58 protein-coding genes, 4 tRNA genes, 1 riboswitch and 1 other annotated feature (2 of these 64 cut by a window edge) are annotated in these 57,671 nt (G+C 40.5%); of the genes, 15 read left to right on the plus strand and 47 right to left on the minus strand.

Going from position 1 to position 57,671, the window contains the following annotated elements; translation table 11 throughout:
• From NST24_RS18970 to NST24_RS18980, 3 genes are all read right to left on the minus strand, one after another.
• Positions 1 to 1,598: the 5' portion of a beta-glucoside-specific PTS transporter subunit IIABC gene (locus NST24_RS18970; protein ID WP_057078837.1), read on the minus strand. It extends 262 nt beyond the left edge of the window; the window shows 1,598 of its 1,860 coding nt (coding positions 1-1,598); the start codon lies at positions 1,596 to 1,598; its stop codon lies beyond the left edge, outside the window.
• A gap of 330 nt (positions 1,599 to 1,928) precedes the next feature.
• The gene (locus NST24_RS18975) at positions 1,929 to 2,882 is read right to left on the minus strand and encodes a hypothetical protein (RefSeq protein WP_342462124.1); all 954 of its coding nucleotides are present in this window, start codon (positions 2,880 to 2,882) and stop codon (positions 1,929 to 1,931) included.
• A gap of 100 nt (positions 2,883 to 2,982) precedes the next feature.
• A complete protein-coding gene (locus NST24_RS18980; RefSeq protein ID WP_342462125.1) occupies positions 2,983 to 3,876 on the minus strand; it encodes a hypothetical protein in 894 nt (297 codons plus the stop codon).
• A 182-nt stretch (positions 3,877 to 4,058) separates the two neighbouring features.
• On the opposite strand from NST24_RS18980, the gene NST24_RS18985 reads away from it, so the two are divergent.
• Both NST24_RS18985 and NST24_RS18990 read left to right on the plus strand, forming a co-directional pair.
• A complete protein-coding gene (locus NST24_RS18985; protein ID WP_342462126.1) occupies positions 4,059 to 4,610 on the plus strand; it encodes a PadR family transcriptional regulator in 552 nt (183 codons plus the stop codon).
• Positions 4,611 to 4,614: 4 nt separating this feature from the next.
• The gene (locus tag NST24_RS18990) at positions 4,615 to 5,103 is read left to right on the plus strand and encodes a DUF4188 domain-containing protein (protein WP_125589239.1); all 489 of its coding nucleotides are present in this window, start codon (positions 4,615 to 4,617) and stop codon (positions 5,101 to 5,103) included.
• A 10-nt stretch (positions 5,104 to 5,113) separates the two neighbouring features.
• On the opposite strand, the gene NST24_RS18995 is transcribed toward NST24_RS18990, so the two are convergent.
• Positions 5,114 to 5,737 carry a CoA pyrophosphatase gene (locus NST24_RS18995; protein WP_024720463.1) on the minus strand — a complete coding sequence of 208 codons (624 nt, stop codon included), beginning with the start codon at positions 5,735 to 5,737 and terminating at the stop codon, positions 5,114 to 5,116.
• Between the two features lie 170 nt (positions 5,738 to 5,907).
• On the opposite strand from NST24_RS18995, the gene NST24_RS19000 reads away from it, so the two are divergent.
• Together NST24_RS19000 and NST24_RS19005 are read left to right on the plus strand one after the other, a co-directional pair.
• Positions 5,908 to 6,114 (plus strand): helix-turn-helix transcriptional regulator, encoded by a 207-nt coding sequence (locus NST24_RS19000; RefSeq protein ID WP_008347396.1) that lies wholly within the window; start codon positions 5,908 to 5,910, stop codon positions 6,112 to 6,114.
• Positions 6,111 to 6,791, plus strand: coding sequence for a DUF3169 family protein (locus NST24_RS19005; protein WP_341018060.1), 681 nt, complete (start codon positions 6,111 to 6,113; stop codon positions 6,789 to 6,791). The genes NST24_RS19000 and NST24_RS19005 overlap by 4 nt, the downstream gene beginning before the upstream one ends.
• A gap of 47 nt (positions 6,792 to 6,838) precedes the next feature.
• Here the strand turns inward: NST24_RS19005 and NST24_RS19010 are convergent, their stop codons facing one another.
• Positions 6,839 to 8,185 carry an amino acid permease gene (locus NST24_RS19010; RefSeq protein ID WP_024720465.1) on the minus strand — a complete coding sequence of 449 codons (1,347 nt, stop codon included), beginning with the start codon at positions 8,183 to 8,185 and terminating at the stop codon, positions 6,839 to 6,841.
• A 162-nt stretch (positions 8,186 to 8,347) separates the two neighbouring features.
• A riboswitch (glycine riboswitch) is annotated at positions 8,348 to 8,427 on the minus strand.
• Between the two features lie 276 nt (positions 8,428 to 8,703).
• Between NST24_RS19010 and NST24_RS19015 the strand changes: the two genes are divergently transcribed.
• The 3 genes from NST24_RS19015 (at position 8,704) to NST24_RS19025 (ending at position 12,470) form a co-directional block, all read left to right on the plus strand.
• Entirely contained in the window at positions 8,704 to 9,720 is a 1,017-nt protein-coding gene (locus NST24_RS19015; protein WP_024720466.1) for a LacI family DNA-binding transcriptional regulator, read from the plus strand.
• A gap of 647 nt (positions 9,721 to 10,367) precedes the next feature.
• Entirely contained in the window at positions 10,368 to 11,549 is a 1,182-nt protein-coding gene (locus NST24_RS19020; protein WP_163116116.1) for an MFS transporter, read from the plus strand.
• 18 nt (positions 11,550 to 11,567) lie between these two features.
• Positions 11,568 to 12,470 (plus strand): shikimate 5-dehydrogenase, encoded by a 903-nt coding sequence (locus tag NST24_RS19025; RefSeq protein ID WP_008344408.1) that lies wholly within the window; start codon positions 11,568 to 11,570, stop codon positions 12,468 to 12,470.
• A gap of 46 nt (positions 12,471 to 12,516) precedes the next feature.
• Here the strand turns inward: NST24_RS19025 and NST24_RS19030 are convergent, their stop codons facing one another.
• From NST24_RS19030 to NST24_RS19050, 5 genes are all read right to left on the minus strand, one after another.
• A complete protein-coding gene (locus NST24_RS19030) occupies positions 12,517 to 13,710 on the minus strand; it encodes an MFS transporter (protein WP_024720468.1) in 1,194 nt (397 codons plus the stop codon).
• Between the two features lie 290 nt (positions 13,711 to 14,000).
• On the minus strand, positions 14,001 to 14,477 hold the full coding sequence (locus tag NST24_RS19035) for a hypothetical protein (RefSeq protein WP_342462127.1): 477 nt from the start codon (positions 14,475 to 14,477) through the stop codon (positions 14,001 to 14,003).
• A 78-nt stretch (positions 14,478 to 14,555) separates the two neighbouring features.
• Positions 14,556 to 14,807 (minus strand): hypothetical protein, encoded by a 252-nt coding sequence (locus NST24_RS19040; RefSeq protein WP_039962862.1) that lies wholly within the window; start codon positions 14,805 to 14,807, stop codon positions 14,556 to 14,558.
• A 2-nt stretch (positions 14,808 to 14,809) separates the two neighbouring features.
• Positions 14,810 to 16,453, minus strand: a complete 1,644-nt coding sequence (locus NST24_RS19045; protein WP_342462640.1) for a T7SS effector LXG polymorphic toxin — start codon at positions 16,451 to 16,453, stop codon at positions 14,810 to 14,812.
• Positions 16,454 to 16,654: 201 nt separating this feature from the next.
• Positions 16,655 to 17,890 (minus strand): TerD family protein, encoded by a 1,236-nt coding sequence (locus NST24_RS19050; RefSeq protein ID WP_342462128.1) that lies wholly within the window; start codon positions 17,888 to 17,890, stop codon positions 16,655 to 16,657.
• Between the two features lie 160 nt (positions 17,891 to 18,050).
• Here NST24_RS19050 and NST24_RS19055 point away from each other — a divergent pair, with 160 nt between their 5' ends.
• Positions 18,051 to 18,212 carry a hypothetical protein gene (locus NST24_RS19055; RefSeq protein ID WP_025208294.1) on the plus strand — a complete coding sequence of 54 codons (162 nt, stop codon included), beginning with the start codon at positions 18,051 to 18,053 and terminating at the stop codon, positions 18,210 to 18,212.
• Positions 18,213 to 18,263: 51 nt separating this feature from the next.
• On the opposite strand, the gene bglA is transcribed toward NST24_RS19055, so the two are convergent.
• The gene (gene bglA / locus NST24_RS19060; protein WP_342462641.1) at positions 18,264 to 19,703 is read right to left on the minus strand and encodes a 6-phospho-beta-glucosidase BglA; all 1,440 of its coding nucleotides are present in this window, start codon (positions 19,701 to 19,703) and stop codon (positions 18,264 to 18,266) included.
• A 9-nt stretch (positions 19,704 to 19,712) separates the two neighbouring features.
• Complete coding sequence (locus tag NST24_RS19065; protein ID WP_342462129.1) at positions 19,713 to 21,611, minus strand: beta-glucoside-specific PTS transporter subunit IIABC; 1,899 nt, start codon at positions 21,609 to 21,611, stop codon at positions 19,713 to 19,715.
• 154 nt (positions 21,612 to 21,765) lie between these two features.
• Here NST24_RS19065 and NST24_RS19070 point away from each other — a divergent pair, with 154 nt between their 5' ends.
• On the plus strand, positions 21,766 to 22,476 hold the full coding sequence (locus tag NST24_RS19070; RefSeq protein ID WP_342462130.1) for a GntR family transcriptional regulator: 711 nt from the start codon (positions 21,766 to 21,768) through the stop codon (positions 22,474 to 22,476).
• Positions 22,477 to 22,514: 38 nt separating this feature from the next.
• Here the strand turns inward: NST24_RS19070 and NST24_RS19075 are convergent, their stop codons facing one another.
• On the minus strand, positions 22,515 to 23,108 hold the full coding sequence (locus NST24_RS19075; RefSeq protein WP_114523435.1) for an Imm64 family immunity protein: 594 nt from the start codon (positions 23,106 to 23,108) through the stop codon (positions 22,515 to 22,517).
• A gap of 290 nt (positions 23,109 to 23,398) precedes the next feature.
• On the opposite strand from NST24_RS19075, the gene NST24_RS19080 reads away from it, so the two are divergent.
• A complete protein-coding gene (locus NST24_RS19080) occupies positions 23,399 to 24,295 on the plus strand; it encodes a PhzF family phenazine biosynthesis protein (protein WP_342462131.1) in 897 nt (298 codons plus the stop codon).
• Between the two features lie 39 nt (positions 24,296 to 24,334).
• Here the strand turns inward: NST24_RS19080 and NST24_RS19085 are convergent, their stop codons facing one another.
• The 5 genes from NST24_RS19085 to NST24_RS19105 all read right to left on the minus strand — a co-directional run bounded on the left by NST24_RS19085 (position 24,335) and on the right by NST24_RS19105 (position 27,346).
• A complete protein-coding gene (locus tag NST24_RS19085; protein WP_342462132.1) occupies positions 24,335 to 25,195 on the minus strand; it encodes a LysR family transcriptional regulator in 861 nt (286 codons plus the stop codon).
• Positions 25,196 to 25,208: 13 nt separating this feature from the next.
• A complete protein-coding gene (locus NST24_RS19090) occupies positions 25,209 to 25,715 on the minus strand; it encodes a hypothetical protein (protein WP_173408428.1) in 507 nt (168 codons plus the stop codon).
• 15 nt (positions 25,716 to 25,730) lie between these two features.
• Positions 25,731 to 26,237, minus strand: a complete 507-nt coding sequence (locus NST24_RS19095; RefSeq protein ID WP_342462133.1) for an LURP-one-related family protein — start codon at positions 26,235 to 26,237, stop codon at positions 25,731 to 25,733.
• A gap of 105 nt (positions 26,238 to 26,342) precedes the next feature.
• Positions 26,343 to 26,684 (minus strand): darcynin family protein, encoded by a 342-nt coding sequence (locus tag NST24_RS19100; RefSeq protein ID WP_039165381.1) that lies wholly within the window; start codon positions 26,682 to 26,684, stop codon positions 26,343 to 26,345.
• A gap of 71 nt (positions 26,685 to 26,755) precedes the next feature.
• Positions 26,756 to 27,346: a Crp/Fnr family transcriptional regulator gene (locus NST24_RS19105; protein ID WP_301232092.1), complete on the minus strand. Its 591-nt coding sequence runs from the start codon at positions 27,344 to 27,346 to the stop codon at positions 26,756 to 26,758.
• A 100-nt stretch (positions 27,347 to 27,446) separates the two neighbouring features.
• Between NST24_RS19105 and NST24_RS19110 the strand changes: the two genes are divergently transcribed.
• Complete coding sequence (locus NST24_RS19110) at positions 27,447 to 27,695, plus strand: hypothetical protein (RefSeq protein WP_342462134.1); 249 nt, start codon at positions 27,447 to 27,449, stop codon at positions 27,693 to 27,695.
• A 14-nt stretch (positions 27,696 to 27,709) separates the two neighbouring features.
• Entirely contained in the window at positions 27,710 to 27,952 is a 243-nt protein-coding gene (locus NST24_RS19115; protein WP_342462135.1) for a hypothetical protein, read from the plus strand.
• Between the two features lie 54 nt (positions 27,953 to 28,006).
• On the opposite strand, the gene NST24_RS19120 is transcribed toward NST24_RS19115, so the two are convergent.
• The 14 genes from NST24_RS19120 to NST24_RS19185 form a co-directional block, all read right to left on the minus strand.
• Positions 28,007 to 29,380, minus strand: a complete 1,374-nt coding sequence (locus tag NST24_RS19120) for an ATP-binding protein (protein WP_326242123.1) — start codon at positions 29,378 to 29,380, stop codon at positions 28,007 to 28,009.
• Complete coding sequence (locus NST24_RS19125) at positions 29,377 to 30,048, minus strand: response regulator transcription factor (RefSeq protein ID WP_058336405.1); 672 nt, start codon at positions 30,046 to 30,048, stop codon at positions 29,377 to 29,379. The genes NST24_RS19120 and NST24_RS19125 overlap by 4 nt, the downstream gene beginning before the upstream one ends.
• Positions 30,049 to 32,163 (minus strand): MMPL family transporter, encoded by a 2,115-nt coding sequence (locus tag NST24_RS19130; RefSeq protein ID WP_342462136.1) that lies wholly within the window; start codon positions 32,161 to 32,163, stop codon positions 30,049 to 30,051.
• A gap of 106 nt (positions 32,164 to 32,269) precedes the next feature.
• Positions 32,270 to 33,136, minus strand: a complete 867-nt coding sequence (locus NST24_RS19135) for an MBL fold metallo-hydrolase (protein WP_342462137.1) — start codon at positions 33,134 to 33,136, stop codon at positions 32,270 to 32,272.
• A 59-nt stretch (positions 33,137 to 33,195) separates the two neighbouring features.
• A complete protein-coding gene (locus NST24_RS19140) occupies positions 33,196 to 35,025 on the minus strand; it encodes a hypothetical protein (protein WP_342462138.1) in 1,830 nt (609 codons plus the stop codon).
• A gap of 183 nt (positions 35,026 to 35,208) precedes the next feature.
• Positions 35,209 to 37,092, minus strand: a complete 1,884-nt coding sequence (locus NST24_RS19145) for a 3'-5' exonuclease (protein WP_342462139.1) — start codon at positions 37,090 to 37,092, stop codon at positions 35,209 to 35,211.
• A gap of 206 nt (positions 37,093 to 37,298) precedes the next feature.
• On the minus strand, positions 37,299 to 37,538 hold the full coding sequence (locus tag NST24_RS19150; protein WP_047947089.1) for a hypothetical protein: 240 nt from the start codon (positions 37,536 to 37,538) through the stop codon (positions 37,299 to 37,301).
• A 40-nt stretch (positions 37,539 to 37,578) separates the two neighbouring features.
• Entirely contained in the window at positions 37,579 to 38,217 is a 639-nt protein-coding gene (locus tag NST24_RS19155) for a hypothetical protein (protein WP_047947088.1), read from the minus strand.
• Positions 38,218 to 38,475: 258 nt separating this feature from the next.
• Positions 38,476 to 38,955, minus strand: coding sequence for a 23S rRNA (pseudouridine(1915)-N(3))-methyltransferase RlmH (gene rlmH / locus NST24_RS19160; protein WP_342462140.1), 480 nt, complete (start codon positions 38,953 to 38,955; stop codon positions 38,476 to 38,478).
• Positions 38,956 to 39,035: 80 nt separating this feature from the next.
• A complete protein-coding gene (locus NST24_RS19165) occupies positions 39,036 to 39,206 on the minus strand; it encodes a CxxH/CxxC protein (protein ID WP_080701239.1) in 171 nt (56 codons plus the stop codon).
• A gap of 161 nt (positions 39,207 to 39,367) precedes the next feature.
• Positions 39,368 to 40,198 carry an energy-coupling factor transporter transmembrane component T gene (locus NST24_RS19170; protein ID WP_342462141.1) on the minus strand — a complete coding sequence of 277 codons (831 nt, stop codon included), beginning with the start codon at positions 40,196 to 40,198 and terminating at the stop codon, positions 39,368 to 39,370.
• Positions 40,189 to 41,904 carry an ABC transporter ATP-binding protein gene (locus NST24_RS19175; protein ID WP_342462142.1) on the minus strand — a complete coding sequence of 572 codons (1,716 nt, stop codon included), beginning with the start codon at positions 41,902 to 41,904 and terminating at the stop codon, positions 40,189 to 40,191. The genes NST24_RS19170 and NST24_RS19175 overlap by 10 nt, the downstream gene beginning before the upstream one ends.
• A 19-nt stretch (positions 41,905 to 41,923) precedes the next feature.
• On the minus strand, positions 41,924 to 42,481 hold the full coding sequence (locus NST24_RS19180; protein WP_041508071.1) for an ECF-type riboflavin transporter substrate-binding protein: 558 nt from the start codon (positions 42,479 to 42,481) through the stop codon (positions 41,924 to 41,926).
• A gap of 14 nt (positions 42,482 to 42,495) precedes the next feature.
• Positions 42,496 to 43,356 (minus strand): S-adenosyl-l-methionine hydroxide adenosyltransferase family protein, encoded by an 861-nt coding sequence (locus NST24_RS19185; protein ID WP_007497378.1) that lies wholly within the window; start codon positions 43,354 to 43,356, stop codon positions 42,496 to 42,498.
• Positions 43,357 to 43,468: 112 nt separating this feature from the next.
• Positions 43,469 to 43,739 (minus strand) — a binding site (T-box leader).
• A gap of 192 nt (positions 43,740 to 43,931) precedes the next feature.
• Between NST24_RS19185 and NST24_RS19190 the strand changes: the two genes are divergently transcribed.
• Together NST24_RS19190 and NST24_RS19195 are read left to right on the plus strand one after the other, a co-directional pair.
• Entirely contained in the window at positions 43,932 to 44,621 is a 690-nt protein-coding gene (locus NST24_RS19190; protein WP_008347476.1) for an ABC transporter permease subunit, read from the plus strand.
• Complete coding sequence (locus NST24_RS19195; RefSeq protein ID WP_203143895.1) at positions 44,622 to 45,503, plus strand: ABC transporter ATP-binding protein; 882 nt, start codon at positions 44,622 to 44,624, stop codon at positions 45,501 to 45,503. It begins immediately after the preceding gene.
• Between the two features lie 39 nt (positions 45,504 to 45,542).
• Here the strand turns inward: NST24_RS19195 and NST24_RS19200 are convergent, their stop codons facing one another.
• The 11 genes from NST24_RS19200 to NST24_RS19250 form a co-directional block, all read right to left on the minus strand.
• Entirely contained in the window at positions 45,543 to 46,007 is a 465-nt protein-coding gene (locus tag NST24_RS19200) for a GNAT family N-acetyltransferase (protein WP_017368440.1), read from the minus strand.
• A gap of 68 nt (positions 46,008 to 46,075) precedes the next feature.
• On the minus strand, positions 46,076 to 47,263 hold the full coding sequence (locus NST24_RS19205; protein ID WP_035704177.1) for a S1C family serine protease: 1,188 nt from the start codon (positions 47,261 to 47,263) through the stop codon (positions 46,076 to 46,078).
• An 81-nt stretch (positions 47,264 to 47,344) separates the two neighbouring features.
• Positions 47,345 to 48,139: an MBL fold metallo-hydrolase gene (locus NST24_RS19210; protein ID WP_007497388.1), complete on the minus strand. Its 795-nt coding sequence runs from the start codon at positions 48,137 to 48,139 to the stop codon at positions 47,345 to 47,347.
• 6 nt (positions 48,140 to 48,145) lie between these two features.
• Positions 48,146 to 49,009, minus strand: a complete 864-nt coding sequence (yycI, locus tag NST24_RS19215; RefSeq protein WP_342462144.1) for a two-component system regulatory protein YycI — start codon at positions 49,007 to 49,009, stop codon at positions 48,146 to 48,148.
• Positions 48,996 to 50,375, minus strand: coding sequence for a two-component system activity regulator YycH (yycH, locus tag NST24_RS19220; protein ID WP_024718466.1), 1,380 nt, complete (start codon positions 50,373 to 50,375; stop codon positions 48,996 to 48,998). Before yycH ends, yycI begins: the two co-directional genes overlap by 14 nt.
• On the minus strand, positions 50,365 to 52,203 hold the full coding sequence (gene walK / locus NST24_RS19225; protein WP_024718465.1) for a cell wall metabolism sensor histidine kinase WalK: 1,839 nt from the start codon (positions 52,201 to 52,203) through the stop codon (positions 50,365 to 50,367). The genes yycH and walK overlap by 11 nt, the downstream gene beginning before the upstream one ends.
• 7 nt (positions 52,204 to 52,210) lie before the next feature.
• Entirely contained in the window at positions 52,211 to 52,918 is a 708-nt protein-coding gene (gene yycF, locus NST24_RS19230; RefSeq protein ID WP_017359978.1) for a response regulator YycF, read from the minus strand.
• 347 nt (positions 52,919 to 53,265) lie between these two features.
• Positions 53,266 to 53,338: transfer RNA gene (locus NST24_RS19235), tRNA-Phe, on the minus strand.
• A 26-nt stretch (positions 53,339 to 53,364) separates the two neighbouring features.
• Positions 53,365 to 53,441, minus strand: a tRNA-Asp gene (locus NST24_RS19240).
• An 81-nt stretch (positions 53,442 to 53,522) separates the two neighbouring features.
• Positions 53,523 to 53,594: transfer RNA gene (locus NST24_RS19245), tRNA-Glu, on the minus strand.
• Positions 53,595 to 53,600: 6 nt separating this feature from the next.
• Positions 53,601 to 53,676: transfer RNA gene (locus NST24_RS19250), tRNA-Lys, on the minus strand.
• Positions 53,677 to 54,008: 332 nt separating this feature from the next.
• On the opposite strand from NST24_RS19250, the gene NST24_RS19255 reads away from it, so the two are divergent.
• Complete coding sequence (locus NST24_RS19255) at positions 54,009 to 54,533, plus strand: peroxiredoxin family protein (RefSeq protein WP_342462145.1); 525 nt, start codon at positions 54,009 to 54,011, stop codon at positions 54,531 to 54,533.
• A gap of 30 nt (positions 54,534 to 54,563) precedes the next feature.
• Here NST24_RS19255 and NST24_RS19260 read toward each other — a convergent pair whose 3' ends face one another.
• From NST24_RS19260 to NST24_RS19275, 4 genes are all read right to left on the minus strand, one after another.
• Positions 54,564 to 54,773 (minus strand): hypothetical protein, encoded by a 210-nt coding sequence (locus tag NST24_RS19260; protein WP_024718463.1) that lies wholly within the window; start codon positions 54,771 to 54,773, stop codon positions 54,564 to 54,566.
• Positions 54,774 to 54,788: 15 nt separating this feature from the next.
• Positions 54,789 to 55,922, minus strand: coding sequence for a DUF418 domain-containing protein (locus NST24_RS19265; RefSeq protein ID WP_342462146.1), 1,134 nt, complete (start codon positions 55,920 to 55,922; stop codon positions 54,789 to 54,791).
• Between the two features lie 136 nt (positions 55,923 to 56,058).
• Complete coding sequence (locus tag NST24_RS19270; protein ID WP_007497400.1) at positions 56,059 to 57,354, minus strand: adenylosuccinate synthase; 1,296 nt, start codon at positions 57,352 to 57,354, stop codon at positions 56,059 to 56,061.
• Positions 57,355 to 57,570: 216 nt separating this feature from the next.
• Positions 57,571 to 57,671 carry the 3' end of a TetR/AcrR family transcriptional regulator gene (locus NST24_RS19275; protein ID WP_285891435.1) on the minus strand. It continues 481 nt past the right edge of the window, so only the last 101 of its 582 coding nucleotides appear in the window; the start codon falls outside the window, past its right edge; it ends in the stop codon at positions 57,571 to 57,573.

A 57,671-nucleotide genomic window follows, 5' to 3' on the forward strand; every position in this document is an offset into this window, starting at 1 on the left:
CCTTTGTCCGTTTTCATACCAAGTGCATGGTTTGTTTCGAACAGCAAGGTGACCTCACCATCTACTGGTGCATATAACGCTCCTTCTGAAGGAACAATGGCAATTCCGTCTCCCATGACCTTTGAAGAGAAAATATCATCTTTTACTTCAGATAGTGAGATCATTTGACCAATCACAGGGCTTTTGAAAGTTTCCCCTGCTCCAATTTGTTCAGCAAATGCATCTTGATCATTTGTCTTTTCTTCTACTTTTTTATCCTTACCTAATACAAAAGCAGCGATAAAAGCAACAACGAAGGAAATGACAGCTCCAATGACAGCAAACATTAGATTTCGTGGAAGCTCATCTGATATAAACATCGACATACTTGCTAATCCAGGACCAACAAGTACAAAGGCTTGTATACCAACTAATCCAATGAAGATCCCGCCAACAAACGAACCAATCATGACACTTCCAAGTACGCGTTTATTTTGAAGTGTCACACCATACAAAGCAGGCTCTGTGATGCCAAAAAATGCTGAAATTCCTGCCGAAATGGCTGTTGATCTGAGTACCTTGTCTTTCGTGCGTAGTGCCACTGCGAAACATGCCCCACTTTCCGCAATATTATGCGCAAGTGATGCTGGTAAATAAAGTGCTTCTTTCCCGAGGTTCCCCATCGTTGTCACTGCATAAGGGACCATTGCTTTGTGCATGCCTGATGCAACCATAAACGGGAGTACCGCTGCTAAAATTGCGACAGCTACCCAGCCTACTGTATTAAACATCGCAAGAATAACGGATGAAAACCCTTGTCCTGCTGTAAAACCAAGTGGTCCTAATAACAGTAACGTAACTGGTACAGTAATGACTAATGACATCATTGGGACAAAGAAAATCCGAATTGGTTTTGGTGAAAATCGTGTGAAGAATTTTTCCATTTGAGCGTAAAGCAATACAGAAAGGATTGCTGGAAACACTTGATACGCATAAGCTATATTTTTTACGTCGAATGACATTAATTGCGCACCTTCAGTAAGCATGGCTGTCATGTTCGGAAGAAGGAGTGCACCGACTGCTGATAATGCGACCAGTGGGTTTACCTTTAGTTTATTTGCCGTTGTGACAGCGACTAGTAATGGCAGGAAGTATAGTGGTGCGTCACCCACCATATTCAGTATTTGATAGGTTTGGCCTTTTGCATCCACCCAGCCTAATAAAGAGAAAAGGAGAAGAAATGATTTTAAAATTCCTCCGCCTGCGATAGCCGGAACAAGCGGCTGGAAGACACCCACAATGAAATCTAATAGAACTGTGCCTGCTTTTCTTTTTTCTTTTGGCTGATTGGATGGCATGCTTTGCCCAGACGAGCTGCCGCCCATTAAATTTGTTACCTGTTGATACACTTCAATCACGTCATTCCCAATGACCACTTGGCATTGTCCTGACATTCTGACAGCTATGACACCTGGTGTTTTTTCTAATGCTGGTACATCTGCTTTTTTCTGATCAATTAGTGTGAAGCGAAGTCTTGTTGAGCAGTGCTCAAGGTGCGCAATGTTTTCTTTACCACCTACATGCTGCAAAACGTCTTTGGCGACTTGTGTGTAATCCATTTCTTTTCCTCCTTTTCTCATACATGAGACCTATATTTTGGCAATAAAAAAAGGATCTAAAACGACAAATTAAAGAAATTCATCGTTTTTAGATCCTGCCTGCATGACCAGTCACATGTCTAATTTATTTATATTGGATTTGTTTTTAGTATATATTGATTATATGAAAGCGTCAACATTTATTTTTCTGAAATTTATTAAGGTCTATATACCCAAAATACTTTTCTTTATTTACTTAAAGCAACTCTTTTGTTCCTTCTATCATCAATCAACAAAATGTTTCTCCATAAAAAACCAGATAAGTTGATTCACTCATCTGGTTTAAGATGCCTATTTTCTCTTTTCTTCTGCTTTCTTTTTAAATGCTTTCGCTTGTTTTTCATATTCCTTTTTCGTGACAGCTTTTAACTCTACCGAATCGCCTGTCATGATATATGGTTTAGGGAGTTTTTTATATTCCTGACGCGTGAAAGCTCTTAACTCTATTGTACCGTTGGTCTTTTTAATTGGCAGTTTGATTGATTTTGCATCTCGATCAGTCGAACCTATCAGTACACCTTGTTCAATTATAGGATCATAGCTCATGTCTAAAAATCCTCCACCATCCGTAAAGCCTCCGACTTCTAATTTCATTTCTTTATATGGCTTACAACCATCTTCAGAAACAGTTGTTATTAGAAAAGAGCCGAGCCATCCATTCTCAATATGCATGCTGTCCATTTGTAAAAATAGTTGTTTGTCCTCTGCCGTATATAGAAAACCATATACCTTCGCTACTTTATCCCTGAAGTGTCTCATATTGTCATAAAATCTAGTTTCTGATGTATCAACTAGATGTTGATGTCGATCTTGAATTTGTTTGTGATACGAATCTAGCTTTTTTCGATTGGTTGCTTTATATATCCTGCTTTTCTTATCACCTTGTTTTTTTACAGATAGGTCTTTCCCAGACATTTGAACTTCGTATATGATTGTTTCTTTGCCTTGTTTGACTCGAAATTCATAACCGTTTTCCTTTGAACTCCCGGACACTACATATTGTTTTTTATATATTTTGGGATCCCACCATATTTCTTCTATATACTTTTCATTCAAATGCCCCGTTACTTTGCCTTTATTCTCAGATATCTCAAACCAGCTCATTCTATCCTTCGTTTTATACGCAAATGCATAGGCATGATTCAATGAATTCTTTTTTGCGATTGCTTGATATGCTGTCCAGCCGCCTCCACCTAAGATGAGTACTGCCAGGATAGACACGACCCACATTTTCAATTTACTCATACGTACCTCCACTCATATATGTTTTGAAAACCTTCATGATCCCTATTTATTCTGATCGCCCTGAAATGCCATTCACAACATTCATCTGTTCCAACACGATCTACTTTTGCCATTCTATCGCCTTCTTTTTGAATGCTTCTGTTTGTTCTTGATATTCCTCTTTCGTGACCGCTTTAAATTCTATTGTCCCGCCTGCCATTTTAAAAGGAAATTTAATGTATGTTGCGTCTCGGTCAGTTTCACCTAAAATAAAACCCTTTTCAATTGCAGGATAAGTACTCAAATCAAACATCATCCCATCTGAAACTCCACCAGCTGTATGTTTCGTTTCTTTATAAGGTTCACCACCATCTCCTGGGGCCTTTCTCATTAGAAAAGAACCTGCCCATTCAGACTGCATATACATTCGTTTTACTTTTAGAAATAGTTGGTACGAACCATCCTCTGCCGTATACAGATAACCATAAGCGCCTGTTACTTTCTTAATGAAGTTTCGTACATAATCATGAAATCTATTTTCCGTGTCATCCATCAGTTTCTCATATCGAGTATGAATGTCCTGTTGAACAGCACGTAGGTTTTTTTGATCAACTGCTTTGTATGTGATGCTGTGCTTTTCACCTTGTTTTTTCACAGAAAGATCCTTTTCGGCAAGGTGCACTTCATATGTGACCGTTTCTTTCCCTTGCTTCACATAAAATCCGTAACCGTTTTCAATTGATTTCCCAGTTAATTGATATTTGTTGATAAATAGATTGGGATCATAATGCCTTTTCGGGTTTTCCTCTAAAATGGTTTCATTCAGATGACCTGTTACTTTTCCGTTTCTTTCCGTTACCTTGAACCAGTTCACACGATCATGAGTCTTATATGCAAAGGCGTAGGGATGATTCAAACCACTCTTTTTTGCGATTGCTTGATAGGCTATCCAGCCGCCTCCACCAATCAGTAGTACCGCCAGAATAGTCATAATCCAGATTTTCGATTTACTCATATGTCCCCTCCAAACTATGATCGTTCACTCTATATGAAGGATTCATCTTATTGATTAACCAATCAGTGATCTCTTCACCTCCTTTCTAGCATTTATTTTTTTCTCATACCTCTTGTATCTGCAGTTATACATCGTTTATTATATATCTAAATGATATATCTTTTAGATAGGTGTGTTAATCAATGAAAAAATACAATGATACGACGTATGCGATTTTGGGGATTTTAACGACAGATTGTAAGTCTGGGTATGAAGTGAAGCAATTAATTGATAGGAGCTTGCATCACTTTTGGAAAATTAGTTATGGACAAATTTATCCAGCTTTAAAGTTAATAGTCGAGGAAGGGCTTGCGAAGGTTTCACCCGCTTCTACAACTGGGCGCTCAGACAAGCGGGAGTATCATCTGACTGAAAAAGGGCTGGACACGTTGAGGCAATGGCTGGCGCAGCCGCTCGATCAAGTACCATCAGAACGAAATGAAGTGTTATTAAAGTTATTCTTTGGTCAATATCTTTCGTTTGATAAAAAATTGGTGCTTTTAGAAGATTATGAGAGGCAGCTCCGTATCCGTTATGAGACATATGTTGCGATTGAACAAAACATTCAAGAGCTGTATCCAGATGAAGCTGATGCGAAGTATTGGCTATATACATTAGATTACGGAAAGAAAGTGGCGCAGGCTGGAATTGATTGGTGCGTGGAGACCTGTGAATCGATGAAGAAAGAAGGATGAACAAATGAAAAAAAATATACGTGCTGGCAGGTATACAACAGACAATTCTGAGCCGATTGTTGTGTTCATTATCGGAATGAGAATCAATAAACGCTGGGCTGTCCATCAATGGTTGCCAGTATTTAAGGCGATGCCGGGGATGATCAAAGAACTTTATACACATCAAGAAGAGCTTGGTTTTCTCGGGACAGAAAATTACTTCGGTTTACGCACCACCACCATGATCCAATATTGGAAATCAACAGAGGATCTCCTTGCCTACGCCAAGATGGAGAAGCATTTGGCTGCTTGGAAAGGATTTAACCAAAGAGCACGAAATAATGACGCGGTCGGAATTTATCATGAAACGTATCAAATTCAAGCCGGCTCATATGAATCTATCTACGTGAACATGCCTTCATATGGATTGAGCCAAGCTAAAGCGCCCATCCTAATTGGAAAAGGGAATGGAAAAGAAACCGCAAAAGAACGCCTTTCTACAACAAATTCCTAGAGCTGATTCTCTAGGAATTTCTTTTTGCAACCATCACAAAATGTTTTAATATGCGGGCAGTTAATCCCCAAATGGTGTAACGATCGTAATCATAAAACCACTCCTCAATCGAACGACTCCCCCAGCTGTATTTTTCACCATTCATGATTTTTTCATAAGGAAAGTCCTCTCCTGGTGTTGGCTGCACCGATACATGGTGTAAGTATGGTTCGTATTGGCTGAGCCATGATAGAGGCACAGTAAAGGTCTCCTCTACTTCTTCTTGATTAAAGGAATGTTTGACCTGCTGTTCATCAATGATTCCGACAAATGGATATACCACAAAGGATGGAGAGGCAATATAAGGACTGAGCTGCCCTAACACCTTGACGGATTCGGGCGGAATCCCTAGTTCTTCATATGTTTCCCGCAGTGCAGCTTCTTGTGCGGTTTCGTCGCCGTCGAGTTTGCCTCCTGGGAAGCTAATATCGCCAGGCTGTTTTCTCATCGTCAGTGATCGCACTTCAAATAAAACATGCCATTCCCCGTTTACTTGCACCAAAGGGACAAGGACTGCCGCTTTGAACGCTGTCTCTTCTCCGATAAATAGCGGCTGTGATTGATGTAAGTCACTTTTTAATTGATCAATGAACATGGGCATCACCTATTTTCTGTTTCTCTTTTCTTTAGCGTATCATTGATTACCTTTTGAATAAAGGCGATCTTTCTGACAATTATTTTTATCATTTTGACAATTATACTTGTCAAAATGAATATAATACTTTACAATCAAGATAACATTTTGATCAGAGTTGAGGTGACAGAATGAAAAATCGGCTAAAAGAGCTGCGGGCACGTGATGGTTTAAACCAAACGGAGCTTGCGAAACGGGCAAAGGTTTCTCGCCAGACGATCAGCTTAATGGAACGAGATGAATTAATGCCGTCTCTCTTACTTGCTATGAGGCTTTCACGTATTTTTCAAGAACCCATTGAACATATTTTTCTATTCGAGGAGGATGAACTCACATGAAAACTGTATACAAAATGCTCTTAGGTGCTCTCCTTGGTTTTCTCGGTGCTTACTGTTTGCTGGCATCCGAATTTGAGCTGACACTTCTGCAAGCTGCATTTGAAGCGACTCTTGTCATCACTGGCTTGACAGTTCTATTCATCATTTATTGTTTTTCAGGCATTTCACGCATGAAGAAAAGAGTCTCTCTTTCGGTATCTGGTGATGAGGAGGATGAACTCGAGGTAAAACAGTATCGAACCTTTACTGATGTAACATTAGCTAATACGGTGAGTACCATTTTATCGATTATTGCAATTGGAATTTCCATCGTAACCGAGCAGCCACCTTGGCTGATTCTCGCAAATGCTGCCTTATTTTTGATCACCGTCATTCTTTCTTATGTGTCGACCTCTGTCCTAAAGCTCGTCTATCCTAATCGTCACCTACCTAGTCCAACCGATAAAGATTATGGCAAAAAACTGCTCGCCATTTCTGATGAAGGCGAAAAGCATGTGATGCTCGATGGGCTTTTTCACACTTTTCAAATGATGAATATTTTATTGACCGGTGCCATGTTTATTTTGATTGTCTATTCTCTTGGCGCCAATCACTCTCAGCTCTTCTCCATCATCGTCGTTGGACTTGTTCTGATCATTCTTAATGCATACTATATGTTGAAGATTCGAAATCGTTAAATAAGCAAAAGCACAGCCATTTAAAAAGGCTGTGCTTTTTTCGTTCATTATGCTGAACGACGTTTCTGTCGTGCATAAATCAAAAATAAGAACCCAAACCATACGGGTGTCAATAACAGGGCTGGACGTGTTGCATCAGCGAAAAGCATGATGACAAGAATGGCAGCAAAGAGCACAAGAACCGCTATATTCACAAAAGGTGTAAATGGCGCTTTAAAGGTAGACGCCTTATGCAGTTCAGGACGTGTTTTCTTATATTTCAGATGGCATATTAAAATAATACTCCATACCCAAATGAAACAAATGGCACTGATTGTTGTCACAATACCAAAGGCTTGTTCAGGAATCAGCTTGCTTAAAAGAGCCCCTACTGACACCACAATCGTCGAAACAAACAGGGCATTACTTGGAACAGCATGTTTATTTAGACGGCCAAAGGATGCTGGTCCTTGTTTTTGATGACTGAGATTATACAAAATTCGGCTCGTTGAGAACATACCGCTATTACAAGCAGACGCCGCAGATGTCAGGACGACAAAGTTGATGAGTCCCGCCGCTACTGGTATCCCAATGAGCCCAAAGGTTTTCACAAAAGGACTTTCTGATGCACTGAGTTCTGTCCATGGGTTGATGCATAGTAATACAAAAATCGCACCTACATAGAAAAATAGAATTCTTAATGGAATTTTATTAATCGCAGACGGGATGTTTTTTTGCGGATTCGCTGTTTCTGCTGCTGACACACCGACAAGTTCCACGCCCACATACGCAAAAATCACCATCTGGAATGACAATAAGAAGCCTGTCACACCATTTGGAAAGAATCCTCCGTGTGACCACAGATTCGTTACCGTCACGGGCCCTGCATCTGTTTGGAAACCAATGATTAACAGGACAATTCCAACGCCAATCAACAGTAATATCGTAATCACTTTAATCAGTGCAAACCAAAATTCCATTTCTCCAAAAAGCTTCACCGTTAATAAATTAAATCCTAGCAAAATCAATAAACAAATAATAGCAGGAATCCACTGCGGAATATCAAACCAGTACTGCACATACACCCCGACCGCAATAACATCTGCCATCGCTGTCATAATCCAGCAAAACCAATACGTCCATCCTGTCACAAAGGAAGCCCACGGTCCAAGATAATCCTCTGCTATATCCGTTAAAGACTGATAGCCCGCCTTAGATAAGAGCAATTCTCCAAGTGCCCTCATGACAAAAAAGATGGCCATTCCGACAATTAAGTACGCAAAAATGATCGATGGTCCTGCCAATTGAATGGCCTTTCCAGACCCTAAAAACAGCCCAGTTCCAATCGTTCCGCCAATGGCAATTAATTGAACATGACGGTTTGATAAATCTCGCTTTAACTCTTGTTGTGCCAATTCCAACACCCTCCTACGACACGATCCTATACTGAAATAATGAACTCTCAAAAAGTCCATAAAAAAAGAGATTGGATGCGCTCCAATCTCACGGTCATAAAAGAATAGCAAAATAGAGAAAAGCAATACACAGTATGATCCATGCATCACAAATACAATATTTCGTACTCTTCTGTCCTTTTGCCTGAGATTGTGAACCCTTCGGCGCCGCACATACATGCGGTCTCTCCAGAAGCTGCTCCTGCCATAGTGTGACCCACAGCAATCATAGCCTTCGATATTTACTTTAAATGTTGCTATTTCTGAATAATTTTATATTTTACGCCTCTAAAAGAAAGCTGTCAATGGTAATCTTTTAAGATGTTGTTTCCTCCTTATCTGAAGCTGATATGACATCACTTCATCAACACCCCTTGATTAAGGTATAATGAAACAAAGAATGTTCGGCTCGTTTGGTGGAGACATCCATCTTGATGATGAACCATAGTTAGGCAATCCAATGAAGTTGGTGAAGACAAATGAAAAAAATGAACAAACAGCGTGTGACATTACAAGAAGTCGCTCGGCATGCCGGTGTATCGACTTCAACGGCCTCACTCGTTGTTCGCAACAACCCTAGGATCTCTGAAGCCACCCGGAAAAAAGTGCTGCAATCCATGGAGGATTTGGGATACGTGTACGATCGCGTCGCTGCCAACATGCGGTCGAAAAGTTCAAATATTGTAGGTGTGATCGTCACGGATATTTCAAACACCTTCATTTCTGAATTTTTAATCGGTGTGCAAACCACCCTTGAGTCACTTGGCTATACCGTTTTACTTGGGACAACCTTTGATAGTGTGGATAAGCAGGAGCGGCTCATCTCCACAATGGTAGAGCACCGAGTGGGTGGAATCATCTTAAATCCAGCATCGAAAAGTTCGACACGCACGGTGAAACAATTAAACAACATTCGCACACCAAAAGTATTGGCAAACCGTGAATTAGCAGATGTCCATTGTGATTATGTCGGCGTTGATTATGAACAAGGCACTTGGATGGCGGTCCGTCATCTTCTTCAAAAAGGGCATCGCCGCATCGCCTTCTTAGGTGGAATCAAATCCTCCTCGACTTGGATTGAACGGATGAAAGGGTTCAAAAGAGCCCATGATGATGAAGACCTAACGATGGATGAATCTCTTATTATCGATATGGTGCCTACCCGTGAAGGCGGGAAAGAAGCCCTTGCCCAAGTGATTGACCTTCCCGAACCACCTACTGCTATTTTTTGCTTCAGTGATTTAGTGGCGTTTGGGGTGATTCAGGAATTGGCAGCGCGTGACATCAAGCCTGGTGAAGACATTGATGTAGTTGGGTTCGATAACATCCCTGAAGCGGAGATGTATCACCCGCCGCTCACCACAGTCTCATCATTTCCACGATCCATTGGAGTCAAAGCAGCCAACCTTTTGTATCATAAAATGAACGAGCAGGATGAAGAACTGCAGCGATTGATATTAAAGCCTCAACTTCATATTCGAGAAACCTCGACATGATCATGAAAAGGAGAATTGCAAAGCGATTCTCCTTTCAGATTGTTGACAAAGGGCTAAAATGAACTTTATTTTAGCCCTTTGTCTTCTTTTCAGCGTGATAGAAAACCTTTGCAGTCTAGGAAGGACGAGCACTGGCACGGAGCGAATTTGACATTCGTGAGTACCAGCGCACAGGACTGACAAAGAATGCGAGGGTTTGTCTACACGCTGAAAGGAGAATTGCAAAGCGATTCTCCTTTTTTTATTGATCAAGTCAACTATTTCTTTATTACATTTTTCTTTTTTTAAATCGCAAAGTCATAAACTTGACACATTTTATACACAGGAGTATATTTATCTCGTTGCTTCTTTTAGTATATCGTTATACCTTTTGTGAACATATCGTTATTTATCATATCAACTACAGTTAAAGATGGATCTTTTGATTCTGATCAAATCGAGGAAGTCCATCAACTTATGATAACTGTTATTATTTTTAATTATTTAGTAGAACGATGTACTTATTTGAAGAACAGATGAATATTCATTATTTTTCATCAATCACACAAGGGGTGTTGTGATGGACTTAATATTATTTACGTTTAAGGAAATAACAAAGGGTAACAAGAATTTGGCCCGAACAGGGTTTCAAATATAGGAGTGGGAACATGAAAAATCCATACATTAAATCATCACTTGGCATGTACTTAAACTATTTCATGCTAGGCATGATCAATATTATTGTGGCATCAAACATGGAAAGCTTATCTGAACGCTACCATGTAGATATTCCAAAAATCAGCTTGCTTGTATCAGCAATCGGGATCGGTAAATTAATTGCTCTCTTTTTCTCTGGTCGACTGGCAGACAGCTGGGGGCGAAAACCTGTCATTATTACAGGTAACTTTCTCTACTTATTATTCTTAATTGGGATTCCAATAACGACCAATTATACATTGGCTTTCATTTTTGCCATTTCCGCAGGGATTGCAAACTCATTACTTGATTCAGGGACATATCCTGCTTTGACAGAGTCATTTCCTAAAAAAGCAAGTTCAGCTTCTGTTTTAGTAAAGGCGTCTGTATCAATTGGTGCGACTGTTCTTCCATTTATCTTGGCATTCCTTATTGCACATGACATCTTCTGGGGCTGGGCATTCTTTGGTCTAGGACTTCTCTATTTACTTGTAGGCATTTACTTGATCTTTATGCCGTTCCCAAATCATAAGCAAACGGCTTCTCAAAACGATCTTCCCGTTCAAGAGCAAATGAAGGAAGAACCGAAAATGTTTGGTGAAGGTTTAGCTGTTGTACTTATGGGATTCACGTCTACTGCATTATTTGTCGTATGGCAAACTTGGCTTCCACAGCTCGGGTTGAAATTGATTGGGCTTAGCTCAGGACAAGCGACACAGCTTCTTTCTTATTTTAGTATTGGTGCACTCGTATCTGTTCTATTGCTTTCAATCGTATTAGATAAATTCATTTCACCGATTATGGTCGCCATTATTTACCCAATCGGGGCATTCCTTGCAATGCTTTCACTATTTCAAATCGAAACGTACGGCATTGTCATTGTTAGTACCTTTTTCTTAGGATTATTTACAGCCGGCATTTTCCAGTTGGCGATGAGTATTATGATGAAATTATTCCCTACAAACAAAGCAACGGCTTCATCATATGTCAACATTGCGGCAAGCTCAGCGTTTATCCTTGTTCCGCTGATTACAAGCGGACTCGTCAGCACGTACGATATTAAAATGACTTTATTCTTTGATATGATCATTGCGGTCATCAGCGTATTGTTAGCAGTCTTTGTTTTACGACGCATGAAAAAATTGTTTAGATAATTAAAGGAGATGTCAATCATGACAAACATACACGAACGTAATATTGATGGAAAAACAAAATTAGTCGGTCTTCTTGCAACACCAATCGGACACAGCCTGTCACCACGGATGCACAACCTTGGCTATACACTAACAGGAATCAACTATGCTTACCTTGCTTTTGAGGTAGGAAATGATGAACTAGAAGCAGCAGTAAACGGGATGAAAGCAATGGGTGCAGCTGGATTTAACGTATCCATGCCGAACAAAATGAAAGTACTCGATTACTTAGATGAACTAGATGATTCTGCAAAATATACTCGCGCAAGCAACACAGTTGTGAACAAAGATGGCAAGCTGGTTGGTTACAACACAGATGGTCTTGGTTATGTAAGAAACTTAATTGAACACGGCGTTGAATTAGCTGGACAAAAGGTTACACTCGTTGGATCTGGCGGCGCTGCAACACCGATCGCCATTCAGCTTGCACAATCAGGTATTCGTGAAATTAGTATTTTTGCTCGTAATGATCAATACTTTGTTCAAGCAGAAGAAAATGTAAATTACATCAACAACGAAATGAAATCATTCGGTGTCAAAGCGAATATTTTCCCACTTGAAGACAAAGACGCTTTCCGTCGTGAAGTAGCTGAAAGTGCGATCTTAGCAAACGGGACAAGCCTTGGCATGAAACCATTAGATGAGCTCAGCATTATTGACGATACTCTTGATGTATTACGCAAAGACTTAATCGTGACAGATGTCGTCTACAACCCGCAAAAAACAAAACTTCTTGCTCAAGCACAAGAAGCTGGTGCCAAAACGATTAACGGTCTTGGCATGATGCTATGGCAAGGTGCCCTTGCGTACAAACTCTTTACTGGCGAGGATATGCCAGTTGAACAAGTAAAACAAATTCTATTTGAAAATGACCGTTTCTAAACGAAACACAGAAAAAAGACGACCTCCGCTTTGGAAGTCGTCTTTTTTATTCGTGTATCATCACACGGCGATATCGATAAAGGATATACACTGCGCCGATGATCGCCACAACAGCCACACCCGCATCAAATATAAAGATTTGCAAAATGGTCGAGTGGGTTTCGATCAAACCAGTGACGACTGGAATCACAATGGCGGACACTCCGCCTGCTGTTGAGATAATTCCTGTCATCGTCCCTTTGTTTTTCCAGAAGAACTCAGCCATTACGGTTAACGTCAGCTGAAAGACACCAGCTGTTGAAAAGCCCAATACAAAAGCATTGACGGTCCCGATGACTGGAGACTTCACGACCAATAGCACACAGATAGAGGCTAATGTAATAATCGGATAGAGTAGCAGCACGGTGACCGGACGAACAATGCGGCGCAAAAGAAATGCGAGCAATAAGACAGACAGCAAACCACCCATGCTATAGTAACTAAGCAGCTTCACAGCACTGCCAGAAGCCATTCCCAATATTTCCTCACCGTACGTAGGCAGCCAAATTTGCGGCAAGGCGTACAGACCATTTGATGTAAAACTGATCACAATCAGTGCGACCCCTTCTCTCCAAAACGTAGGCTCTGATGAGAAGCGCGGAAGTCCATCATGCTCCGTCACCTGAACTTGCTCCACCTTGCGATGATTCGGAAATGGCAATGTCCACAGCATCATCACATTCACTAAATAGATAAAAGCAGGTACAAAAAACGCAAATCCATAAAACAGATCATGCTCTGCTAAAAAGAAAATAGCGAGCGGCAGAATGGTCGCCCCAATCGAAATAAACGCCTTCACCATCACATTTGCAGATCCCGAGTTTTGAGGAAAAGCTTCCATTAAAGCCGGATACGTCCCTGCATCCATCGCCGAATTCGCCACCCCTGCCAAAATCGCAAACGCAAACGCGATTTGATAATTCGGAGACAATGGGATTCCGATGAGGAACACCGCCATCAGCACCCCAGAAACCAAAATGACTGGCTTTCGTCCAAAACGATCTGACAGTACGCCCGATAAACCATACGTGAGCACCCTGCCAATACCGAGTGCAGATATCATATAACTTATCCCCGCACTATTTGTATCTAATTGTTTGATCAAAAATGGCATATTAGAAGCCAAAATAATATTGACCATACCTAATAAAAAATAATTGATATAAAGACTAGAGGCCGTTCTCAAATACGGATTCCTCATGCTGACACACCCCTCAACACATTGCAATGAAGTGACAAATAATGGTTACGCTTACAAGATTCATGCGTGAGGAGAAACAGCTTTGCAACCTTCACGTACTTTCAACATCTCGTTATCTCATGCAGCTCACAGCTTACATGCCCTTCATATGATCAAGCATCTCTTCAAATTTTCACTAGCTCTTATTTTATATGAATGTGAAAGGTAATGATAGTGAATTGCTTAAATTTGAGGGAAATGGTTATAGAGAAAAATCCCTGTCATTTTTTGAAATGAAGCTTGATCTAAACTCACATTCCCCAAAAACTAAACTCATAAAAATATTCTGTACGCTCTATGCATAATCCAAAATGAAAATCCTCTGCTATTAAAATGAAATCTCCGTATCCACTTAAAAATTTGGTTTGCTCAAGAAGTTGATTTAAATGATGAAACACTTCATCCACATTCACTAAAAGCGCTTCAATTTCATGATCTCGGAAAAAAAGCAATCTCCCTTGTTTAGGAGTCTCTTTTATCCTCCCAACCATTTCATTTAACATTTGTGTAGACTTTTCAATATGCTCTAGATAGTTGTCTCCATGTATTTGAATTTTATGTTCTCTCGATTGCAGGAAAGTAAATACCTTCTGACAAAAAAATTGATTCTCTTCGACCTCCAAAAAAGGGGGTTCTGGAAGTGTCATATAGCTTAATTCGTTTATTAAGTGCTTTCTTCTGCTTTTTCTTTTTAAGGTTTCGATTTTTGTTTTTTGGTTTTTATTCATACTTGTTACCTTTCTTTTAAGCTTTTTCTTAAAGAAAAAACCTTGAAAGGTTCCTACCCATCAAGGTTTTTGTGGCTACTAAGATTCAAAAGCCGTTCTTTCTGGGAATATGCCACCTTCTCTTACAAGGCATACTGCCAATCTTTGAGCCGCCCGATCAAAATAAAACTCGTTAGGAATATTTTGATCTGGTAAGCTCTCTAACTCTCTAAATTTTCTAGTTATTTTACTCAACTCAATTTTACCCATTATCTCTTCATTTGGTCCAAATTTGTAAACTACCGTTTCTTCATCCTCATATTCCTTTAATAATAAAACATACGAAGCCAATTTTATTCCTCCTTTGGTGGATACCAAGGACGCCCAGATTCAACTGTTTTATCATGTGCGGTCCTGTAATCTGTTTTGAATATTCCTTCAAATTTTGATTCAAAAAGTTCATGATTTAATAAATCTATATCATTCTTTTTATAATTACCTTTTTGTAACCTATCCCAAGCTTGTGCAATTTGATAATCTGAGTCAAAACGCCCAACTCCATTCTCTTTTACATGCTCTTTTATAAATAAATGCTCCTTTATTCTTTGTATCCTGTGTTCGGGTATTCCAGTATTCTTAGAAATAGGCTTAATATCAGCTTTTGTCTTTCTAAAAGATTCATACATTTCTTCTGCTTTATCAAGTTGTTTTAGATATTCATCTATTGAAAGTTCTCTACCACCAGTTTGAACTCTATCAACATTCTTAAAACCTATTTTACCATGAAATCCTTTCGCCCCAAACGGCAAAAGCATCCCCAAAGCCGCATTCATACTCGCTTCCTGCTGTTCTTTCGAGACTTTATTTCCAAACATATCTCGACCCGTAATCGCTTCGCTGAAGCCGTTTGTTGCGGTGAGGCCATATAAGCCTTTTTGTGATGTTTTCAACGCATCGAAAGACTTCTGTGATGTCTTGTAAATGTCGACCGCTCTGACTGCGGCGGACGTGGCTTGAGTCGTTTTATAGACAGCCTTTCCGCCTTTGAAAATACGGCCCGCCCATCCGACGATCGGGATGTATCCTGCTGCTGCCATGCCGCCTGCGGCGACTCGTTGGCCTGCGGTGAGTTCTTCTCCTGTGATCGGATCGACACCTGTTGCGGCACGTTTTGCATCGTTCACGCCTGTCAGCTCATTAACGATATTCCCACCGTAATCAAGGGCTTTTTCATACCACGGACGGTTGGCTAGTGCTTCTTGTTCCTTTGCAATATTGCGGGCTTCTTCTTGATCTTTTTTGATTTTTAGATATTCAGAAGTTTGCTTCTCAATATCGCTTTTTGCCTTGTAGATTTCGCTATTTTGATACGCTTTCTTGTCAAAATTCATAGGCGAAATGGATTTTCCGTCATTTGTGGCATTGATCATTTCTGCGTACAATGCCATTGTAGCCTTCTCCTCAGTCTCTGACAAAGCATATTCATCTTTTAGATTTTGATCAAGTTCTATTAAATCTTTAACCGTTTTCTTCCGTTCATCTTCCGCATCTGCAATCTTTTCGTCAAAGGTTTTACTATCAAATACCTCCAGAGAAATGAGGTCATCAATATCTTGAAAAATCGTTTTGAGTGCCTTTTTTTGATCCTTCACGATGCTTTTGGCATTCTTGATTCCCATATGTACAGCGTTGTCTAAAAAGTGTTCTTCTACAAAGGTGTCGCCGCCAAAATTTGTATCATCGAGTGTCCCAGAAACACCTTCATGAAAGGCTTTTTGTTTATCAATGAAGCTAATAAACATGTCCACATTTCCGGCGAGTTCTTTGTAGAAGCTTTTAATGTTATCGGCACCTTTTCCAGTGAAGTCGTCACCGAGGTTGGCAACACCTTGTAATGCCTTTTTTAAATCTATCATTTGTTCGCGGAGTTCCTGATAGTGTTTTGCCCTTGTATCCATGGCACGGGTTAGTGCTTTTGCATCAAGTATCTTGCCCAGATTAAGCCACTCCCTCCATTATTGATCATAAAGTCTATTTTACCGTGACCTTCAAAACGGAAAAATAGGCTGAATGACATAAAAAATGGAATGAACTCTCTGTTCAATTTACCCTCTAATTTGGATAAACGAGTTTATCAATTGTAGGGATATAGAAAAGGCCAGACAGTTCATTATACTCTGTCTAGCCACATGTTCACGTTACTTATAGTCATTGATTGGTCCTTTATCCATCAAAACATCGATCTCATTTGAATATTTCATTTTTAACTTCGGTCTACGCTCAGAGTTTGGTTTACTGTAAAGCTCTAGTGGACGGATGATCACGCCATCATTTGTATTTTGAAGTATACCTGGAACACAAGAATAAATTCGATCATTGTCATTTGCATGTTTCGCGTGAATCGTGACAGACGTTCCTTGATGATTATCGATACTCATAGACACTCTATATCTATAGAAAGAACCTGTTCCATTTGATTGAGCAGAGTAAACAACGGGTACCACCGCAAGGATATCATCATTTAACCTTAGTTTAATGACTTCTGTTTTCATTGATTCACGATCTCTACCGACATCTCCCATATGCTCAACAGCCCCGTTACCGTAACTTTTGAGAGCGGGAACACCTTTTGCGCCAAACATGGCCACATCTATTTGTTTTCCTGACTTCGTATAGACCAATGCGTAAATATCATAATCGGTTCCAGACTCCCAAGATACTGTAGCCGTAATCTCTGGTGTTTTTTCAATGATGATCGGTTTATGACCTTTGTCTAGACTAATTTTACCTTGAACTTTCTCTAAGCTAATAGGTGCAGCGACTTTCTCTTTAGCGGCTGTGTTCATTGGAGCAGGCTCATTAATTTGTTTTTCAGAAACCATTGGAGGAGGTGTAGAAACATCCTGTTCATCAGGTTCAACCTCTACCCCATAAAGCTTGCATAGCCCTTCCAATCCAGAATCGAAGCCACGCCAGATGGATCGTGCTTTCGTTTCACTATTTCTTATGTATAGCTCTACTACGACAATACCCTTTTCATTTGTAAAGCTTACTGGTGTTAGGTATAGCACCTCATCACCTGTTCGAATTTCTGCTTGCAGATTCTTCACATGAGAAAAGCCGATTCCTCGATCCTCTGTCAGTGTAATAGCCATCTTTGTGATTCCGACAGGCACTTTGCTCATATCAAAATTCAATTGATGTTTTTTCAACTGATCTGATATCTCTGCTGGTAAAAGTGTCGCAACACCCGTAGTACTCTCCGGCTGATTGTAAAAAATAATGCCATTATCTCCTTGAACTAGGTTTGAATCTGTTAAGAGAAACGCCGTTAAAGAAATATCAATTGCAGATGAGACTTCATAACTGATGGATAATTGCCCCTTTGGAGAGTTTAGTACGGTATTGGCACCCATTTGCAGAGTTTGATTCATTTCAACAACTCCTATTCTATATCTACCATTTATCGTTTTTATAGACCAATTATACCAAATTGTGCAATAGAACCTATTAATATCTTTCTCTCTTTTCATCTCTGCAATGATATGAGACAATGCCACCTAAAAACAAACTACTCTCGAAAGGAGAATCAATGTGTATAAAAAAATCATCCCAGCTGTTACAGTGATATTCGGTTTTTGGATTCTTCTTCAATTAGCATTTAGCATCAATATCTTTCACAATCCAATGAATTATTTTATTGTGATCACTCTCTTTTTTCTTTGTATTCAGGCTACATTGAAGCATAGGAAATAAAAAAACCCGAACAAGCGAATCCCACGCTCATCCGGGCCAGTCATTTCTTTATTACACTTCTTCACCATTCGTTGCGATGACGTTTTGATACCAAGTAAACGAATCTTTTTTAAGTCGATTCATTGAACCATTACCTTCGTTATCGCGGTCAACATAAATCATGCCGTAGCGTTTTTTCATTTCACCGGTTGTGAATGACACGATATCAATGATGCCCCAAGGTGTGTAGCCGATGAGGTCCACACCGTCATATTCAACCGCTTTTTTCAGTGCTTGAATATGAGAAGCGAGATATTGAATTCGCTCTGGGTCATGAATAGAGCCGTCTTCTTCCACTTGATCAATGGCACCAAAGCCATTTTCCACAATGAATAGCGGGATTTGATAGCGATCGTAAAAACGATTCAATGTATATCTTAAGCCTGTCGGATCAATGGACCAGCCCCAGTCGCTTGATTTGATATACGGATTTTCTACACCATGTGGCAGTGCTCCATTGACAATGTCTCCGTGGTGATCAGATACTGCATCGCTTTTGACCGTTGTTGACATGTAGTAGCTAAAGCCAAGGTAATCTACTTTTCCTTTTCTTAAACTTTCTTCATCGCCTTCTTCAAATGGAATGTGATAGCCTTCGCGCTCAAATTCTTTTAACGCGTAGCTTGGATAGTAGCCACGCACTTGGACATCTGGGAAGAAATAGCGCTGTCTCATATATTCTTCTGCCAGCATGACATCTTCTGGGTTTGAGGAATAAGGATAAATTGGCACGTGGGACACCATCGCTCCAATTTGAAAGGACGGATTGATCTCTTTTCCTTTTGCCACTGCCCATGCACTTGCAAGCAATTCATGATGGCCCGCTTGATACATGACTTCTTTGGCATTTTCGCCTTCTTTGACAGATACCCCTGAATTTGTCCAAAGGAACAACGGGTTGTTGACGTCCATTTTGTTATTGATTTCATTAAATGTCATCCAGTACGTGACCTTGTCTTTGTAACGATTGAAGCATACTTCCGCAAATTTCGCGAAATATTCAGCGACTTTTCTGCTTCGGAATCCGCCGTATTCTCTTGCCAAATAAAGGGGCATTTCAAAGTGAGACAACGTAATGACAGGCTCGATTCCATGTTTAATCAGCTCATCAAACACATCATCATAAAACTGTAAGCCTGCTTCATTCGGCTCTTCTTCATCCCCTTTAGGGAAAATTCGGCTCCAGCCGATCGATGTTCGCAAGCATTTTAATCCCATTTCAGCAAACATGGCGATATCTTCTTTGTAACGATGGTAGAAATCAATGGCTTCATGGTTTGGATAAAAAGTTCCTTCTTCTATCGTTTCCGTGATCTGTCTTGGTACACCATGAGCACCTGCTGTCATCACATCTACAACACTCGGCCCTTTGCCAGCTGCATTCCATCCACCTTCGAATTGATGAGCGGCTAATGCCCCGCCCCATAAGAAATCTTTTGGTAAAGTCATTATCTATTCCTCCTATTTCACAATTGTCATCATGACGTCAGTTGGCTGACATGTCGAACGTTTCTCTACAATCACATCTTCGTATGCTTGGGTATTGGTAATGATAACAGGTGTGATTGTTTGTAATCCTTTGCTTTCAATTGCTTCCTGATTAAATGTCATCAACAAGTCACCCTTTTTCACCTTGTCGCCTTCTTTGATATTGAGTGTAAATGCCGATCCATCTAGAGAGACCGTATCAATTCCTACATGAACAAGTAACTCTACACCAAATTCAGAACGCAGACCAATCGCATGTTTTGTTGGTGCAAGCATGACGACACTGCCGTCAAACGGTGCAAACAGTTTGTTATCGGTCGGATAAATGGCAAAACCTTTCCCCATCGCCCCAGAGCTAAATACGGCATCTGGCACTTCAGATAACGGAAGCACTTTTCCTGTAAGTGGAGCCGTGATCTTTTCTTCATTGTTCATAGAAGTATTTGGCGTTTCTCTGTCTTGATCTTTAACAGGTGTTTCACCAGCTGACTGTTCTACCGTATCTTCTCCATATCCGAACATTTGAATAAGCACAACTGGTAAAATGAGCGCAATGGTCACACCAATCAAAATACCAATGATAGACGTTGGATAATCTGCACTGATTCCGTTCACAATGGTCAGCGGGCCAGGTAGCCCTGCATATGCAAAGTAATAAGGCGTAAAGAAGCTGGCCACAACGGCACCGACCGCTCCAGAAATACACCCGAAAATAAACGGCTTTTTAAAACGTAAGGTGACACCGTAAATCGCAGGCTCCGTAATACCGAAGAGTCCTGTGATTCCAGCTGAAACCCCAACTTTCCGTGTTTCCCGATTTCTTGCTTTTAAAATAACTCCCAGCACCGCACCGACTTGAGCGATAACAGCGATGGTTTGATATGCCTGAAAGGAGTCACGTCCATATTGTTCAAAGTTCGCAAGTACCATTGGCGTGATGCCCCAGTGAACACCGAAAATCACGAGTACTTGCCAGAAACCGCCGATAATGGCCCCTGCCAGAGCTGGTACATTTTCAGCTAAAACATTGTATCCGTTTGCAATCCCATTTGCACCTGCTGTCGAAAGAGGACCGATTAATAGTATGGTTAACGGAACCATGACGACCATGCATAAAAATGGGACAAATAGCGGTTTGACGACCTCATGAATTCGTTTGTTTAAGAATTTTTCTACATAGGAAAGAATCCATACTAAGAAAAGCGGTGGCAAGACGGATGATGTATAAACCGTTTCAGATAACGCAATCCCTAAAAAGGTCACACCTTCCCCTGATGCTACACGTCCAGCAATCTCTGTCCAAGAAGGACTGACAAGCGCTGCTGTACAAGCAACCGCGATATACATATTCGTTTTGAAATGCTTGGCTGCAGTTATCGCAATAAAAATGGGCAAGAACGTAAACGGTGCCCAAGAAATAAAGCTAAACACTTCATAAGTGCCTGTTTTCGAGAAGCTTGGAAATATCAAATTTATTAAGATAAGTGCACCTTGCAAAATACCAGCTGCGGCTAAAATATACACAAATGGCGCAAACACAGAGGACATGGTCGCAATGACCCGATTCAGTATCGTTCCTTTGTTTTCATTCGGCTGGTCATCATCCGACGTTTGGAGCTGAACAAGGTTGGAAAAATGCTCATATACCTCACCTACATGCTGACCGATCACAACCTGAAACTGACCACCGTTTTCCACCACTGTAATGACGCCAGGCATGGCGTTGACTGCTTCTTTTGCCTTTGGATTAGAACGCTTCAGCACCAAACGCAGCCTCGTGGCACATCTTGCGACACTCACCACATTTTCTTCTCCGCCAACTGCTTCTAAGATGTCTTCTGCAAGCTTTTGATAATCCCTCACTTTTGACATATAAACCCCCCTTTATCACTACTAGTATATGTACATTATAATTATACCGGTACAATTTATCAATACATATATAATTTGAGTTTGCATATCAAAGAGAAATCGGGATGTGCTATAATACAAAGACAATAAATCGTGAAAACAAAGAGGAATGGCTATGTTAAAGTATCAACAAATTGCGAGCGATATTGAAAAATATATTGTCACACATGAGCTGCAGCAAGGAGACAAACTCCCTGTGCTTGAGACGCTCATGAATCAATTTGCTGTGAGCAAAAGTACAATTATCAAATCATTAGATTTACTCGAAAGAAAAGGGATTGTCTATCAGGTGAGGGGAAGCGGCATCTTTGTGAGAAGGCATAGGCGCAAAGGCTATATTAGCCTATTATCCAACCAAGGGTTTAAAAAAGATTTAGAGGAATTTCAACTGACATCAGAAGTTCTCACGTTAGATACCGTCAAACCGCCAGAAGAAGCTGCGCTGAATTTAAACATTGAACTAGATGAGGATGTTTTCTACCTTAAACGCATTCGTTACATCAATGGACAAACTTTATGTTTAGAAGAGTCCTATTACCGGAAAACCATTATTCCTTACCTCAACACAGAAATTGCAGCCGATTCTGTATTTAAATTCATTAGTGAAGGCCTTGGTCTTAAAGTGGGCTTTTCTGACATGTACCTGCAAGTAGGCAAACTAAACGAAACTGAAGCGAAGCATCTCGGACTTAAACAAGACGCTCCTGCCCTCCGCGTTGAGACCGTTTTCCATCTCACAAACGGACAGCCCTTCGACTTCTCGAAAATCACATATAACTACATGCAATCCCAATTTTTTATTCAGGCGAATAATTATTATGGGTGATGAAAGGAAAAAGCCCCTGATACATTCAGGAGGCTTTTCTACTGTTCTCTTTTAACCATTAAATATTTCTTCCCTCTCTCTTGAGTAGTTAGCCCGTCAATGAGAGTATCACCATAAAAAATGACTAAATAATCCCCTTTACCTATAAGAACAACTGGAAAAGCATGATGTTCCTGCAGACTCTTTTCAACATCATCTGGATGAAGCTCGACTTCCATTTCATGACCAATGAATGCATACTCAAACGGAAGAGTATGATAAAGTTCTACAAGACACTGTTCGATCTCCTGTTGAATACGAACGACATCATGTGAAACAACCTCTGTCCACTTTAAATATAGAACGAATCCCACAAAACCAGCTTCTTTTTGTATGTTGATAGTCGTATGTTTTAGACATGTTCCCGTCAATTCAAATTCTGTATAATAGCCTTCCAAGTAATTGTTTTTGATTTTATTCTCTTTTACATCATGTTCGATCCATGCTTCGCCATTAGCGTCTTGACTAAACTTTACTTTCGTTATTGACATTCCTTTTTTTGTTAAATAGTCAGTCAGTTTGTGAAAAGTGGTTATTAAATGAATGTCATCATAGAATACTAATCCAATATTGATATATCCTCCTAAAGCTATGCTGAATCCCTCGCCTTCTTTTTGTTTTGTTCAAGCATACTACAAAAAAGCAGGTTCCTTCGTACCTCCCTTTTGATCCATCATTATTTTTTCCCTTAAATGTCTTTACCGTCTTACCACTCTCTGACAATCTTTTTCCTGTAATGGTACGTAGACTTTCCCGCCCTTAGCGCCTAGTTGTTTGATATTACATGAACAATTCCAATACATCACATCAAAAAGATTCATTTTACGAATGCATCCTACACACTTATGATGAACATAACAACATGGTTAGGAGGATTCGTCAGATGAAAGATATTAGGGTGTATCATGTCGATGCGTTTACAACTGAGAAATTTGGAGGTAATGCCGCTGGGGTGGTGTTGGATGGGGAATGGTTAACGGAGGATGAGATGCAGAATATCGCCAAGGAGTTGAACTTACCCGAATCCGTTTTCTTGCTGCCGGCACATGATGAGAAAGCCGATTATCGAGTGAAATATTTCACTCCAACGGAAGAGGTCAATTTCTGCGGGCATGCGACGGTTGGGTTGACTTGGCTTTTAGCGACGGAGCTAGGGATGGCTAAAGAAAAATCAGGGGTTGTGTTAGAAACAAAGATCGGCCATGTTCCCGTTGTATGGCACGAAGAGAATGGCAAAGTTGTGAATGTGGAGATGACACAGGTCACGCCAAAGACGCGAGATTTTATCATCGATGTAGAAGAGCTTAGTGACATGCTCGGTATAAGCAGTGACAGGATTGATCCATCCTATCCTATAAAATTAGCAAACACCGGAAACTGGCATCTTCTGGTTCCGCTGAAACACCAGCATGACATTGATCAAGCAGCACCAAACTTAGCAGCTTTAGGAAAAATGAATAAAGAGCAGGATATCACAACGACTCATCTTTATACGTTTCAATCCACAAAAGACTGTGATCTTTATACAAGGGATTTTGCACCTGGCATTGGCATACCCGAAGATCCTGTAACGGGAGCAGCAAACGGGGCATTGGCCGGATATCTGTATTTGGAAGGGATCATTCCTCAGCAAGAAACCACTCATCTGCGCATTGCCCAAGGTGATGCCATCGGCAGACCAGGATTGCTTCGTATCACGGTCATTCCGAATGAAGCAAAGCCGGTCATTAAAGTAGCAGGTGCAGCGGTTATTACCATTCGTGGGGTGATCACGCTATAAATTGATCAGCTTGAATAGAGACTCTCGTTCAAGCTGAATCTATTTAAAATGATCTTTGACTGCTTCAATCCATCTTTTAGTAGAGGGAGAGGCTGCGTTAAAAGATTTAAACGCCATATTGATTTCGCGATAAACACGGGTCTCAAGTGGAATTACGTTCGCATGAGGCACCTGAGGCGGCAAAATCAACTTCGGAATGATCGTGAGCCCAAGGCCTTCCTGAACCATAGAGATGAGCGTATTGTTGTCCCCAATCTCAAATAAAACATGGGGTTTTACGCCTCTTTCTTTTAATATTTTCTTAATGAGTTGATCACAGCCCGCTTTTGGCATAATAAATGGTTCATCTTGGAACGAAGCCACTTCCATCACCTTCTTTGTATGGAAACGATGACTCTCTTGCATGAGCACAACCAATTCATCTTGAAACAGTGGAACAGTTTCCAAATCTCTAGATGGCTGTGTTAAAAACCCAAGATCAACTGTGCCAGATGCGATCCACTCTTCAATTTCTTCATAGCCGCCTTCGTATAATTCCAATTGGATATTGGGATAACTTTTCGTAAAACAATGAATGAGCTGCGGAAGCATTTTTGAAGAAAAACTAGAGAACGTGCCGATCTTGATACTCCCCACTTCCATCCCTTGAATCAACGCCGCCTCCTGCTCAAGCAATGACGCATGATGAATGATTTGGCGAATATGGGGCATCACTCGCTCACCTGCATCTGTCAGCGACAGCCCGTTTCGATTCCGATGAAGCAGCACAATCCCAAGCTCTGACTCAAGCTTCGCCATATTATGACTCACCCCAGACTGCGTCAGCCCAAGCTTCTCACCGGCTTTTGTAAAACTGCCGCATTCGACGACTGTTTGAAATACTTTGTATGGGAATGTCATTCGTTTGCTCACCTCACTTTAGATCTTGGCAAAACCTACTGTTAGACATGTCTGTGATTTTTCGATTTAATTGTTGTTCGACCAATTGAAAACATGCCTGCTGAATCCATAAACGTTTAAATGTATAGAGTTGTTCTTTTTCATCGCCATGCATCTCTTCATCTTTTTCTAACTGAAAATCTGTTAAATCGATTTTGTCATGAACATGCATATGAATAAAAACATGCGCATTGTGAAAATCATGCATATGCTCTACTAAAGCTGAGATATTGGTGATAAAGTCATCAAATATATCTTCTTCTAGCGTTTTCTTGAGATCTAGATGGCTGTGCACATCCATTGATATGTAATTATCTCTTTCATCCAGTTCTTCTTGAGTGGCCAGAGGGTTATCATGAATCGTTGCTTTTCTATTTAAATCTGTAATCGAGAAATAGACGATGATGTCTTTATTATCGAGAAATTCATACTCCCATATCTCTGCATCTCTTAATCTTAAAATGCGGGTGAGATTGTCCAACTTTAAACCCTCCAATTAATTATTCATCGTCGTCGACGAAGACCTAGACGCTGCTTCATCCGCTTTCACACAATCAATCGCAACAACCAATGCAATCATCACAGGCTCCATCTCTTCTTTCAAAATATCCACCTTGTAGCTATCCCCCCAAGTAAACCATTCCTTCTTTACCTGACCGATCACTTCGCCGCTTTGCAGCACTTGGAAATTCATATCCCACCAGTTCCCTTGTACTTCGATACCAGCAGCATCAATTGAATATTTTGCTTTGAAGAATGTAAACTCTTTTTTGATCGTCAATACCTCTTGTCCATCGACTTCTACTAAAAACTTTGGTAAAAAGCTAAACATTTTCTTCGTGATTACAGCGATGACTTCTCGTTCTGTATTCAAAATGGTAAACGTCTTTGGCACCTTCATAAAGCTGCCTTCGACCACATATACATCATTCTCCTGTTGGTCCTTTACCGTAAACCTGCCGCTCAGACTAAATACCTTTTGCTTCATATATAGCTGCTTCATAAGTACCTCCGATTCCGTTCAAAAATTTATCCGTTCTTACCTTACCCCTGATTATACCAAATAATAGAATGTGCAAAAAACCACCTGATAGCAGGTGGTTTTCGATTACTGATCCATTTTCAGAGATTCTTTTTCATATGTTTGAAAAGCATCTTCCATTCCCATGATGACCTCTTTCATTTTGACATAACCACTTGTGTAAGGAATAGAATCTCTAATCTCTTCCCACATAAAATGATAGAACTTCAGGTCATCTGTTTCACACATCACAAAATCTGTGTAATCCTTACCTGGAAGAGCTTCAGCATCAAAAAAGCGCACCGTCACATGTTCCTCATATTTCTGCATCAACTCTTGCAGCGAAGCCGCATGGGTTCTGCGCTCCTCTCGTGGTAAAGCAAGCCAAGATGGATAGAACTCTAATAAAACAACCATCATATATTTCATCATCAAGCCCCTCGATTCTTCTATGATGTGATGATTGTACGCCAGATCTGGAGAATGTGCATTAACATAGGTTAATGTTCAGCAGGATGCAGCAGCCTGCTCAGCGAAACCGGAGAAATACCGATATATGAGGCAATATGATATTGAGCGATACGCTGATGTAACCCGGGATATTTCAATAAAAACGCCTGATATCGCTCAATGGCTGGCAAATAGAGCAGTTCCCTCTCACGCTCTTCCTTTCTCGTATACAGCCTTTCTACACTCACCCGAACAAACCGCTCCCACATATGACTGCTGTCCATCAACATTTGAAGCAGATCATACGGAATTTCAATCACGATAGAATCCTCCATCGCTTCAATCGAATAAGGAGAAGGCTGCCCGTTGATCATACTTGCATAAGAAGTAGCAAAATCATCTTCCAACGTAAAAGCCACGTTGTACTCCCTTCCATCCGGTAACAAATAGAAGAGACGGAAGAGACCTGTTATGCAGAAATAGGCATGCTTCACTGGATCGCCAGCCTTGATTATGCATGTACCCGCTTTTAATTGTTTAATCGTTGTTCCATCTTTAAAGGCTTGCCAATGATTTTGTTCAATTGGATATTTCGATATTTTGGTTTTGAACGTGTCGTATGGGTTAGTTATTTTATCCATCTGTAAGTTACCTCTCTAGTAATGGAAGACTTGATAAAAAATTGTATCAGGAAACACTCAAGTTATAATGGAAATATAAGCGATGATGAGGGGAGAAACAATGAAAAAAATCACTTTTTTTGACTGGACCGTCCATTTACAAGCGGACTTAACAGCGATTACCGGTCATTATGAAAAGAAAATGGTCATTTTAGAGCCATCCATTGAACTAAATAGCATCATCTGGATGGATGACAACAACGAGCTACAAATCAAACCTACTTGGGATTGTGTCATTTCAATTGATCCAACCAATAAATCACTGACAATTCGGCAAACAAAAGAAGTATTCGGAGATGTGTACGAATGAAAATAGGAGGAACTATGAAGAAAATCGCTTTTTATGATTGGACGATTCACTATCCTGACCATTTAACAGCAGTCAAAGATGATACAGAAAAGAAAATGGTTTTTCTAGAACAAACGGTTGAATTTAAAGGAATGATCCGTATTGATGAGAGTGACGAACTGCAAATAAAGCCGACATGGGATTGTGTCATTATTGTAAATGCAAAACAGATGTCTATGACAGTTCGTGATGCAGAAGACTTTGTAGGTTTACCATAAACATTAAAAAGAAAAGTCTCATTTGACACACGCAAACGAGACTTTTCTCAAATGCTATTTCTTTGGAAAAACCGTCGTAAAGGTCGTTCCTTCTTTTTCATTGCTTTCTACTTCAATAGAAGCATTGTGATACGACAGGACTTCTTGCACAATGGATAATCCAAGACCCATTCCCTCTTTATTTCGTGCCTGATCTACACGGTAAAAACGTTCAAATATTTTTTCTAATGTGTGCGGTTCTATGCCAATCCCCGTATCTCTAATCGTCACAACCGCTTTCGATTCATTTTCATTACAATGAATACTGATTTCCCCAAACTCTTTGTTGTACTTAATGGCATTGCCAATTAAATTCTCCCAAACATTGATCAACAAAGTCCGATCCGCATATACCGAAACAGGCTGTAGATCCAACTTAATTTCTAGACCTTTCTCTTCTATCCGCCATAGCATCGAATGGACCACTTGATGAAGCTGCTCATCCACCCTGACGATTTGTTTATTCGTTGGATATGTCCCTTGATCAATAGAGGTTAAAATGAGAAGTTGTTTCGTTAAGTTAGATAATCGCTTTGCTTCTGTTTGAATAATGTGGTTGTATTTTTTCCCTTCACTTGATGAAATCTCCTCATTTAGTAATTCAGAATACCCTCGTATATTCAATAGTGGTGACTGAAAATCGTGCGAGACGTTATTCACAAATTTCTTCCTTGCTTGATCGGTATTCTCTAACTTCTGCTGCATCATCCGAAAACGATCAGCAAGCTGACCAATTTCATCTTTTCGATTGATCATTAATGGATACTGAAAATTATGGTTTGCCATCTCTTGCGTCGCACTCGTCAATTCTGAAAGAGATTGGGTGACCTTTCGAGACATGAATAAAATGCCAATGATACTGCTCACAAAAACGGCGAAGATAAATCCAAAAATAATCAAATGGAACTCTGTAAAGAAACTGATATTATTCGGGCGTAAAAATAAGCCCCATTCTTCCCCGTCAATTTCTATTTTCGTCCCCACTGTATTTTGTATATCATTTGCGAAATGACTCATGATTAAGTATGAATTTTTAAAGGATTTGATCCCGTTGTACGCTTTACCGCCTTCAAATAAGGCGTGCATTTGGTCATTCCATTTTTTCGTTTTAAATGGTTCGCCAAACATCTTCATCTCCCCATCTTCTTTAACCAAAGCGATTTGGTACCCTAGATCGCTCATGGTTTGCAAAAAATCAGAAGATGCCCTCAAGGTAATTTCGTGTTCTTTGATTTGTTTAGATAACTGCTCGGCAATGGCTAAATATCGATCATTCATTTGCTCTTTGACAACATGATTGTAAATCAAGTTAGAACAAATAAATCCAATGAAGATACTAATCAAAACAATCAAACACGTATATAGCATAAAACGTTGTTGTAGTTTCATTCTTTTACCTCAAGTTGATAGCCGAAACCACGTATTGTGACAATTTCAATCGTCGCTTCCGCCCTTTTTAAACGTTCTCTTATGCGGTTAATATGCGTGTTTAATGTGAATTCGGGTTGATCTAACGTATCCCCCCAAATGTCATCAATTAAATCCCAGCGGCTTACATTGCGGTTTGCCCGCTGCAGCAGATAATACAGAATTTCTAATTCCCGCATAGGCCAGATATATTGCTGATTGGCAATCGTTAATTCCCAACGGTTCGTATCAATCTGAACATTTCCCGCAGTCGTTATAGCTTCTATAGATTTACGATATCGTCGTAAAATCGCATTTACACGGAATAGCAGTTCTTTCGTTTCAAATGGTTTGACGATATAATCATCAATCCCTTGTTCAAATCCTTGTTGCTTATCTTCAATCTGCCCTTTCGCTGTCAGCATAATGACAGGCAGTTCATATTGTTTCGTCACAATGTTCGCCAGCTGAAAGCCATCCATCCCAGGCATCATCACATCAATAATCATGAGATCAAATGACTGTTGTTGCAAAAAAGCAAGCGCTGCCTCAGCATTGCTTGCTTTTTTCACTTGGTATCCCGCCTGCTCTAAATGGATGGACACTAATTGCAAAATGGCTTCATCATCATCCACAACCAATACATGCAATTACCCTTCCTCCTTTATTTCCTTAGCTTTGTCTTTTTCAAAGAATAATATGAGTGACGGCAACAACATTCCTCGCACAAAGAATGTATCGATGATAATCCCAATAGCGACAATAAAACCAAAGATAAATAAATCGGTAATCGGCATGGTCATTAATGCGGCAAACGTTGCAGCAAGAATAATCCCCGCTGAAGAAATCACCCCACCTGTGTTTCGTATCGCTACTTCTAATGCAGCTTTGACGTGTAACGTTTGACGTTCTTCTAAGAAACGGCTCACAAGGATGATGTTATAATCAATGCCCAATGCCACGAGAAAGATAAAGGCATACACAGGGGCACGAGTTGAAATCGCATCATATCCAAATAACACATCGACTAAGAAAATACCTAAGCCTAAGGCAGATACAAATGAGATTAAAATCGTCGCCATCATATAAATCGACATTTTCATGGAACGTGTCAAAGCAAGTAACAAGACAAGAATGAGTAATGTTTCCAGTAATACGATCTTTTTAATATCGGATTGATTCACTTGTTGCTCATCCACTAATTTAGCCGTTGTGCCTGCAAAAGATAACTGAACCTTTTGACCATCTGATAATCGATAGGTGGCTTGATCTGTACGGAAATCTCCTAAAAATTCAATGGCCTCTATACTGTATGGATTCACTTTTAATGATATCGTCATTTTGCCGTGCTCTCCATCTTTGGTTACCCCCGAAGGACGAGCCGATCCGATCTCTTCATTTTCTGAGAATTGGGCGGAGATTTCTTGTAAATGTTCCTGAGTTAGCTTTTGACCAGTCACAAGTACTGTTGTCTGGGCTAGATCACCTTTATTAAATTTTTCCTCGACGATTTCAAATGCGACACGAGAAGGTAAATCCTTCGGGAAATTTTTCACCGAATTAAATTCATAATGTAAATTGAAAATATTCGCACCTGTCACAAGTAAAAACAGTAAGACCGCACCACCAATTAATCCTGGTTTTCGAACCACGAATTTGGCAAGAGGTCCCCATATGCCATGTTTTGCTTCTTTTGCTTCACCATATGTCGGCACTTTCGGCCAAAATGCTTTGCGGCCAAATAATGCAAACAAGGCTGGAATCAGTGTGACAGAAGCGGTCATAATGACCACCATCGCAGCACCAAAGATTGGCGCAAAGTTTTGATAATCACGGAAATCCGCCACAAATAATATGATCATCGCCGCAAATACTGTACCGCCTGCAAATAATACCGGTTTGGCTGTTGAACGCATCGCCACTTTCATCGCTTCAAATTGATTTTCATGATGTTGTAACTCCTCACGATAACGCGAGAAAACAAACAATGAATAATCAATCACAGCAGCAAATAATAAAATGCTCATAATCGAGGTGGTCGAGTTATTGATTTCAAGTCCACCCACGCCAAGTAAAGCCACAACTTGATTCACCACTTGATAGACAATGACCGTTGCGAACAATGGAATGATCGCTAATAACGGAGAACGGTAAATGACAATTAATAAAACCAAAATGATTGCAACAGTAGCTAATAGCAGTTTCAAGTCGGCAGATTCAAACAGCTTCACCGTATCCCCCGCTATACCTGCTGGGCCCGTAATATAAAAATCAGCATCTAGCCCTTTCGCTATGTTTGTACCGACATCCGTTGTCTCATCATTAATCTTTGCATAATCAGCATTGCCTAATCCCGCTTTCAAATTCATTGGCACAATCATCGTCGTTTCATCTTCTGATAAAAAAGCGGATAACGCTTGAGGAGGCAATGCGGACACATCGACAATATCTTCAATCCCCTCAATCTTTGCCTCTTTGATTCCTTGAATGATCGTTTTTACATCTTGAATAGCCAGCTTTCCATTAGGGTGATGGAACACATATAATCCCGGAGTTCCTTTATCATTTGGGAAATACTGATCTAACTTCTTTTGTGTCACGATGGACTGAGCATCACTAGGTAAAGATTGAAAATTGCTCACTTTATGATCGCCCAATTTAGGACCAGCACTCAACCCGATCATGAGAACAAGCCAAATGATAACAGTCAGCCAAGCCCCTTTTTTTGTCGACATTTTATCCATAAATGATCTGAATACTTTCATTAATCGTTCTCCTCCTTTTCTCACCGGTTCGAGTATATCGCCTGTATATAAACTTGAAATAAACTCTGGGAAAAGGAAGAGCCATGAAAATAAAAAAAGCAGAGGTTTATCCCTCTGCTAATCCTTCATAACCATTTACAAAATAAGCGATCGTCTCTAACTCATCTTCTTTTAGCTCTCTGTTCACATGTGTTTGATATTCACTCTTGATTCTCTCCTGATCTCCACCATAAAGACCAGTGTATTTCGCAATCGTTCGAAGCTTGTCTGTTTCCTGACGAAACTCCTCTTTTGTCCATGGTCTTTGGTGTGAAGGAATATACGTTTCAGCATCAAATGCATCTAACTCATCTAAAAGACGCAAGATTTCTTTTACCGTATAATGTACTTTTTCTGCATACATTTTCGGATAAATGCAATCAGCAAGAAACAGGATTTTTTCCTCTTTCACATACACGATCACTGAATCTGCGGCATGATCGCCTCCAACATGCTGCACAACACAAGTCACCCCGCCAAGATCAATCTCCATCCGACGATCAAACATCACATCCGGTAAAACGACCTGAATCTCTCGATGATTCTTATATTCTTCTTTGATGGCCTTCGCGCAAAACTCAATCTCCGTTCCTTCCCTCACCCGCTCATCAATCGCCTCATCTAACCAAGAAAACGGAAGAAGCTTCTCCATTTCCTTTCTGGTTTTTGCAGAAGCAATTGAAACCGCATGAGGCAGCGCCGGTAGACCAAAAATATGATCCCAATGCCAATGCGTAAGGACAACCATATCCGGCGTGGCGTTCTCTTGTTTTAAGGTCTTTTGGATAAAATAGTTCGCATGATCTTCCGAGTTACCAGCATCGATCATTAATGTTTTGTTATTGCCTTCGACCATGCCTAGGATGGGGCGGTCAGTGAGTGATACTGGTGTGATGTAGGAGAAGGTGTTGCCTATTTTTTTGATTGTGTGCATGGTGTGCCTGCTTTCTAATATTTAGATTTCATTCTCGTAGTGCGAAGGTAAACCGAATCCTATTTCTTTAATAAGTATTTGGCTAACTTTCGATCTTCTTTATCCTTTGTCTTCACGGCAATATGTTCAATCAATTCTCTTGTGGCCGCTTGCTGCGAATACGAAGGAGACCATTCTTTTAATACACTTAAAGCATGATACTGTAAATTTCCATCATCTGATCTAAGTGCAGCTTGAATCAATGACAATCCTACACCTTCGTGTTCATATAAATCTTGCACAATATATTGTAGACAAGCCACTTCATCATCTGAGAGGTTTGATAACGATAAATGTGTTTCTGCAAATGTACAAAGCTCTCTAATATGCTGGTGATGATTTGTGTCCATCACAGCAAAGTATATTTCACTATTTGCCGGATCTTTCTCAAGTAAAGCAAATAGATGCTCAATCACATCTAAACGATAAAAGAGAGCGATTTTAAGTGCTTTGGAGCTAAAATCCTGTTGTAACGAATCGATTGCAAGCTTTGGCCATCTACTGTCATTGATAAACGGTTGAACAGCTTCCTGGATAGCCTTATAATCGTCCTGTTTCCATGAAGCATTCAATCGGTCTTCCCAAATCTCTTGTTCATCATTTAAAAACTCATTTATTTTCAATATTGGATAAAAGTCCTCAATTGTTTGGCAGTGCTTATGAGCATGGTGAATAAATCGGCAGAGAACTGAGCTTGCATTTGAATACTCATCGATTCCGTAGATAGAAACCTCATCTTCTAATAATGCTTGAATGATGAGACTCGCTCCATCGTATAATTCTTTGGAAATTTCATCTTCTGATAAAGCTGTTTCCAGATCACCATTAAGAGCACAAGTATAAGCTAAGTATTCATTCATGATTGTATTTTCGCAGCCCTTTGTTAGTAACCAACGTTTTATTTCTGGCGTCGAGGCTTCCAATTGCTCAACAGCCGAAATCTTTCCCCATCCATCGACGGACTTTGCAAGACGCCAAACATGTTCGTTTCCTTGAATTGTGCCATTCTTCAATGCAAACACGACATAAGAAGTAAATTCTTCATGCATACCTATTGTGAATAAAAGCTCTTTGTATTTTTCACAGTTTGTACATCCCAGTATCATGACTGCAAATTTGACGACCTCCCGATGTGCCGCATGTTCAAGAAGCCATAACGCTTCTTGCTGTACACGGGATTCATCCCATTGTGTTTGCTGAAATCGTTCAATTAACTCACTGCTGCGGCTCGCCATATTGTTAGAAATGATTTTTTCATATGTTTTTTTTCTAGTTTCGTTTGTAGGATGATTCAGTTGTATTTCAAAAAGCTTCAATAGTTTCTTCACATAAAAAGAGGCAGGTCGTTCATCTACATAATAATCAGATAAACCGGGAGCCAATCGTGGTTCATTTTCGTCAAATAAATAATCTTCATCGGGTAAACGGTCGTCTACTATTTTATGATGTGATTGAATTTGTTGTTGAATAAAGGGAACGATTTTCTCTTTATGATCCCATGGGAGAAAGTCTATCTTCATTGATTCATCTAAAACCGTTTCATGATCTACCTTCACCATACAACGAAATCGTACATACCCACCAAGTTTAACGGACACTTTGTGTTTTGTACCATCTTGAAGCTCCAATATCCCTGACAATTTTGAATAAGGAATCATATGAGTCAATAAACTTTTTCGTTGTTTTTTATCAACTGTCACACCATCAATGATTAGTTGCTCTTCTTTTATTTGGTTTGTAATTTCTATAGAATGCCCTTTATATTCAATTTTCCATGTTTTATTTATTTCTTTTTCTACATCTTTTATTACGTTACGTATTTCATGTTTAAAGTCAGCTTTGAAACCCATGAAAGTCTCCTTTGAGTAATTGTAGATTGGATATGTGATCGTTCCCAATACCTGCTGTAATCGTTTCTGGAACTAAGTTTTCATTATATATAATACGATATTTATTAAGAAGAGTCTTCTTTTCTTCTTACATGAAAAAAGGTATGAGAAATGAATAATTCCCGTACCTTTTACTATTTAAAATTATTGATTAAATGTCGGCTCTTTTTGCTTTGCATCCTCAAAATACTGAGTAAACGAAGAAACACCTGAATAAGATATTGATAGGTACTCTTTAGCACGAGTCATTCCTATATACATTAAAGACACTTCTTTTTCTTGATCCTCTTCATACTTTAATGGCATCAGATCAGCTTTCACAATAAAAACTGAGTGGAAGTCAAGACCTTTACTACTATCGAGAGAACAAATTTTGACTGTCTCTTCCTCTGGATTGAACTTATGTTTGGTTGCACCATTTTCAGTTATCCAATTGTAAGGAATATTCTTTGTTTGAAATTCAGATTGAATCGCTGATATATAATGGTTATTATATCCCTTTATACGATATAAAATAGCCATTTCAGAGTAAGGTATGTTCTTTTCATTATGTTGATCCACTATTTGTTTAGTAATCTCCTCTATTTCTTCTTTAAAGGTATTACATCTTAAAATCTCTACTTCTGGCCCTTTACGTTTCGTCTTTTTTGGAGGGATGATTTCGATTGTCTCTGTCTGTTCTTGTTTTAATTTAAGATCTAAAGCTCTATGGCTATCGTAAAATTTCCATCCAAAATCCACAATTTGTGACGTATTACGATAATTTATATTTAAGATTCTAGATCTACCTCTAAAATCAAGCCCCGTATCTTTCACATAGCTTCTACTTTTCCGATAGATATCTTGCGCTCTATCTTCTACTAAAAGTAAAGATTGCGTCTCTTGATCTAAGCATAAGCTGATGAGATGCAGCCAGCTCCCTTCAAAGTCCTGCCCTTCATCAATTAAAATGGCATCATACTTTACAGGAGTTAAAGCATCATTTTCTATTTTTTCAATGTAATCATCTATTTCAAGTTCTGAAATACCATGATCTTTTTTAATCCAGTGATGAAAATTTAATATTTGTATATTATTTAAATTTGGTGTTTTTCTATGATCAGATGTCAGAAAATCATCTGGTTCTGTAAATTTAGAATGAATCATTTGTTTAATATTTTGTTTCAAAGCTACATTGTAACAGAGTATTAATATCTTCCAATTCGGATGTTGTTCAGCTAACATTTTTGCTCGAGTCGCTAAGATTAAGGTTTTACCACTTCCTGCTACTCCTCTAATTAGCCGATGTTTATCACCAATCTGTTTAGCCAAGTTTTCTTGATGCAGATCCATCGTTTTGATGTTTCGAAAAGATAATAACAGTTTTTCTTGGTATGGGACTGGTTCAACATCTGCTCCAACGCGTATTTCTTTGTACAGATGATAACGAATCCTTTCTAATTCGTCAGATGATAGTGGCGTATTTAACTTGAAAGGCACATGAAACATATCAAACAATTTTTCTATTAAGATCTCAGGATCAAAATGGTCATTATCCGGATCAATCTGATCACGCGATAAAATAAAATGTGGATCAATAACCTCATATACTTTATTTTTTAAAAGTTGTTCTTCATGAAGCCGAGTGAAGACGACACCATAACCATAAGGAAACTTTAATTTAAATTGATATTTCCCTTCTGTATTGATTAAATCAATGTCTTTCTCCAGCATATCTTTTATTTTAAAAGCATACTCTCTTGATTGAACTAGGGGACTCTTCACTCTATGTAAATCACCAGAAGAATTTAAAATGCCCCAGGTATTATCGTTTAGCTCTCTTATTGTATTTTTGGTGTAATCTTTTACTTCCAAAACTAATACTCCTAGATCCGGACCGATTATCACAAAGTCTGGTCTAAACCCATTGATATTAGGCTCATAATGAACAATATAATCCTCGGGTAGATATTCCTTTAATGTTCGAAATAAAATTCGTTCTCCTGCAGTAGCAGTACTTTTAATACTTTCTGGTAATGTAATTGCCATTCATACTACACCCCTCTATTATCCTTATAACCCATATATCGGAATAATCTGGATTGTTTGAATGTAAATTATTACATTATATAGGATTATTTAAAGAATGGTGATCGTGATGTTCGTTAGAAAGATAGCTAAAAACTCAAAAAAGCTCTTAAATTAATAATTTAAGAGTTTTTTGTTAAAATATCGCTTTGTATCTGTATATATTTTTAGTGACTTTTATTTTTATTGAATTTGTGAATGATCGCTTTATATACAATATACACCAGATACATTACATAGCCTAAAACAAATGTAATTACTAAATCTTTAAATGCCAAGCTTGTCCCTTTTTGTGTAATGATACTCCATATTAGGGGTAGTATTTCTACAGTGAATGCCAATGCAGCTCCTAATAATGAAGGTAATACGATAAAAGTAATAACAAATGATTTAAAAGATTTAAACATACTAATCTCCTTTAAGATTTTTAACAAGATTAAGTCATTACTAGATTATCTCTTTTACTCCACATTTAGCAACAATAAAAGCAAATTTCATTGGTAATCCCCCAGGTAAAGCTACGCCGGCTAATTTTTTAATTAAAAATTTAGTAGCACTTTTACCAAGATATTTCTTAATGTTGTTATACATGATTGAAGAAGCCTTTTTCCATGCATGTGATTTTAAGGCTTTTTTGACTTGTTTGTTGTATGCGCGTTTGACTACATCTAATCCTATTGCACTCCCTGTAGAATTAACAATACATACTCCAAAAGATGCGACACTAAGTGAACTAGCTATCATTGCTTCTTGATTATTTGGCTCAGGTGAACCATATTCTGCTTCTACTTTATCAACATCCACTTTTATTATTTCACCTTGTTTATTTACAGTAGCAGCTTCTGTATATAAAAATTTAAGCTGTTCTGCCATTTCATTAATAATTTCTTCTTCAGTTAAATCCTCATCGGTCTCGTTAATGTTGTCAACTCTTTCAATATTATCTTGTGAAACAAAATTCTCAATACTAATTACTTGGAAATCTTTTAGTTCTTTAATATTGAGTGTTTCTTTTGCCTCTGTAAATGGGGCAAAAATAGTTAAAGTTAGTACGAATGCTACAATTGTTAAAATAGTCTTTTTCAATCCAAATACCTCCATAAAATAAACACTAGATTTCATTCACCCGCATTATATCGGCGCTATATATCTATATTTATATTAAAATAAGCTTAAAATTTATAATCTATAAGTATTATCAAGAAGTGCTATATAGTTTTTCCGTAATAAATTTACTGTTTATATGTATTAAATGTTAAAAAACAATTAGAATAAAAAAAGAGTAGGTAATAGCATTAAATTGCTATTACCTACTCTTTTTACTTTTATATGTTAAAAAACTACCTACTTATGATAAGGCTCCCCCCGCACAATCCGAAACGCCCGATAAATCTGCTCCACCAACACCAATCTCATCAACTGATGCGGGAACGTCATCTTCGAAAACGACAGCTTATCATTCGCACGCTGCATCACAGCATCACTTAACCCAAGTGACCCACCTATGACAAAACACACCTTACTTTTTCCGTATGTTGCCAGCTTATCTATTGTATCGGCTAATTCTTCGGAACTTTTCATTTTTCCTTCGATGGCGAGGGCGATGACGTGGGCGTCTGGGTTGATTTTGCTTAGGATGCGTTCGCCTTCTTTGTCTTTGATGATTTTCATGTCTTGCTCGCTGAGATTCTCGGGTGCTTTTTCGTCTGCGAGCTCAATGATCTCGATTTTTGCGTATGCCTGTAATCGTTTTGTGTATTCGGCTATGCCTTGCTTTAAATATTTCTCTTTTAATTTTCCTACTGTGATAATTGATATATTCACAGGTCATCCCCACCTTAAGAACAAGTTATTCATATAAGTTATCAACAATTGTGGATAAAATTTGTGTATTTTGTGTCCGATCATTCGTTCCCCACTATATATATTGCAGGTTCATCGCACAATTCACAGGCTGTGGATAAGCTGTGTGTATGTTCGATTTTTCTGAATTCTGGCGGTGTTTCGTGATCATCTATGTACATGTCTAGTACGGTTTCTATATGTTCTGCACAAGCATAAAGTGATTTGTTCATAAGTTTCTAATTCCTCCAATATGTTGTTTGGTTATTCACATGTGTTTCGCTCATTGTTCAATATAACCGATTTATTCACATGTTAATAGTCTTTTACCATTTTCCACACCTTTTATCCACAAACCAAATAAAAAAGCCTCCACTCCTGTGAAGGCTCCTTCCTATAAAAATGGATTATAAAATCTCGTTCCTCTAACAAATGTAATTACTAGCGACACAATCAGTATCGCTCCAACAAAGATTAACGCCGCATAATCTGCTTTTTGAAAGTCTTTCGCCGTAAACCATGTGCGCTTTTTATGCTTTCCAAACCCGCGCAGTTCCATCGCATTGCTGATCGTTTCAATCCGCTCTAGGCTGGAGAAAATCAGCGGCATCACAATCGACAGCGCATTTTTAATCCGTTTTCCCAGTTTTTCATTCTTCGATAAATCAATGCCTCTTGCTTGCTGAGAAATGGCAATCGTTCGAAAATCACGCTGAATATCTGGGATGTAGCGCAGAGCAATCGCTACCGCATACGAAATCCGGTAGCTGACCCCGATTCGGCTGAGCGATGAGGCGAATTCACTCGGATTTGTTGTCACGATAAATAAAAGCGCCGCTGGCATCACGGTCACGTATTTGAGCGTAATGTTTAACTGATAGAAAAGCTGTTCAAGTGTGACATTGTACCAGCCTGCAATATGAAACAGCTCGTGCTTCGCTCCATAGATGGCGACACCTTGCTGAGGTGCAAAGATGTAAATGGCGATGTTATTGATGACAAGAAAAATCGCCAAGACAATCACTACGAAAGAGATATCACGAAATCGTACGTTTGATAGCTGAAAGAACACGATACTGGCAACTAGCATAAACACTAATACGCCTGTATCATATGTGAGCATCGCTGCGGATGACCAGAGGATAAAGCAAATGAGTTTGGTTGCCCCTGTCAGCCGATGAATGGGCGACGGGCGATCGATATAAGACAGCATGTCTACAGCCATGTCATTCGTTCCTTTCTGTCAACCTCAATGAAGCGATCCACGAGTTCATTTGGATTCGGCCAGTCTGCTTTTAGCGCCAGTTCATACAGCGACGTTTCTTTTAAGCTCGCCTTTTGGACTAGCAGCTGATCTGTCAGCACTTTGGCTGGTGTATCATCTGCGATTTTTTCTCCATTTGAAATGACAATGGTTCTTGTTGTGTATTCGAGCATCAAATGCATATCATGGGTGATCATCAAAATCGTGACGCCCTGCTGATTTAATTGCTCTAAAAACGTCATCATCTCTGTGTAATGTCTAAAATCTTGACCGGCCGTTGGCTCATCTAAAATGATGATTTCTGGTTCTAACACAAGAATGGATGCAATGGTGACGCGCTTTTTCTGTCCAAAGCTGAGGGCTGAGATCGGCCAGTTCCGAAATGGATACAGCCCGCACACTTTCAGGACTCGCTCTACACGATCCTTGATGTCATCTTCCTGTACACCTCTTAAAACGAGACCGAGGGCGACTTCATCAAAAATCATTTGTTTCGAAATCATTTGATTTGGGTTTTGCATGACGACACCGATTCGTTCGGAGCGCTGTTTGATGGTGTCTCCGGTGATGTCATCGCCATTTAAAAGGATTGTCCCTTTTGTTGGCTTTTCAAATGCGCAGAGCACCTTGGATAGTGTCGTCTTGCCTGCGCCATTGGCACCGGCGATGCTGATCATTTCTCCTTTTTTGACGGTAAAAGAGATGTTGCTCAGCGTGTTTGGTCTTGTCGGATAATCAAAGCTCAGCTCACGTACTTCTAGTAAATCCGGCGCTTCATTCTGCTCGACTGATGGCTCAGATGCTTCCATCCATTGCTCGATTTTCTCTTTTGCCTCGTCATTTAAGGTGAGATGCTGTAAATTAGCGATCTGATCTCCTGCTGCAATCGGAATTCCTGCATATTTCATCGCTCTCACATATAAAGGCTCACGTAAATACGCCGCTTCTAATACATTTGAGGCGAGCAATTCATCTGGTGTCATATCCGCTGCAATCGTGCCGTCATTGACAACGATGATGCGGTCGACATGGCGGAAGAGGACGTCTTCCAATCGATGTTCCACCATCACGACCGTTTTTTTCGTTTCTTTTTGCAGACGGTCAATGAGATCGATCACTTCTTTACCTGTTGCGGGATCAAGGCTTGCCAGTGGTTCATCAAACAGCAAAATGTCGACATCGTTGACAAGTACGCCTGCGATGGCAACACGTTGTTTTTGACCGCCTGACAGCTCATGCACGGATGATGCCAGTTTGCCGTCTACCTCTGTTAATTTTGCCGCTTTCTCGACACGTGTTTTCATTTCTTCGCGTGTGACTTGATCATTTTCTAGTGTGAACGCGATATCTTCTCCAACGGTCAGCCCGATAAATTGTCCATCAGGATCTTGCAGCACCGTTCCGACGAGCTGTGAGAGGGAGAAAATGTTCTCTTTCTCTGCATTTTTCCCGTCGATGTGAAGACTTCCTTCCATAGAACCTTTATAAGACGCAGGAACTAGCCCATTGATACAATGGGCTAGTGTGCTTTTTCCCGATCCAGACGGGCCTGCGATGAGGACTTTTTCTCCTTCATAGATGGTCAGGTTAATATCTTTCAATGTTGGTTCTGCCTGACTGCGATACTTGAATCCGAAATGTTCGAATTGAATCATCGGTTTCTTCATTTATGTGTTCCACCTTGCTTCATGATGTTTCTTTCGATAGACTGCCGCTTTTGCTTCTTGTTTTCGCATAAGCCGCAATGATGATGGTGCCTAGTACACCGACTGTGATGATGTTTGAGATTCCTGCTACGATGCCTTGAACGAACACTTTATTTGCAGGTTCTGCATAGATCACAATGTCGAGTACCGGCGCAATGACAAACCAGCCTAATGCTTGTGCGCCGGCTTGGACGGCGTTGAAGAGCGTGATTTTTTTCCAGCCAAAGTCGCCCTCTTCTACTTTTAAACGGTTCGAAATGAGGCCGATCAATAAACCAACAACACCCGAAACGATAATCCAGCTCCACCAAGGTCCAAATGTGGTGGCATCTTTAATGAGATGACCAATAAATCCAATCAATGCGCCTGCAACAGGACCAAATAGCACGGCCATTAACGCAAGGAACGCGTACGATGTTTCAATTTGTGTATTCGGAATCCCAGTTGGAATGGAGACGAAGCGTCCTAAAATGACAAAGACGGCTGCGCCAATTCCGATGGCAACGACAGTTTTCGTTGAAAGTTGTTTACCTGCCATGATGTTTCCTCCTCTTATTCATATATAATGCGCGGAGCTTTGCGAATCGAAAGGCGCCAGCCTGTGCCTGTACCGATGTTATAAGCCTTTGCAAATGACCCTTGATTGATCGCCACGCCTAAATGATCGAGTGAATTGACATATACGAGTGGTTCGCCTACCTTTAAATCGGCAAAAGATCGTCCATAGGTCATGATATTTTTATACACATTTTTTGGCCCGTTGGCAATGGTAACTTCTATTGCATCCCCATAATTGATTGAAAGCTGTTCAAATAACGTATGATGAATGTTTGTCCATAGGTTTCCGAACCGCACATCTAAAATATCAATCGTCCCTGTGATCACTTCTTCTTCCGCATAAGCTTGTACGACTGGAAGGTGAATAATGTCCTCTATATTCGCCTTTGGCCCGACCTCTTCAAAAGAAATCACACCTGAAGCAATTCTCGCGCCTGTATAGGCGTAAATGTCTCTACCATGGAATGTATGTGATTTTCCTGACTTCGGCAGACGATTGATGGTTTCATCTAAATACCGAGCCTCCACGATGCCAATATCCTGTGCGACATGCGTAAGTGTCCCATTATCAGGTGTGATGATGTAGTGTGAGCTTGTTGTTTTGACGACAAGGCTCTTTCGCTCTGATCCAACGCCTGGATCAACAACGGAGACAAATACCGTTTCTTCCGGCCAATATGTAACCGTCTGAAGCAAGCGATAAGACGCTTCCCAAATGTCATATTGGGGAATGTTGTGAGTTAAATCAAAAATGCGGATGCCGCTGCTCACTGTATTGGCTACGCCGTACATTGCGCTGACCGCTCCATCATCAATACCGAAATCTGATTGTAAAACCAATGCATGTTCACTCATGTTAATCTCCCTTTCATTTAAAAAAATGGTTGTGGTGTTTCACGTGGAACATTTGAACATTTGTATGAAAAAAAAGTGGACAATAAAAAATACCCCATCCTTATCTATGAATCATAAGGACGAGGTATTTGTCTCGTGGTACCACCTTTATTTACTGTTTGCTCGCGCTAAACAGCCTCTACAAGTACAAAGCTCCAATTTGGCTCATATACTGTGGTTTTGATAACGAGTACCAACTCTCGTCGTCACCTACTAATATCATGGATATGTTCAGCACGAGGCTCAGAGACCATTTTTCGAATCATTATTTTTGCTTCTTTTCAGCTGCCGAAGCTCTCTGTGGAAAAATTGATGATTGTACTTTCTCTCGTCATTGCCTGTTTAACTATCTTGAATTAAAGCTATCATACATGATGTTTTTTGATAAATCAAGATATTTTTCTGAACATTTTTAAAAATGAGTTAACTGTTCTGGAAGAGTCTTCTTTTTTATAAAATTTAAGCAAATGTTAAAGAGCGAGATATGGTGTCTTTCTTTTCTAGCGGTATAATAAAGATGAAGGGAGGTACAGTGTGTGTGGACCATCTGTATGAATGAATTTAAGCAGCTCTTCAAAAGCACAAAATCCATCTTAACTATTGTTATTATTTTCATTTTATCTACTTTTGTATCAAGTCTTCCATTTATAGCTGCTTATCAAGGGAAGTGGGAACAGGCAAAAGACCCCTATTCCATTGGGAATGAACTAGTGATTTCGTTATTTGGTTTCTTCCTTATTTTTTTATTATCTCATGATATTTTGAGCCGCGAAATTCATTTGAAAACCATTCGTTTTCTCGTCAGCAAAACGACCCGTTTAAACATTGTCATCGGGAAATATCTTGGGCTGATGCTGTTTTGGCTCAGTTGCATTATGACCACATATATATTAAATATGGTGATTTCACATCGTTTTCTGTTCTCTGATGCCTTAAAAATATTAACGTTTATCAGTGTCGGCATCTCCTGTGCTTTGTTTTTATCCATGCTCTTTCCAACACCACAGAAATCGATGTTTGTTGGCATGTTGTTTTCCTTTCTATTTCCGATCATGAGTATGATGTCTGTTCTTTCTTCAGAACGGTTGATTCACTGGTTCCAATACGTGACGCCTTATTATTATGCGCGCTGGAGTGAACCGCTGACCTATGTGCTGATGAATGCCGCATTGACTGTTGTATTACTCGTTGGAACTGCACTACTGTTTCAGAGGAGGGATGTCTAAGTGCTTCACACAAAAGGGCTGACAAAAAAATATCGGACAAAAGTCGCAATAGATCATATTGATCTTGATATCCATCAAGGGGATATCTTCGGCCTCATTGGACCGAAGGGTGCTGGTAAGACAACCTTCTTTAATATCATTACAGGGATCTCCCGCCCCACCTCTGGCACGTTTATCATGATGAACATGACGTCGTTAAAAAAAGTACGTCATCATATCGGTGTTCTGCCTGAATATACAGATTTATATGAAGGGCTGACTGCTATTGAGCATATTGCCTATTTATCGAAAATTACGGGTACTCGCCAGAAAACGAGCTATTATGAAGAATTACTCGAATTTGTTGGCTTACATCGTTATCATCAAGAGAAAGTCGGTGCCTTTACACCTGGGATGAAGAAGCGGCTCGGAATGGCTCAGGCCATCGCTCATCGGCCTGACTTTATTTTACTTGATGAGCCTTTTGCGGATATTGATGCAGATTCTATCTTACATATCCAGCGGGTGATTGAATCGTTAAAATTTGAAGGACAAACCGTCTTCTTAACAGCAGACGAGCCAAGGTTCACCCAGCCTATTTGTACCAAAACAGCTTTCATATCTGAAGGAAAAATCGTGTCCTCAAGTACTCATCCTCAAGAGAAAACCATCACGTCCTCAACCATTCGTGCCACCTTCAAGCATGCATGGATTGATGATGAGGTGAAGCCTGTTCTCACGCAGTACTTACAAAGTGTGGGAACAGACCTTGTGATCAGAGATGACGAGACCTCATTGTTGATTCGTTCAGAAGCTCAAGTCCCAGCCATCATCCGTGCGTTTGTGAAATGCAAAGTCGACCTATACCGAGTCACGGCGCAAGATGCCATGATGTCAACATAAAAAAGTACCGTACGCTCACTGCACGGTACTTCTCTTTTTTTATAAAGGTTTGCTCATGTAAATCCCAGTCTCAGCAAATCCCGTTTTCTCATAAAGTGAGCGGGCGATTTGATTATGGGCAAAGACATGCAGCGATAGTTTCTTCACACCTAATGACTTTGCCTGCTCTTCTAATGCCGTCATGGCCTGTTTTGCCAATCCTTTTCCTCGATACGCTTCAAACAAAATAAAATTATAAATAAATCCTTCATGCTGGGGATGATCTGGATCATAGCAAAGCCATACCCATCCAATGGCTTCTTCTCCATGTAAGATGTTCCACAACTCATGATCTTCTGTCTGAAGTCCTTCAGGAAGCAGCCGGTCAAATTGTTCCTCCGCGTTCTTTTGCGCTTCTTCCTGATTCCATGTCCCTGCGTGTACCTTTTCTTCTGCGTACCGCTTAATGGCCTTCTCTATCAAGACGTCATAATCTGTTTGCGACATTGGTAGTAATGTGACCAATCGTATCTCCCCCTTTTCTTTATCATATGCCGGGCATGTAAAAAAAGCCAGTCCCTTATAGGAACTGGCTAGCCACCGAACTGATCGGTTTGGGAGAGTTTGATCTCGACTGATTTTTTCTTTCCGCTTCGGTAAAATTGCACCTTTACCTTGTCGCCTACTTTCTTTTGATAAAGATATTTACGCAGATCGACGATGTTTTGTACTTCCTTGCCGTCAAACGACGTCACGACATCCAGCTCTTTTAACCCTGCTTTCCCTGCTGGAGACAAAGGCTCGACACTCATCACGACGACTCCGGTTGTGACCTTTGATGGCAGTTTTAACGTTTCCTGCCAATGATAGCTCGCAATATCTGCTAGTGATTTCATCCCAACACCAAGGTACGGACGCTTCACCTCTCCATAGCGCTCTAAATCCTCTATGACAGGGATCACCAGATTCGCAGGAATAGACAGCCCAATCCCTTCCACCTCTGACTCAGCAATCTTCATTGAATTGATACCGATCACTTTGCCGTCCATATTGATCAAGGCTCCGCCGCTGTTCCCAGGATTAATGGCGGCATCCGTTTGCAAAACTTCCGCATTCCAATCCGTCTGTCCATCCCCATTAGAATCAACAGGGATCGCACGCTCCGTTCCAGAAATTACACCTTGTGTGACGGAGCCAGCAAATTCAAGGCCTAATGGATTTCCAATGGCGATGACAGGCTCACCTGGTTTGACATGGTCTGAATTGCCGAAGGCGGCGGTTTTCTTGATCTTATCACTTTTGACCGTGAGTACCGCTAAATCCATAAGCTGATCACTGCCGACAAGATTTGCCCCGATCCTTGTCCCGTCCTGAAGGCTCACTTCAAGCTGGTTCGCGCCTTTGATGACATGATGGTTGGTCACGATATAAAAGGTGTCACCCTTTTTTTTATAAATCACACCTGACCCGCTGCCTGCTTCACCGCCTTCTTCCCAAAAGCTCGACTTTTGAATGTTAATGACGCCGACAACTGTATCTGACATACTCGATACCACTTTTGTGACCGCATCATTCACGTTCACATTGACGGTCTTTAAAGGGCCATCTGATGCCTGCTGATCTCCAGCTGATTGCCAGCCAAAGGGGCTGCCGCTTTGTCCAGACACATAGGGGAAAAAGAATCCCATTAAAAAAGCTCCTACCAATACACCGATCAGACCAGATAGGAAATATCCTTTTCTGCTTCGTCTCGGCTTCCACTCTACATCGCGATAATCCACTATGTTTCCTTCCTTTCAGTGAATAGATGATGTATATAGTGTTGGTAAGAAGCTCTTATCTTAATCATACGATTGTAAAAATCATACGGCGCAAAGCGGGGTTGCTTTTTTCGGGTCCGTATCATATAAATCAAAGCCGTCCCCTACAACAAAGCCCTTCATTTCAAGCGTCTGCTGGACCGCCATACGGGCTAAGTCCTTCATGTTGTTGTCTTGACTCAAGTGGGCCAAATAAATGCGTGAGGTGGCGTCTCCAATCACGTCTGTCATAGCAAGAGCTGCATCTTCATTGGATACGTGTCCGACATCGCTCAAAATTCTGCGTTTAATACTCCATGGGTAGCGCCCCATTTGCAGCATGCCGACATCATGGTTGCTCTCAAATACGAACGTATTGGCTGATTTAATAATCCCTTTCATCCTGTCACTCACATAGCCTGTATCCGTCATAAGGGCAAGTTTACGCCCGCCATAATGGAATACGTAAAACATGGGCTCTGCCGCATCATGTGATACGCCAAATGATTCAACATCGAGACCGCCGAATGATTGAACCGTCTCCATATCAAAGTGGAATTTCTGCTCCGTATCCACTTTCCCAATATGTGACTCCATCGCCTTCCATGTTTTCGCATTTGCATAGACAGGAAGCTTGTACTTTCTTGCCATCACACCGAGTCCTTTAATATGATCTGAGTGCTCGTGTGTGACAAAAATTCCGTCCAAGTCTTCCGGCTTACGATCGATTTGACCAAGCAGCTCCACCATCTGTTTGCCGCTTAAGCCTGCATCTACTAAAAAAGCATGCTCATCTGTTTCTAAATAAAAAGCGTTCCCCGTACTTCCGCTCGCTAGTACACTGAACTGCAAGCTCATGTTCTCTCACTCCAATGAAGATTTGTCTTCTTTCTCTATATGATCAAGTGTTGAGCCATCAATGGCATTGATCAAATATTCTTCTTCTGTCTTTTTCTTTGAACCAGCTGCCACGCCTTCAATCTCTACTCGCCATACAGGAACCATTACTTGAGTGCTTGCACCTGGGTATTGCGTGTAGTAGCCTAGCTCCACTTTTTTCACTGTCGTGTTTTGGCTCAGCATATTTTGTGTATATAAGTCCTTCACCGTTTCAAGCGCCGGGACAAGGGTTTCTTTTCTCACTTCATTAATCGATGTCACCATCGACTGCCGATACGAGACGACCTCGTTTTGATCGTTCACATCCAATGTGATCTTCCCGATGGTTTCGGTGTCATCAAGACCTTCTTGGAAGATGTATTTTCCTTTATACGTTTGGAAAAAGACGATTTCACCTGTTTCTTCATCGATGCTCCAGAGCTTATAATTCTTGCCATCCATTAAACGCTGGCTCACAAGATTGGTCGCTGCTGTTTTCATATCTTTTTTCGGCAATGCGACTGGTTTATTGAAGGTCATTTCAAGCAGGGTGACAGGATCATCTTTCTCGGTTTTCGGGAATGTGCTTTTCGTCTTTTGATCAGCTAATCCATCGACATCCTTTTTCGTATATTGCTTTTTCTCAGCTGTAATGCGGTATCCAATCTTCGCTTCATCTGATAGATTGCCATATTTGATTCCGTCTGCCTTCATTTCTTCCAGCGTATCTGTTTTTTCGATAATCGCAAAATGATCGGTCGATCGCTTTTCAAAGTATTGAAAACCTAGAAAGATATCGAGAACGAGAAAGGCTAGGATAAAGATCGTTTTGGTCTTATTCCACTCCATGATTCTCGCTCCCCTCTGTCAGCAAATCATTCGATAAAATGACGGTTTTTCCGTTATATTTCATACACCATACCGGCTCTAGCCAGACAAACATCGCTTGATCCTGATCTGATGCCGTGGATGTCGCTTGATAGGCAGGGAAAATCTGTTCAATTTTCTCTAAATCATCATACTTCGTCTGCTTGATGATCAAGTTTTTCAGCTCTGTCCCATTCATCAGTTTGACCTGTTCACTCTGACTCGCTTTGTTGCCTAGAATGTAGTTTGGACGCTTATAACTCAAGATGTCATCATTCGCCCATTGTACTTCAAGTGATGTCATACCAAATGGATGTTTTGTGCTGTTGACGATCGGCAGTCCATCCATAAACATATTAAAGGACAGCTGCTGGTTGCTGTTGATGCCGAAGTATTGATAATTATCGGTGAAACTTCCGGTATCATTGAAATATTTCACGCTTCGCTTGATCAAATCCCCCGTTTGGAATACGGTACTAGAATTGATATTACGATGCTGATATTGGATGCGGTGGTCTTTTTGATTTGCTTCAAGACGACTCGTTCCATCTGTATATACCGTCCGGTTTAAATTAGACTCCTCCCCAACTAGACTTGGGTCTGTAAACAAAGCGTCCTTGAATTTGCTTGTCTTAATCGTTTCGATAAAGAACATTTTCGCTTCAAGCTGCTTTTGCTTCTGCGGCAGAAGGAAATCTCGTTTTGAATTTGTAGAGAAAGTATATAGATCATAGCGCGGCATCTCGTTTTGAGCGGCTGCAATACTATCCATCAAATTACGATAGTTGGCAGATTCAATCGTTAGCTCAAGCACCGATTCCTTGCTGTATGAAACCAAATAGACTTTCTTATTGGCCTTATCCGGCTGAGCGAACGGCACAATCATCCGGTCAAACGAGTTGTATTCAATGGATTTATTCGGCCATTTAAACAGCGCTTGGAAAATATCAATCGGAATCGGATCATTGAACACAAGATCCAATGTTTTGCCTTGCCCCTCGCGTCCATAGAAGAAATTCTTAAATTTCTGCTCGGAATATTGGTCCGACACATCAGCAATCTCTTTGACATCCCACAGGCTTACATCATTCCAAAAGTTTTGGAAGAGTTCCTTTTGATCCACTTTGAAATGCTCTCCATTGGAATGGATGAACATCTCACGCGGCTTCACGACATCAATGAGACTCCGAGGCTCGTCGCTTGAAATCTTCTTCGTTTCCACGACCTGTGTGCCGGCATCCGCCTGATCCTGCATGACGGGCTGGAACATCCAAATATTCCACGTAAACACAAGACTGATCGCAATTAGGATTGTCAATATAATGGTTTTAAAGGTCTCACGCTTCATCCCAATCATCCTCTTGTTCTTCATTGTACGGAAGGGTAAAGGTTACCGTTGTTCCTTTTCCTTCAATGCTGTCAGCCCAAATATCTCCGCCATGAGCCTGAACCATTTCTTTTGCAATCGCAAGGCCTAGGCCGGTTCCGCCAAGCTTTCTTGTTCTTGCCTTATCCACTCGATAAAAACGTTCAAAGATTTTATCCATATCCTTCTTCGGAATACCGATTCCTTCATCTTTGACACTGAATAACACAAGACTTTGCTCCTCATCCAAATCGACAGTGAACGTAATGTGTCCACCCTCTGGCGAGTATTTCATAGCATTGGAAATGATATTATCGAGCACCTGAGTGATTTTATCTTGATCAATTTCCACATATATTTCACGCTGCGGCAGGTTGCGGATGAAATCGACATGCTGCTCCTTCGTCATTTCAAAACGATCAATGACGAGCGAGATAAACCTGATAAAATTCGTCCACTCACGATTGAATTGATAATCCTTGCTGTCGAATTTAGACAGCTGGAGCAGGTCATTCACAAGTCTAATCATGCGCTCTGTTTCGTTTTGCGTGACACTGAGGAACCTTGGCGCAAGCTCTTTATCACCAATCGCACCTTCAGCGAGTGCCTCAAGATAGCTTCGCATCGTCGTAAGCGGTGTGCGCAGCTCATGCGATACGTTCGCCACGAATTCACGACGTTCCGCATCAATTTTTTCCTGCTCGGTTACGTCATAAATGACTGCAATTAAACCATCAATTTTCCCATGCTCTTTCTGAATCACTGAGAAATTGACACGCAAAACAGACAACTGATCTTCGCGTTCAATTTCTAGCAGCATGGAGTCTTGATTTTCGACTAAATCTTCAAATGTATGAGTTTCTTCTAAGCCAAGCAAGGATGTGATCGGCATCTCTAGAGCTGTTTCACGTGAAACATTCAAAAGCTCTAGTGCCGGGCTGTTTAATAGAATAATGGCCCCGTTTTGATTCGTGGCAATGACGCCATCGGTCATATAGGCGATAACAGAAGAAAGTTTTTTCCTCTCACCCTCTGTCATCAGCTGCGCTTCCTCCAGCTCTCTCGTCAGATGGTTAAATGTCGTCGCTAGCTGACCAATCTCATCATGTCCATACTTTCGGACCTTTCTGGAAAAGTTCCCTTTGGCGAGCTCGATCGCTTGCTTTCTCATATCCGAAATTGGGTGTGTAATGGTTCTGAATATGAATATACCAAGTAGAGCGGTCGTCCCAAGTGCGATGAGTGTACCCGTCGCCAAAATGGTGTTGATCGTTCGCATTTGGTTAAAAACACTTTCCATGGATGAGACCACATAAATGACACCAACGGTTTCTTGATTCTCATTTTTCACGGCTGTCGCCGATATGCGGACTCGTTTATTTGATTCTGGGTCATAGAATTTTTTCTCGTAGTCTTTGCCAACCGCGAAAATACGGCTAATGATTTGATCTGTGATTTTCTTCCCGGCAATCTCTTGACTGCCGTTATTCACAGAGGCAATGACCTCTCTGCTTTCGTCAATATAGCTGACTTCAGAAATTTCATTAGACTCATCTTTGTTGTTAAAATCGTTTAGTATCTTTTGAGCATCCTCTTTTAATTCTGCCTTGCTTTTCGATGAATCTTGTTCTAGGTAATACGATAACGAGTAGATTCGCTGATTCAAGGAATTATCATAGGAATTAATTAAGGACTGCTCTAGCTGCTTCACAAAGTACACGCCAATAATCTGCATGGCGACAATGATCAGCAGCACATAAATCAAGGTCAATTTAAAGTGAATCGAGCGAAAAAAACCTACTTTACTCATAAGAATCTTAGTCCTGCTCTGGGTTTCTTAAATAGTAGCCGACGCCTCGTCTTGTTACGATCCAGCTTGGGTGGCTAGGGTTGTCTTCAATTTTTTCACGAAGACGGCGGACTGTCACGTCTACTGTACGGACATCTCCGAAGTAATCGTAGCCCCAAACCGTTTGTAGTAAGTGCTCACGTGTCATGACTTGTCCAATATGTTTCGCTAAGTAATGAAGCAATTCGAACTCACGATGCGTTAACTCAATCGTTTCGTCACGCTTAGACACGACATACGCATCTGGGTAGATCACAAGTGAACCAATCTCGATATCATTTGATTCAGATTCTTCCTCTGATTGCGGAGCAGCCGTCTGTCTTCTTAAATTTGCTTTTACACGTGCAAGTAGCTCGCGTGTACTGAATGGCTTTGTGACATAATCGTCCGCGCCAAGCTCAAGACCAATGACTTTATCGATTTCAGAGTCTTTTGCTGTCAGCATGATAATCGGCATGTCATATTTCTTTCTCACTTCACGGCATACTTCAACGCCATCTTTGTTCGGCAGCATAATGTCGAGCAAAATAATGTCTGGCTTAATTTCTTCTACCATTTCAAGGGCTTCATTTCCGTCATACGCACAATGAACCTCGTAGCCCTCTTTTCTTAAGTTAAATTCCAATATATCCGCAATCGGCTTTTCATCATCTACGACAAGAATCTTTTTTTCCATTGTGATTTCCTCCTGCATTTTTAGCATCTATGTCATTCCATTTTGCATGTCTCATTACGCCTTTTTCATTTACAAAAAAAAGGCTCACTGTCTATTATAACGTTTTACGAGGCAAAGATAAAAATAATAACGGCTTTCTTTGCTAGTAAACGTTGGATAGAAGAACTTCACCCAAAAGATTTGATGACTTTTTCCTTTTTTATTGAAACTTTTCCAGTCACCAAACGTCTATATACATGTAACGTCTTCTTCTTATGGAGCCGGGCCCTACCTAGGTCCGGCTTCTCCCTTTTTATGCCTTCTTTTCATAATAAAAACGCACCTGCGATTGCAGATGCGTTTGGAAGTGGCTCGGGACGGAATCGAACCGCCGACACACGGATTTTCAGTCCGTTGCTCTACCAACTGAGCTACCGAGCCATCATCAAAAGATGAATATGTATAAATGGCGGTCCGGACGGGACTCGAACCCGCGACCTCCTGCGTGACAGGCAGGCATTCTAACCAACTGAACTACCGGACCTCAGTAACTTGCCCGAAAAAGCAATCGTGGTGCTCCTTCAAGCAAGTGAGGAAAAATTAGCTTAACGCTAAAGTAAATCAATGACCCGTACGGGATTCGAACCCGTGTTACCGCCGTGAAAGGGCGGTGTCTTAACCGCTTGACCAACGGGCCAAAACATGGTGAGCCATGAAGGACTCGAACCTTCGACCCTCTGATTAAAAGTCAGATGCTCTACCAACTGAGCTAATGGCTCTCGGTTTGTGAAAAGTGAATCTGAAGAAGCTGTATTGCGTCAAACCAATCGCTTTAAAAGCTGGAAAATCGCATCTTAACAAGTTTCAGAGACCTTTGCAACAACGAGATTTATAATATCATAGAGTAATTACATATGGCAATACGTTTTTCGACATTTTTTTAAAAAAAGTGTCGGATTTGATATCTTCTGTTACATCGCCTAAATCCGAAAGCGCCTTCATTCAATCAATGGCTGCTGCCCAATCCAGCACACAGAAACGTTTGATTCAGACCAATATTGGTTATACAAGAAACAAACAGCATGGTGATTGAAAAAGGAGGAAGCATAGGATGAGTTCATTTAAATTAGGAGACAAAATGCCCGATTTTTCACTGCCAACAGTGCAGGGCGATCACATTGAGTTTTACAAACATTTAGAGGAGCATCAAAGCTGGCACCTTATCGTTTTCTTTAGAGGATCATGGTGCCCAGTATGTGTCGAGGAATTAAAAGAGCTGGAAAAACAGCAATCCTATTTTCAAGAAAAGGATATTCACTTAATGACGATTTCAACGGATAACCCTGAAGACTTGAAAGAATTTGCAGACAAAGAGGGACTTTCTTTCCCCATCATGTCTGACCAAGACCTCACATCATTGAAAGCCTATGAAGTCTTCTATCACGGGGACGATGCCCCATATGAAGATCACGGGGTGCACGGAGAACCTGCCTATTTCTTATTAAATGAAAAAGGCCAAGTCCTCTATCAGCAAAGACAAACAAGTCCATTTGGCAGACCGCATGCCAGCGAACTGCGCAAAATCATTCAATACATTCGTAAAAATTTAAAAGGCCAATATAAAAGCCTAAAATAAAAAAGAAGCTCTCATCAGAGGGCTTCTTTTTTATGAATGTTTTTTGTTGTATAGCCAATCTGCGGTGAAAAACACAAGAAGACCTGTCATTAAAATCACAAAAGTCACAGGTGTACTCTCACCTTGAAAAAAAGCGTAAGACGCATGTCCTCCTAATGCTAGAAGATAAAAAACAAACGCCGATCCTGCTGCTTTTTGTGCATTGGCTTGTTCTCTTTTCGTCGTTTTTTTGAAAAACATTGTATCTATTCCCCTTTAAGATGCTTTCTTCATTGTCACACGGCGAAGTGCCCGTGATCGGATATACTCCATTGGCCCAATTCGCCAGACGTGTAAGCAAAGGGCTGAAATGGCGATTTGCAGCAGGGAGATCAACAACCATGACAAGACGATAAGGGGCGCATTGATTTGACCGCCAAGACCCAATCCCCAGCTGTAAAAAAGGATCGAGCAGATGACATTTTGCAGGATATAGCAGCTAAGCGCCATTTTCCCTACATATTCAAACCAAGTCCACATGAACCATGACTCCGTGCGTGCTAGAAGCTTCGCCACGACAGCAATATAGAAAATAGAGAGGAATGGCGAAAACACATAGCGCACCACAAATTCTACTATGTCATTTGGTACGAAGACGAGCGCATTCAGCGGCAGTCCAATCCACAAACCCATTCGGAACAATATTTTCCGCAGAGATTGCCCACGCTCATTTGCATAAAATACACCTGCTCTCATCATCCGCACACCTAATAAAAACAAAAAGGTATTCATTGGGATAATAAAGATCGCTTCTTCTCGATACATCAAAAAGTGCTGTAATCGGTCTTGAACTTGAGATATCCATGTCTCCGGCAGTTGTTCTTCGTACGCTGGTTCACTGCTCTCGTTATAGGATTCATTTTCCAATTCAGAGAAAGAAAATACAACGAGAAAAGCCGTCACCAACAAATGAATGACACCCGAGACAATCATGCCTTTTTTGATGCGCCGACTTCCTCCACGGACAATAAACGCCACAAGCAAACCCGTGATGGCGTAACTCATGAGCACATCATATTCCATCACTAGCGCAAAATGGACAAAGCCTTCAATCAATAAGAATAAAAGAACCCATAAATATGTACCCGGCCAAGTCATATTTTTTCTTTTCGCTTGCTGGTATTTCAGCTCTAGCCCTACACCAAACATGATCGTAAGCAACGATAGCATTTTGCCATAAACGAACATAGAGACAAGACTTTCAAGAAAACTACCATTTTCATATTCATCCGCAATCTGATCTGTCGCAAAGGTATCCCCTGCGTATGCAAAAAACCAGACGTTTGTACCCAATGTACCTAATATCGCAAAACCTCGTAAAATATCTAATAATCGTATTCTTTCTTTCACTAGAACGCTCCTTCCCTTTTATACAGTTATCATATTTTGGTAATGACAGGAAGAGCGTTCCGTAGAAATTAAGGAATATTTAAACAAAAAAGACACCAGTAAAATGTGTGATTTTACTGGTGTCTGATCAGTCAGTCTATAATGATGGACGGTACACGCTGCGGACAACGTTCGTTTGGGAACGGTCTGGTCCGACTGAGAAAATAGAAAGTGGAATACCTGTTAATTGTGAAATGCGCTCTAAGTAATGACGGGCATTTGCAGGCAGTTCACTTAAATTCTTCACGCCTGTAATATCCTCTGTCCATCCTGGCATTTCTTCGTAGACAGGTTCACATTTCGCTAATTCATTTAGACTTGCTGGGAATTCTTCAGTGATTTCACCGTTCAATTTATAAGCAACACAGATTTTCAATTTCTCAATCCCTGTCAGTACATCGATGGAGTTAAGAGATAAATCTGTAATTCCGCTCACACGGCGCGCATGACGGACAACAACACTGTCAAACCAGCCAACACGGCGCGGGCGGCCAGTTGTCGTACCGTATTCACGGCCAACTTCACGGATTTGATCGCCAATTTCATCATGGAGTTCTGTCGGGAATGGGCCATCACCTACACGAGTTGTGTAAGCTTTTGATACGCCGACCACATGTTGAATTTTCGTAGGACCTACACCAGAACCAATCGTCACGCCTCCAGCCACTGGGTTAGATGACGTCACGAACGGATATGTCCCTTGATCGATATCAAGCATAACGCCTTGTGCCCCTTCAAAAAGAACACGGCGGCCTTCATCTAGAGCATCGTTCAATACAACAGATGTGTCCACGACATATTTTTTCACTTGCTGACCATATTCATAATACTCATCTAAAATATCTTCAATTTTGAAGCCTTCTGTGTCGTACATTTTCTCTAAAAGACGATTTTTCTCTTCTAGATTACGGGCAAGCTTCTCTTCAAATACTTCACGATCTAATAAATCTGCGATACGGATTCCGACGCGGGCAGCTTTGTCCATATAAGCTGGTCCGATTCCTTTTTTCGTCGTACCGATCTTGTTAGCCCCTTTCCGCTCTTCTTCTACCTCGTCCAATTTTAAGTGATAAGGCAGAATGACATGGGCTCTATTGCTGATTCTGAGGTTATCTGTACTCACATTCCGTTCGTGAAGATACGCAAGCTCAGTGACCAACGCTTTAGGATCAACCACCATTCCATTACCGATGACACAAGTTTTCTCTTTGTAAAAAATACCGGACGGAATGAGGTGTAGCTTGTAAGTCACTCCATCAAATTTGATTGTGTGACCTGCATTGTTTCCCCCTTGATAACGGGCAATCACCTCTGCATTTTCTGAAAGGAAATCGGTAATTTTCCCTTTCCCTTCGTCACCCCACTGCGTACCTACTACGACTACTGAAGACATATCGTGCACCTCCGTTAACCTTTCAAAACGTTATCTCTTTCAAACACATTTATTTTATCAATGGACAATGAAAAAGTCAACGTGAAATCCGAACATTAATATCTCGAAATCAAATTTTGTTCGTTTTACATGTGAGAAAAAGCGCTTTAATTGCTCATTCTACGCTTAAACAAGAAGATTTCGATCAAAATTACTGTTTTTCTCATTTCCGTTTGTTCAGTGATTTTCAATCAATTGAATCATCGAACTTGCCATAAAGTCGGGTGAATATGGTCTACCTTTTCTCAGCCACCACTCAGCTGTTCCAACATAAGCAG

Source organism: Bacillus sp. FSL R5-0286 (genome assembly GCF_038593245.1).
Taxonomy (GTDB): domain Bacteria; phylum Bacillota; class Bacilli; order Bacillales; family Bacillaceae; genus Bacillus; species Bacillus altitudinis.

Coding starts and splice junctions, on each gene's coding strand:
- NST24_RS18975 (WP_342462124.1), bottom strand. CDS start 2,882: ATGAGTAAATTGAAAATGTGGGTCGTGTCTATCCTGGCAGTACTCATC.
- NST24_RS18980 (WP_342462125.1), bottom strand. CDS start 3,876: ATGAGTAAATCGAAAATCTGGATTATGACTATTCTGGCGGTACTACTG.
- NST24_RS18985 (WP_342462126.1), top strand. CDS start 4,059: ATGAAAAAATACAATGATACGACGTATGCGATTTTGGGGATTTTAACG.
- NST24_RS18990 (WP_125589239.1), top strand. CDS start 4,615: ATGAAAAAAAATATACGTGCTGGCAGGTATACAACAGACAATTCTGAG.
- NST24_RS18995 (WP_024720463.1), bottom strand. CDS start 5,737: ATGTTCATTGATCAATTAAAAAGTGACTTACATCAATCACAGCCGCTA.
- NST24_RS19000 (WP_008347396.1), top strand. CDS start 5,908: ATGAAAAATCGGCTAAAAGAGCTGCGGGCACGTGATGGTTTAAACCAA.
- NST24_RS19005 (WP_341018060.1), top strand. CDS start 6,111: ATGAAAACTGTATACAAAATGCTCTTAGGTGCTCTCCTTGGTTTTCTC.
- NST24_RS19015 (WP_024720466.1), top strand. CDS start 8,704: ATGAAAAAAATGAACAAACAGCGTGTGACATTACAAGAAGTCGCTCGG.
- NST24_RS19020 (WP_163116116.1), top strand. CDS start 10,368: ATGAAAAATCCATACATTAAATCATCACTTGGCATGTACTTAAACTAT.
- NST24_RS19025 (WP_008344408.1), top strand. CDS start 11,568: ATGACAAACATACACGAACGTAATATTGATGGAAAAACAAAATTAGTC.
- NST24_RS19030 (WP_024720468.1), bottom strand. CDS start 13,710: ATGAGGAATCCGTATTTGAGAACGGCCTCTAGTCTTTATATCAATTAT.
- NST24_RS19035 (WP_342462127.1), bottom strand. CDS start 14,477: ATGAATAAAAACCAAAAAACAAAAATCGAAACCTTAAAAAGAAAAAGC.
- NST24_RS19050 (WP_342462128.1), bottom strand. CDS start 17,890: ATGAATCAAACTCTGCAAATGGGTGCCAATACCGTACTAAACTCTCCA.
- NST24_RS19065 (WP_342462129.1), bottom strand. CDS start 21,611: ATGTCAAAAGTGAGGGATTATCAAAAGCTTGCAGAAGACATCTTAGAA.
- NST24_RS19070 (WP_342462130.1), top strand. CDS start 21,766: ATGTTAAAGTATCAACAAATTGCGAGCGATATTGAAAAATATATTGTC.
- NST24_RS19080 (WP_342462131.1), top strand. CDS start 23,399: ATGAAAGATATTAGGGTGTATCATGTCGATGCGTTTACAACTGAGAAA.
- NST24_RS19085 (WP_342462132.1), bottom strand. CDS start 25,195: ATGACATTCCCATACAAAGTATTTCAAACAGTCGTCGAATGCGGCAGT.
- NST24_RS19095 (WP_342462133.1), bottom strand. CDS start 26,237: ATGAAGCAGCTATATATGAAGCAAAAGGTATTTAGTCTGAGCGGCAGG.
- NST24_RS19100 (WP_039165381.1), bottom strand. CDS start 26,684: ATGAAATATATGATGGTTGTTTTATTAGAGTTCTATCCATCTTGGCTT.
- NST24_RS19105 (WP_301232092.1), bottom strand. CDS start 27,346: ATGGATAAAATAACTAACCCATACGACACGTTCAAAACCAAAATATCG.
- NST24_RS19110 (WP_342462134.1), top strand. CDS start 27,447: ATGAAAAAAATCACTTTTTTTGACTGGACCGTCCATTTACAAGCGGAC.
- NST24_RS19115 (WP_342462135.1), top strand. CDS start 27,710: ATGAAGAAAATCGCTTTTTATGATTGGACGATTCACTATCCTGACCAT.
- NST24_RS19120 (WP_326242123.1), bottom strand. CDS start 29,380: ATGAAACTACAACAACGTTTTATGCTATATACGTGTTTGATTGTTTTG.
- NST24_RS19130 (WP_342462136.1), bottom strand. CDS start 32,163: ATGAAAGTATTCAGATCATTTATGGATAAAATGTCGACAAAAAAAGGG.
- NST24_RS19135 (WP_342462137.1), bottom strand. CDS start 33,136: ATGCACACAATCAAAAAAATAGGCAACACCTTCTCCTACATCACACCA.
- NST24_RS19140 (WP_342462138.1), bottom strand. CDS start 35,025: ATGGGTTTCAAAGCTGACTTTAAACATGAAATACGTAACGTAATAAAA.
- NST24_RS19145 (WP_342462139.1), bottom strand. CDS start 37,092: ATGGCAATTACATTACCAGAAAGTATTAAAAGTACTGCTACTGCAGGA.
- NST24_RS19150 (WP_047947089.1), bottom strand. CDS start 37,538: ATGTTTAAATCTTTTAAATCATTTGTTATTACTTTTATCGTATTACCT.
- NST24_RS19165 (WP_080701239.1), bottom strand. CDS start 39,206: ATGAACAAATCACTTTATGCTTGTGCAGAACATATAGAAACCGTACTA.
- NST24_RS19170 (WP_342462141.1), bottom strand. CDS start 40,198: ATGGCTGTAGACATGCTGTCTTATATCGATCGCCCGTCGCCCATTCAT.
- NST24_RS19175 (WP_342462142.1), bottom strand. CDS start 41,904: ATGAAGAAACCGATGATTCAATTCGAACATTTCGGATTCAAGTATCGC.
- NST24_RS19180 (WP_041508071.1), bottom strand. CDS start 42,481: ATGGCAGGTAAACAACTTTCAACGAAAACTGTCGTTGCCATCGGAATT.
- NST24_RS19185 (WP_007497378.1), bottom strand. CDS start 43,356: ATGAGTGAACATGCATTGGTTTTACAATCAGATTTCGGTATTGATGAT.
- NST24_RS19210 (WP_007497388.1), bottom strand. CDS start 48,139: ATGAGCTTGCAGTTCAGTGTACTAGCGAGCGGAAGTACGGGGAACGCT.
- yycI (WP_342462144.1), bottom strand. CDS start 49,009: ATGGAGTGGAATAAGACCAAAACGATCTTTATCCTAGCCTTTCTCGTT.
- yycH (WP_024718466.1), bottom strand. CDS start 50,375: ATGAAGCGTGAGACCTTTAAAACCATTATATTGACAATCCTAATTGCG.
- walK (WP_024718465.1), bottom strand. CDS start 52,203: ATGAGTAAAGTAGGTTTTTTTCGCTCGATTCACTTTAAATTGACCTTG.
- yycF (WP_017359978.1), bottom strand. CDS start 52,918: ATGGAAAAAAAGATTCTTGTCGTAGATGATGAAAAGCCGATTGCGGAT.
- NST24_RS19255 (WP_342462145.1), top strand. CDS start 54,009: ATGAGTTCATTTAAATTAGGAGACAAAATGCCCGATTTTTCACTGCCA.
- NST24_RS19260 (WP_024718463.1), bottom strand. CDS start 54,773: ATGTTTTTCAAAAAAACGACGAAAAGAGAACAAGCCAATGCACAAAAA.
- NST24_RS19270 (WP_007497400.1), bottom strand. CDS start 57,354: ATGTCTTCAGTAGTCGTAGTAGGTACGCAGTGGGGTGACGAAGGGAAA.